The organism is Lacticaseibacillus sp. 22, assembly GCF_055413445.1.
In genome coordinates, this window is record NZ_JBVAYD010000018.1 from 1 (window position 1) to 57671 (window position 57671).

Consider the following 57671-nt stretch of genomic DNA (forward strand, 5'->3'; position numbering starts at 1 on the left):
AGTATTTTGATGTCTGAAATCCGGCTCCTTTCCGGAAATATTTGGCTTTGCAGTGCTATTTCATGCAACTTGGCACATCTCTGCAGGCATCCTCTTTGGCACATCGGTATTAGGCTTTTCCGAAACAAACCTTTTCTTCAGGTCAGTACCAACCACCTCCGCTCAGTGGCTAACCGGTGGCATATTCGGCATTGAGCGAAGCAATATTACATTGCTGCTGTTCACCTTGCTTATCCTTATTGTCGTCTGGCATTATCGCCAACAATTTAAAGACTTGCATCGTCAGGTTAAGGACTATCAACTCGGTTAACATACCGCTGTGTGACGCTATCAAAAAGGCCGCTATTTAGTTAGAGACCTTTTTTGCTGACGTCAATAAAATTCTCATTCAAACTTTTTGTCGTCCATAGCCTTTCACCGTTGCGCGAATCGCCAATCCTAATGCAACAACTGCAATGCTGTATAAAACGACCATGCCATAGAACTTACTGATCGGGTTCCAGAATAGCGGCCAAAAGACTTGATACAACCAAAAACTGACCACCAACAGACCCCAAAATACGTTGATCCAGATTTTCTTCATCCCTCGCGCCTCCTTGCCATGAACGCGGTGTTGTGTCGCTTAAACCATTGGTGATGCCGGTTCATGATAATATTTGTTGATCAAATGATAGGCCGTCGCTTGTAGTCCGACCATTAATATGATGGTGAAACCAAATAACCATGCCGTCCACAGTAGCGAAACTGGGCCGCTGGTGGCGCTTAAGGCTGTTACCGAAGTCCCCGGTGTGCGGCCAACGATTAAGGTTGGAAAGACGCCAAGGAAAATCGTGTAAATAAAGCTGGCCATCGTTCCAACGCTTAACCAAAACGCAAGCCGTTGCCGCTGGCGGAGGATCGCCCAAGTTTCAACACCAAGAAACACAATCAGTAATAGCAACAGGAGTGAGACGATACCCGGCCGATTGGTGAAGAAGCGCGTGTTAAATGGCAGCAAGACCGCAAATACGCCAACCGCCAGATAAAGTGCCCAAGTCGTGCGCTTCAAGGCCACTGTCAACTGAACCGCAACGTCTTTTTTGACTTTTTTAATCACGCGGGCCAAACCGACATTCAAGCTTAACAAGACGACTAAAATACCTCCCAATAGGCTAAACGGGGTCAGAATATCGCCCATCCCGGCATAGACGAAGCCATTACGAATCGGTACGCCGCTGACTGTCGAGCTAAACACGATCCCGAGTAAAAACGGCGGCATCAAACTGCCAACAAACAGTGCCCAGTCCCAAAACTGATTGTAGTGGCGACTGTGCCATTGATTGCGATAATCAAACGCCACCCCACGAAAGATTAAAAAGAACAACATGAGGAAGATGAGCGGGTAATAGCCGGATGTTAATGCCGAATACCAGCCCGGATACGCCGCAAACATCACGGCAAAGGCAGTAACTGCCCAAGTTTCGTTACCACCCCAGACCGGACCGGTTACCTTCATGATTTGTTGACGCTTGGCTAAATCATCACCCACAAAGAAGGTCGCCATTCCGGCCCCGAAGTCAGCGCCATCAAGTACAAAGAACAACATCAGCTCAGTGGCAATAATCCCAAGAAAAATGACTTGTAAATTCGAAAGACTAGGCATGACTGAACGCCTCCTTGGCAAATGGATCCGGAATTTGGTGTTCTTCCAGATAATTACCGTCAATCTCCGGCAGTCCGCGCGTTACCGTTCGATGCGAAATATAAATCATGGTGCTAACCAGGAACACATCCGCAACGAAAAACATGGCTAGACTCGTTGCCGCTTCAGTAACCGTGAGACTTGGCGAAACTGCATCGTATTGCGTCAACAAACCATAAACCACGAACGGATAACGGCCGACTTCAGCCACAATCCAGCCAGAAGTAAACGTCAGGTACGGCAGCCATAATGTCCACCCCAAAGCGCGCAACGTCTTAGGGTGAGCTTCAATGCCAGACTTGCGCCGATGCAACATAATCGTGGCAAAAAGAGCAAACATCGTGAAGAAATAGCCCGCGTAAACCATGAGATGCATCGTCCAAAACAGCAAAGTGACTGGCGGATAATAATTCATCTGCCCATCGTAAGACTTAGCAACTGTCTTATCGAACTTCGCGTGGTACATCTTAGCAACCGCGTTCATCCCCGGCATAGCTCCGGTAAAAGTATTCTTCCCAAAATAAGTGCCTAAATTCGGAATAGAAACTGCCTTAACCGTCCGATCCTTTTCATTGATCAAAGCTGCCATTGCCCATGGTGCCCCAGTTGTGGCGCTGCCTTCCGTGTTGTAGCGCCCTTCAATCGCCGTAAACTTCATGGGTTGCAACGCTGCCGTGGCGGCTCCTTGATCATCGCCTTGAGCCGGTTGTAAAAAGGCAGCTGGCAACGCGATGAGCAACCCGATCTGCACGGCAATTTTAAACGCCGCTGTATCCCGTTTATGCAGAATCTGCCAAGCAGAAACGCCTGCTGTAACAAAGCCGCCGGTGATCAGAATGGCAAACAAAACATGCAAAAATTCCGGCTGGTACTGCGGATTCTGTAGCAACGTAATCAAACTATTCAACCGCGCGCGGCCGTTTTCCAAGTGAAAGCCATACGGATTCTGCATGAAGGCATTAATTGCAATAATCCAAACCACTGAAAACAGCGATGCCCCTAACATGCCAACACCTAACCAAGCATGGGCGCGCTTTGGCAATTTACCCCAAGTAAACCGCCATAAGCCAATGATGGTCGACTCAATGAAGAACGAAATCATACTTTCAATCGCCAACGATACCCCAGCGACATCGCCCATCAACCGTGTGAATGCCGACCAATTCATCCCAAACTGAAATTCCATAATCAACCCGGTCACAACGCCAGTACCGAAACTAAAGAAGAAGATTCGGCTAAAGAACAGCGTCAACCGACCGAACTTTTCCGTATCCCCACGGCCATAGGCATATAAAAATTCAAAAATCATGGTTGTCAGCAACATGCCGACAGTCGTTGTGACAAACAGAAAATGCGTGATGGCGGTCACCGCAAACTGCATCCGCGATAAATTCGTAACCGCTAGTGGAACCGTCGCTAATGTGAGCCCCATTTTGATCACCTCTGATAATCAAAATCCTAATATGATACCATTTTGTCCTCCTGATCACCGTTATTGTAGAACCAAATCAAATTTTTATATAACGATAAGCTTGTGATTTTATATGCAATTGAAGCACTACCGAACACTGATATATTAGCTATCGTTTGTTCTTAACGCCTTCCCAAAATAACGCATGTTTGCCATAACAAGCATCTCGTTCTGCCAGACGTTCGATATTCATTAATATTTCTATATTTTGCATGAATTCTTTCAATCCGTTAAACTAAATTAGTAATATATCTTGAAAGGAGCTATTTCGATGGCAAAAATTGCTGTACTCGTTACCGATAACTTTGAAGATGCAGAACTGACTTCACCAGTTAAGGCTTTGAAAGATCAGGGGCATGATGTGACCTTGATTGAAACACAAGCAGGTAAACAAATTACCGGTAAGCATGGTGCAACGGCAACCATTGACACAACGATTACCGATGTTAAACCTGAAGACTTTGATGGTTTGCTGCTACCAGGCGGGTTCTCACCAGATGAGCTCCGTGCTGACGATCGGTTCGTTAACTTTGTCAAAGCATTCTTGTTAGATGACAAACCGGTTTTCGCCATCTGCCACGGCCCGCAGTTCTTCATTCAGACTGGTTTAACCAAGGGGCGGACGATGACAGCTTACACCACGGTTCGTCCAGACTTGTACTACGCAGGTGCGATTGTCAAAAATGAACCGGTTGTTGTGGACCACAACTTGGTCACCAGCCGGACACCAGATGACTTGCCGGAATTCAATCAGGCAATGTTAGCCCAGTTAAAATAATTTAAATTTTTCCATAACGCGTTCGCCAGCGCAGAAGTCTGCGTGTAAGGACCTTAGGCGCAATGGCCAAAGCCCGGCCATCACGCTCAAGGCCGCTTATGTTCTGGTTTACGCTCATAACGCGTTCGCCAGCCCAGAAGCCTGCGTGTAAGGACCTTGGGCGCAATGGCCAAAGCCCGGCCATCACGCTCAAGGCCGCTTATGTTCTGGTTTACGCCCATAACGCGCTCCCCGGCGCAGGGATCTGCGTGTAAGGACCTTGAGCGCAATGGCCAAAGCCCGGCCATCACGCTCAAGGCCGCTTACACTCCGATACCTACCCGCGCCGGCTCGCGCTCACCAAAAAAAGGATGCTCCTGCTTTTTAGCGGGAACATCCTTTTTAAATACTTGATTAGTCTTCTGAAACAAATGGCAGAAGACCCATAATCCGCGCTCGCTTGATTGCGATCGTCAGCTTACGTTGGTTCTTAGCGCTGGTGCCGGTTACCCGACGTGGCAAAATCTTGCCTCGTTCTGAGATGAACCGATCCAACAAATTCGTGTCTTTATAATCGATGTATTCGATGTGGTTTGCGGCGATGAAGTCGACTTTACGACGACGACGGCCACCACGGCGTTGTTGTGCCATGAGAATTCCTCCTTCTCTATCAAAGATTCCAAGCGAGTAAGGGGGTTAATATGCATCCCTTACCCTAGATAGTATGACCAAAAGTCAAACGTTAGAATGGCAGATCATCATCGGAAATGTCGATCGGTTTGCCGTTATTGGCAAATGGATCAGGATTAGCAGCATTACCGTTGTTACCTTGGTTCTGACCTGCTGCCGGGTTTTGTCCCGGATTCGATGATGGTGCATTACTTGGGGCGCCTTGAGAGCCAAAGCTAGGCGGATTTTGCGGCTGGTTGTTGCCAAACTGCTGTCCCCCGCCATAGTTCTGATTTCCCTGACCTGCAGGATTAGCAGGTTCGGATGGCCGCTGTTGGGTGGTTGCCCGTGACTCCAGTAACGCAAAGTTTTCAACGACAACTTCAGTCACATAAACTTTCTGTCCTTGCGCATTATCGTAAGTACGTGTTTGAATGTGACCTTCAACACCAACCAATGATCCCTTCTTGGTGAAGTTAGCGAAATTCTCCGCTGACTTACGCCAGATCACACAATTAATGAAGTCGGTTTCCCGTTCGCCGTTTGCACTGCGGAACTGGCGATCAACGGCCAAAGTGAATGAACCGACAGCTGTCCCACTTTGCGTATAGCGCAAGTCAACATCTCTGGTTAAACGACCTGTCAATGCAACACTGTTAAGCATGCCGTAGCGCCCCTTTCAAAAAGTTACAATTAGTCTTCCCGCTTCACGATCATGTGACGCAGAATATCATTGTTGATCTTGGCAAGACGATCAAATTCATTGATCGCTTTGTCATCTTCTGCAGACAAGTTCACGATATGATAGAGACCTTCGTTGTACTTGTTGATCTCATATGCGAGCTTACGCTTTTGCCAATCCTTGGAATCAATGATGCTGGCACCATTTTCCTTCAAAATATTGTCAAAACGTTCAACCAATTCGGTCTTTGCAGCTTCATCCAGATCCGGACGAATGATGTAAGTGACTTCATATTTGGTTTCAGCCATGACGATTCACCTCCTTGTGGACTTTAGGCCCCGGTCGTTTGCCGGAGCAAGGAGTAATAAGGCTACAAAAATAGCCGGATACTCACGAGTTAAAATTGTAGCATAAATCTCCGGCGATTACTACTACTAAAACGGTAAATCATCCGTAGCAATTTCTGCCGGTTCAGCTGGTGCCCCCGGTGGCATACCGTCAGTTCCGGTCGCTTGCATGGAGCCACTACGCCGACTCTCGGTCATGGCACGCGACTCCAGCCAGGCAAAATTATCGACGACTACCGAAGTCCGCCACTGCTGTTCGCCTTGTTTATTCTCGAAATGATTATTGCTGATTCGGCCGGCAATCCCGATCAACGAGCCTTTTGTTGTCGAGCTGGCAAATGTCAGTGCGCGTTTGCCAAAGATCACGCACTCAATAAAATCGGTTTCCCGTTGTCCGGTTTTACTTTTAAAAACCCGATCCACCGCTAACGTAAAGCGTACTAGTTCCAAATCAGCAGCAGTTTTAAACACTTCTGGTTCCTTCGTCAGACGGCCGGTTAAACTCACATTGTTTAACATGATAACTCTCCCCCTCAAATCTCATCGTGCTATTTTTCACTGTCTGCTATACATTACGCAAAACGTGCTATGCTGGATGTAAGCGAATTCAATTTTTGGAGGGATTACGATGCCCGCTTATACGTTAGATCAATTCAGTCGCATGATTGACCATACTAATTTACATGCTGATGCAACCCACGTAGTTTTGAAACGGTTCTAAAGAATTAAGCAATAACCTTAGCACAGATCTTGAGACCAACTGAGAACCTAAATAATCAAGAAAACAAAAGTCAATGTCAAAATCTATATTTCCAGTGAGCCTTTCATACCACCCAGCATAATTATTGTTGCTTATTCAGAACGCTTACTTCTGTTTGCGTGAATTGCTGAAGTGTAATTGGATATCCAACTAACATATTACGTATCTTGTTATTATGGAAATAAGCGAAAGTTGGTGTTCCATGAAACTTAAACGGACTGAGTGATTCCAGAATTTGTTTATAGTCATCAGCTGTCGTCTCCGTGAAACTCTCGTCCATATTCATATAGTATATTGGGTGCTTAGCCTCACTTATAAACTGCTTCAGCGTACGAGAAACTGCTCGACAGTATGGGCACTCCTTAAAACCAAAATAAACGACAAAATCAGAAGAAGCATCCCCACTATTGACTAATTCCAAGTACTGATCAGAGTCAATCTGCTTCACACCATTTATATTGTTTAAATATTCTTTTTCTGTTACCTGGGGTATGTCGGCATCTTCGTGTGCAGATACCCTTATAGGATTCAACAGTAGAGTAAAGGTTATTATTCCGATAAATCCAGCCATTGCAAGTTTAATGATTTTTTTCATTTGAGTTTCACTCCTTTTGAATTTTTTAATCATTCTTCTAAAAAAGCTGACACAAATACGTGTCAGCTTTTTCGCATCCGGCAGGTCTACTACCTTACCACCAGCATGTCGCCCAGTAACCCGCTCCCGTAGCTAAACCACCTGCTCCACCTGCGCCCAGAGCGGTGAGGAATCCACCGGGAAGTCCACCAACGAACCCGCCAACAAAAGCATTTCCCATTGCTTTATTAGCTTCGTTCGCTGAGCATTTACCACGGCCACCATTGATACCTTGGAGTTGATCCTCACCTAAGGCATCGTACAAACTAAGAGTTGTCGTCATCATATTCGCTCCATTTCTTTATTTTTTAGAAAACTAGTTTTCCTATGTATTAATCTAACATCTTAATAAAATATTGTAAACGCTTTTCTTTCCAAAAAAATCTTTATAATACATATTACAGTCTAATAAGGGAGATTAAACACTATGAAAAATGCAAAAAACAAAAATTCCGTTATTGGTATATTTATTTTATTTTCAATCCTGATCTATTTATATGGTAACATCTTCGTCAGTCCAAACAACTGGTTAAACCCTGTTGCGCTCGTTGTTAGCCTTATGATAGGTGGAATCGCTGCAGCGGTGTTTTATCATATGGTTAAAAGAAAAAATAACTAAAAATCATTATATTTATTTTGTGCTTTTCAACTAAAATTGCTCACACTACCAACGTAAAGCGCACTGGTTCCAAATCAGCAGCAGTTTTAAACACTTCTGGTTCCTTCGTCAGACGGCCGGTTAAACTCACATTGTTTAACATGATAACTCTTCCCCTCAAATCTCATCGCTCTATTTTTCACTGTCTGCTATACATTATGTCAAAACTATGATGTTTAACGTAAATGGATTAGCGATCAAAAATTTTGGGGAGCAAGCTACGAGCCGCGTGAAAAACGAGGCACAAAAATACCGTTCGAACTGGCAAACTACCCATTCGAACGGTATTTTCATTGACGCTTCAACGCATCTTGGTTCAGTTAGGCTTCATCGCCATCATCAGGTGCAGGTTTATCAGTCTCCGAACGATCTAACAGTTTGTTAACCTGTTCATCGGCATTGCCTGCATACTGCCCGTCAGCCGGTTGCGCATGTGCATCAGTTGGTCCGGCTTGCGGATCGGTTGGCTGATCCGGTTTGCTGCTGTCATCTGGATCGTCGCTTTCCGGTTCGACCTTAGCCATGGTTGCAACCTTGGCATCATCGTCGACCCGAATCAACCGAACGCCTAGTGTTGCCCGGCCGGTTTGCGACACATTTTGGATATTGAAGCGAATCATGACCCCAGAGTCTGTCATCACCAGAATATCTTCGGTGCCGTCAACTGTCGTAACCCCTGCCAGCGGACCATTCTTCTCAGTAATATTCGCGGTCTTAATCCCTTTACCGCCGCGACCCTTAATCGGATATTCCTTGGCAGCTGTGCGCTTACCGTAGCCTTTTTCGGAAATAACAAAGACTTCGGAATCTGGCTTAAGGATATCGGAGCCAACCACGTAATCGTGATCACGAAGGCGAATGCCGCGAACCCCGGTGGCTGTCCGACCCATTGACCGAACATCCTGTTCCTTAAAGGCCACACTGTAACCCAAGTGCGTGCCGATCAAGATGTTATCCTGCCCAGACGTCAAAATGACATTGTTCAATTCATCTTGATCTTTCAAGTTGAGCGCAATCAGACCGTTGCTGCGGATATTGGCAAATTCCTTGACCGGTGTCCGTTTAACTACACCGTTTTGGGTGACGAAGAATAAATAGCGATCATCATTGTCGCCTTCGTGGACGTTGATCACTGTCTGAATCTTTTCGCCCGCGCCAACACCTAACAGGTTAATGATCGGGATCCCTTTTGCTGTCCGGCTGTATTCTGGAATCTCATAACCCTTGCTGCGGTAAACTTTGCCTTTGTTGGTGAAGAAGAGCAAAACATCATGGGTTGACGTGGAAATCAGGTGTTCGACGAAATCATCGTCATGGACGTTCATCCCTTGAATACCGCGACCACCGCGATTTTGCGTCTTGAATTCACTGGTTGCCAAGCGCTTAACGTAACCGTTGTGACTCAAGGTAATCACGACATCTTCTTGCTCAATCAGATCTTCATCTTCAAGACTCAGCACTTCACCGACCAGCAGTTCAGTCCGGCGCTTGTCACCGAATTTCTTTTGAATATCGAGCAATTCATCATAAATAATCTGGTGAACACGTTCCGGTTTAGCCAGAATATCGGTGTAGTCGGCAATGGCTGCCTCCACATCTTTATACTCGCTTTCAACCTTGTCACGTTCCAGACCGGTCAACCGCACCAGCCGCATGTCCAGGATGGCCTGACTTTGCTTATCGGACAGATTGAACTTGTCCATTAAGATGACTTTAGCTTTATCGCCGGTTTCGGAACTGCGAATAATCGTAATGATTTCATCGATATGATCAAGCGCAATTCGCAAGCCTTCAAGAATATGTTCCCGTGCCTTGGCCTTCTTCAGGTCATATTGCGTCCGCCGCCGAATGACATTTTCCTGGTGATCCAGATAATATTGCAGGATCTGTTTCAGGCTCAATACCTTTGGCGCACCATTGACAATCGCCACCATGTTGAAGGAAAAACCGGTTTGCAGCGGTGTCAGTTTGTAGAGATTATTCAAAATAACCGAAGCACTGGCATCGCGGCGGACATCAATGACAATCCGCATCCCATCACGATCGGATTCATCACGCAAGGTGACAATGCCGTCAATTTTCTTTTCATGGACCAAATCGGCAATTCGTTCCACCATCTTGGCTTTGTTAACCATGTATGGAATTTCGGTAATAACGATCCGTTCGCGCCCGGACTTTTCAGTTTGAACGTCGACTTTACCACGCAACACAATCGTTCCGCGACCGGTTTCGTATGCGTGGCGAATACCGGACTTGCCCATGACAACGCCACCGGTTGGAAAATCGGGTCCCGGCAATGCCTGCATCAAGTCAGCGGTGGTGGCATCAGGATGATCCATCAGCACATGCAAGGCCGAAATCGTTTCCGACAGATTATGCGGCGGAATATTGGTGGTCATCCCAACCGCAATCCCTGTCGCACCGTTGACCAGCAGATTCGGGAAGCGCGCTGGCAAAACAACCGGTTCTTTTTCGGTGCCATCGTAATTATCCTGAAAATCAATCGTGTCTTTGTTGATGTCGCGTAACATTTCGACGGCAATTTTACTCATCCGGGCTTCGGTGTAACGCATCGCCGCCGCACCGTCACCGTCAACCGAGCCAAAGTTCCCGTGGCCGTCAACCAGCATATACCGGTAACTAAAGTCCTGCGCCATTCGGACGAGTCCTTCATAAATCGAGCTGTCACCATGCGGATGGTACTTCCCCATGACATCCCCGACGATCCGCGCACTCTTCTTGTATGGCTTATCCGGTGTGACCCCGAGTTCATTCATGCCATACAGAATCCGGCGCTGAACCGGTTTGAGGCCATCACGTACGTCAGGCAATGCCCGCGCCACAATGACACTCATCGCGTATTCAAGGAATGATTTACGCATTGTTTCGCCGAGATTCACATTCGTAATCCGGCTTTCTTGGCGATCATCCATTAAGCGAAAAGTCTCCTCTCAAAAGTTCTCATTTTACCTGTCTGCATCCTAAAAGCGATCTATCATACGTCAATGTTGTTCGGATCAACAAAGACCGCATTTTCTTCGATAAACTTCCGCCGCGGCTCAACATGATCGCCCATCAGCATTTCAAAAATGCCATCTGCTTGTTCAGCATCTTTTGGCGATACCCGTAAAAGCCGGCGCGTGTCAGGATCCATGGTGGTTTCCCAAAGCTGGCTGGCGTCCATTTCACCAAGCCCTTTGTACCGTTGAATATCCGGCTTCGGACTAGGCGGCAGTTGCCCCAGAATATCCTGTAGCTCTTCATCGGAATCGATGTAACGCATCATTTTACCTTGACGCAGGCGATACAACGGCGGCTGGGCGATGTACACGTAGCCAGCATCAAGCACCGGCCGCATGTAGCGATAAATCAGCGTCAGCAACAACGTCCGAATATGGGCGCCATCGACATCGGCATCGGTCATGATGATCAACTTGTGATAACGGGCCTTGCTAATGTCAAAGTCCTGACCAAAACCGGTGCCCATCGCCGTGAATAACGTTCTGATTTCTTCGTTGGCCAAAATACGTTCCATGGATGCTTTTTCAACATTCAGAATCTTCCCGCGAATTGGCAAAATCGCTTGGGTCAGCCGGCTGCGTCCCGACTTAGCCGAACCGCCCGCGGAATCCCCTTCGACAATGAACAATTCGGAAATTTCCGGATCTTTACTGGTGTTGTCAGCTAACTTCCCTGGCAGATTGGAGATTTCCAAGCCGCTCTTCTTACGCGTTACTTCACGCGCCCGTTTAGCAGCTAAGCGAGCTTTGCTGGCAAGCATGGCCTTGTCAATAATGAGCTTGCCGTCAGCCGGATGTTCCATAAGAAATTTATTGAAGTGATCGGAGAAGGTACGATCAACCACCGTGCGGGCATCCGAGTTCCCCAGTTTGGTCTTGGTCTGGCCTTCAAACTGCGGATCAGGATGCTTGACCGAAACAACTGCGGTTAAGCCTTCCCGAACGTCATCCCCACTGAGCGGATCATCGCTGTCTTTAAGTGCACCGGAACGCCGGGCATAATCATTAATCACCCGCGTCAAGGCCGTCTTAAACCCGGTTTCGTGCGTGCCGCCTTCGTAAGTGTGAATGTTATTGGCAAACGTCAACAGCGTGCTGTGATAGTCATTCGTATACTGCAGCGCGACTTCAACCGTAATGCCTTTATCCTGACCTTCCACATAAATCGGTTCCTGCAGCAGGTTTTCTTTCTTCTTCGTCAGGAAATCAACATAAGATTTCAAGCCGCCTTCATAATGAAACACCAGCTTTTCATGAGTCGCCGCACGCTTATCAGTAAACGTCAGCTTAAGCCCCTTATTCAAAAAGGCCAACTCACGAATCCGCGTTGTCAGGACTTTATCATCAAACGTTGTGGTTTCCGTGAAAATATCCGGATCCGGCTGAAAATGGACCTTGGTCCCATGCTCATGCTCCGGTGCCGGGCCAAGTTCTTTCATCGGCGTGTTAACCTTGCCGCGCACAAAGTCGATGTAATACCGCTTGCCGCCGCGAACAACCGTCACATCCAGATTCGTTGATAGCGCATTGACAACCGAAGCGCCGACACCATGCAAACCGCCGGAGACCTTATAGCCGCCACCGCCAAACTTACCACCGGCATGCAAAACCGTATAAACCGTCTCAAGTGCCGGACGACCGGTTTTTGCCTGAATGTCGACAGGAATCCCGCGGCCATCATCGGTAACGGTCACACTGTTATCCGGGTTGACTTCAACTTCAATTCGCGTTGCAAACCCAGCCAACGCTTCGTCAATCCCGTTATCAATGATTTCCCAAACTAAATGATGCAATCCTTGACTGCTAGTTGAGCCGATGTACATTCCTGGGCGCTTGCGAACCGCTTCGAGTCCTGACAGCACCTGAATTTGACTAGCATCATATTCTGCTGCCAGTTCTTCTTTCTTTTCTTCGGCCGATTCTTTCTTGTCCGTCACTGGTTATCCTCCTCGTATCGTTTACAGTTGCTCACGCCTGCTTCGTCAAAACGCCATCCTGCACCTGAAAAATAGCGGGCGCCGTGATGATTTCCTTTTGAATGCCATCCAGACTGGTCGTTGTCAGAAACGTCTGAACCTTGGCTTGAATGGCCTTCAATAAATGGGTCTGGCGAATAGCGTCAAGTTCAGACAAAACATCATCCAGTAACAAAACCGGATATTCGCCTGTCTGATCCTTCATTAAGTCGATTTCGGCTAACTTAACTGCCAAAGCCGTGGTGCGCTGCTGGCCTTGGCTACCGAAATTAGCAACATCCTTATCATTGACAATAAACAAAACATCATCGCGATGCGGCCCGACCAAACTGGTGCCTTGCTCGATTTCCCGCGACTGCTGCTTTGCAAACAAGGCACCTAATGCTTCATAGACTTGTTCACTATCTTGTCGAAGATCCGCAGCAACCTGAGTCTGATAAGCAAACTGCAACTTTTCGCGTCCCTTGGTAATGTCTTGTTGAATGGCAGCCGCATAATCCGACATGGTCTGCAGCAATTTTGCCCGCGCCGTGATCAGCTCGGCTCCAAACGCCGCCAACGAATCAGTCAAAACGTCTAAATACACAAGATCCTTGGCTTGATGGTATTTCAGCTGTTTTAAGTATGCGTTTCGCTGTTTTAGAAACGTTTTGTATTGGCTCAGATTATAAAGATACTTGGGACTCATCTGGCCAAATTCCATGTCGATAAACCGTCGCCGCCCAGCCGGACTGCCTTTGACAATCGCCAAATCTTCCGGTGCAAACAAAATGACATTAAAATGCCCTAAGTATTGCGACAGTTTTGACTGTTCGATCCGATCAATCCGCGCCCGCTTACCTTGATGACTAATAATTAATTCCAGCTGATGCGTCCCGCTTTGGCGACTGATCTGACCGGAGACGCGCGCAAAATCACTGCCAAAGCGAATCAACTCTTTATCATTGTTGGTCCGATGGCTGCGCGCTAACGCCAATACATAAATCGCTTCAAGCAGATTCGTCTTGCCTTGCGCATTTTCACCGATCAAAACATTGATCTCCGGTGAAAATGCCGTATCGACCGTTGCGTAATTGCGATAGTTTTTTAACGTTAAATGATCCAGCTTCATGCGCTCACGATCACATAGGTCTGATCGGCAACTTTAATCTGATCATGCGGATACAGCTTCCGGCCACGACGGTCTTCAGCTGCCCCGTTCACGGTTACCGGGTGCTCACCCAAATACCACTTAGCCGCACCGCCGCTATCAATCAAACCTGCCTCTTTCAGAAACTGGCCCAATGTCAAAAATGCGGTGGTGATCTTGATGGTTGTCATCGTCGTCGCCCTCCAATCCGAAATGTATCGGCAAACCACCAGAAACGGTGATTTGCCGCTAACGAACACAAATTAATTATACCCTTATACCAAGTAAAAAACAATTCAAAACGGGCATTTAAGCGGCTCTGAGGCAATTTGAGCCTAAGACGCCCCCCTAGACTAAAAACACTTAGAAAGCCCAAAAACAGCCAAATTTTTAGTTTTATCGTTTTTAGCCTAGCCTAAAGCCGTTTTTAGGTGATAAGTGTCTCGAGCTGACACTCAGAGTTGCAGGAATATATTTGATACGCTAATGGTTAGCGTGATTCTGGGTATAACACCTTGGTATGGATCAACTTGTCAAAGCATTTTGGTCGGTTGATGATTACCTGTTGAAATACAACACACCGACCTTGATCACAGCGTTGAAAGCAATAAAAAAGATTCCAGAGCTTTTCACCGCGCTCTAGAATCTTTTTTAATTGGCTCTGTATTTGCGTTTTTCTATTGCTTAGAACGTCCGCACCGGCGTAATCAACTGAATAAACTTCTCTTTATCTTCGGTTGGAACCAAGGTGAATGGCCGCAGCGGTGCCGTAAAGTCAACTTCAATCGCTGTTTGGCCAAAGCCTTGCAGCGCGTCCTTCATGTAATCAGGGTTGAAGGAGATTTCCAGATCCTGACCGGTCAGCTTGTTAAAGCTTAAGACTTCTTCGACATTCCCGACATCTGGCGAATTACCATAGATGGTTGCTCTTTGCTCGCCAATGTTGAGGACTAAACGCACCACGTTATTGCTGCTTTCGTGACTCAGCAAGCTCGCCCGCTGAATGGAAGCCAGCAGTGCCGGCGCATCGAATTCGGCTTGCGTATTGCTGGACGTTGGGATAAGTCGACTTGTGTCTGGATAATTGCCTTCAAGCAACCGCGAATAAAAGGCGGTTTGTCCAAATACAAATAATACCTGATTCTCGGCAATGCGAATTTCGATTTTAGTCACATCGTCACCTAACATGCGACTTAGTTCTGTCAGACTTTTACCGGGAATGATGATGTCGTAATCGATATTACTTGCTGCTGGTAATGTCAGAGTACGTTGCGATAACCGATGCGAATCGGTCGCAACGGCAACGAGTTGATCGCCGGTAATCGTTAAATGCACCCCGGTCAGAATTGGCCGACTTTCCTGATTGGATACGGCGATAACGGTTTGGTTAATCAGTTGGCGTAAGACATCAGCCGGAACAGATAAGGCTTCATCTGCGGTAATTTCCGGTAGACGCGGATAATTGTTCGCATCTTCTCCACGAATCGTAAACTCGGAAGCTCCTGAAGTAATGACCGTCTGAAAATTGTCCTTTACTTCTACTGTCATGGTGCTTTCTGGCAGCCGTTTAACGATTTCGCTGAAGAAGCGCGCTGGTAACACAATTTCACCAGTGCTGCCGATTTGTAAATCGTTACTTTCATCAGCAGCGTTAATGGTTGACTCAATCGAAATGTCAGCATCACTACCGGTCAGCACTAGTCCAGTATCATTGAGCACGATTTTTAACCCTGTCAAAATCGGGATCGTGGTTTTGGTTGAAATAGCCCGGGAAACATCATTCAAGGTTTTCAAGAATGTGGATCGGGTAATCGTAAATTTCATAAGAGCCTCCTGTACGTCGTTTTATATATATAATATAAAGCTTTTAGAGTAATAGTAATAGGGCGTGTTCAAACTGTGGATAACTTTGCGGAACAGCAAATCATGAAGTTATGCACCTGTGGATAAGTGATAGGGACAAAAAGTTCTGTTTCTGGCAGTTGTCCACAAGTGGATTAACCACGATTTTTCAGGATATTGCGGAGTTCGACCACATGTGCTTTTAAATCTTCGTTGGTGGTCATGGCAGCCATGATTTTTTCGTGGGCGTGAATGACAGTCGTGTGATCTTTTCCGCCAATTTCCTGGCCGATTTTCGGTAAGCTATTGTCGGTCATCTCGCGTGCTAAGTACATGGCGATTTGCCGGGGAATGACAATTTGTTTAACCCGCTTTTTGCCTTTTAGATCCTGAACGGTGACTTGAAAATATTTGGCGACCGCATCGAGAATCTGCGGAATGGTGAGTTGTCCGCTACGATCATCGAGTTTAAGGGCTTTTAGTGCATCTGCCGCTAAACTGGTTGTGATGTCCTCGTTCTTCATCGTTGAAAAAGCCTGAACCCGAACCAGCGCCCCTTCAAGATCACGGACGTTACTTTCAATTTGCCCAGCAATGTAAGAAAGCGTGTCATCCGGAATACTGAGATCTTCTGCATTGGCTTTATTGCGTAAGATGGCGATACGGGTTTCAAGATCCGGCGGGGTGACGTCAACGGATAGTCCTTTATTGAAGCGGGATACCAGACGTTCCTGCAACTTGGGAATCTCATTAGGCAGACGATCACTGGTTAGGACAATTTGCTTCATATTTTCGTACAATGTATTAAATGTATGGAAGAACTCTTCTTGCGTGGCTTCTTTGTCACCGAAGAATTGGATATCATCAACCAACAGCAAGTCAACATTTCGGTACTCTTGACGAAATTGTTCTTGCTGTTTTGTTTGGATGGAATTAATGAAGTCATTGGCAAAATTCTCGCTGGTGACATATTTAATGTTGGCAGCGGGATTATTTTCCAAGACCAGATTCCCGATCGCCTGCATCAAATGCGTCTTCCCCAAGCCAACGCCGCCGTAAATAAACAGCGGGTTGTAAGTCGTACCAGGCGCCTCAGCTACTGCTAAAGCCGCCGCGTGAGCCATTTGGTTACCTTTACCAATCACGAAGCGGTCAAAAGTATATTTCGGATTTAAATGCGTTTTTGCCTTAAAGGTGAGTTGTTGGTCATCATCGTCATCGGTTACTTGATGCTGATGCGTGGAAGCGGGCTGCAACTCGTCTTTGGTCATGATGACAGGATCGACTTCTAATTGGGCAAACTCATAGACGCCTTCCACCACTTTGGTAACCAGATTTTTCTCCCAGTAGGCCTTGTGCAAAGATGCAGGTACTTCGATTTCGAGTTTATCTTGGGTCAATTTGACCGGCTTGGCTGTTTGAATCCATGTGCTGTAACCGACTGGGGTCAACTCTTCACGGAATTTATCATTCAGGTAAGCCCAAAGCTCCTCTAAATTGGGCATAAACGCCCCTCCTCTAATAACGGTTGGCATCGGCGTCCCAAAACCGATAGCCAACATTGATGGTAGTCAAACATAATGATTAGCGCACAAAAAGCCAAGGCAACCGCAAAAGTTGTCGACAGGTGGATAAGTGTACACTAGTTTCGATTTAGGTAAAGCCAATCAGTTACCCAAACGCCGCAATAAGCGAGATAACGGCATCATTTAGGCGAATCAGCTTAGCTAGATCATGGATTTTCGGTTAGGGCCAAAAATGTTCTGCAAAAATAAGTTTAGCATTGCAGAAAGGAGTTTTCCACAGAAATCACAGTTTTCCACAAACAAAAAAGTGAAAAAGAAACAGGGTGCGAACAAATTATCCCCAAGGCTGAGGATGATTAAAGCCAAAATCCCCAAATTGCAAGTTATACACAATTTGTCTGTGGAACCAAAACCTTGTAGCCGTAAGTGTTTCACAAGATATGAACAGGCGATTTACAGCCTGTGGATAACTCTATAAACATGGATGTGAACTTGCAAATTACTTGTGCGCAGCCTGTGCATGAAATAAGCTTTGTATTTTAACAACACACAAGTTATCCACAAACCCGATTGCTGCAACTGACCCAGTTCAAATCCTAAAAAGATGTACGATGTCAGTGAAAAAGCCTGTCAAGCGATTTTCGACTTTGACAGTAAATTCCATAAAACATGCGTCCGAAAATTGGACGCGAAATGATCCTGATTAGACGTGGCTTGTTTGTGAATTTCGAACTGGATAACGATCATTAACCAGCCATTTGATTTGTTCGCTGTCGAGGCCTAGAGAATCAAGATAATCTCGATAGTTTGCTCGACGCCATGGATGCGTTATAGCGGGGACTTTCCTAGCTTTTTTAGGGGTGGCGGGTTCAGGCGGTGTTAGATCGAATTTAGCGGAGAAGGCATACTCCCTTGGCACGCAAAAGAGGTCATAAACCTGATCGTCGTCTGTCGTCATATAAAGCTTGCCAGTAAAGCTCTTGATGACTAGTACTTTGGTGTGTGGCGGTAAATAGATAAGCTCGCCATTTCGATGTGGCAGATAGCGCTTGTTTTCAAAGCGGATGCAGTGGCCATGGCCGATGCTGCGTTCATTGGCAATAATCAAGATATTGTCAATTTCCTTTGGGGTTAGTTGCTTCTCAAATACTGACATGTTACTTTTAATGGGCGATGCGAAACGGTTGTTGTGGCGCTTAATAAAGCCGACCAAAAACCGATTGGCATCTGCGATTGTGTTGACGTTATGCAGCCTTAGTTCACTTGTGAGCCGATCTTGAAAAGTCTCCAGAAGCCGTTCTATACGGCCTTTACCTTGTGGAACACTGGTGACCAAAAGTTCTGTTCCAAGCGTTTGGCAGGCATAACCGAAGCGTGTGAGAGGGTTCTCGGTCGAAGGTGAGCCCTCTTTTTTATTGCTGTTAAACACGGTTCGCCGGTCAGTTAGAAATTCAGCTGGAGCGCCATAATTGCGAAGGATTTGGGCAAAAACATGATAGTAACCGCTCAGGGTCTCTTGTTGGGCAAAGTAGCCGCCGACAACATTTCCGGATTGATCATCAATAGCGGCGTGTAAGGTGGCTTTTTGAGTGCCAAACCAGTGTTCACATGAAGCGTCCATTTGAACCAGTTCGCCAGCGTAACGTTTCCGAGGACGTTCTGGGTGGGCTTTGATGTTTTCAACGGCTTCGATAGCTGACAGGGTAGCTTCGTCACGTTTCGAAAGTAGCTCCACCTTTTTCTCTTTGGCTTTTAGCTCGCGTTTGACACGACGCTTGGTGGCCTTGTGCGCTTTAGGAGAAAGAATCTGTTTTTTTCTGAATAAGAGTCGGAGTGAAGATTCGGAGATAGTGATTTGCTCGTCGGTGGTTAAAAATTCATGGAAATGGGCGATGTTGAACCCGGCATATTTATTTGTGTACAGATGAATGATTTGGCGCTCAAGTTGCGCATTGCGTTTGTTGGCAGGCTCACGACCAGCGTTGCCATGGATAAAACCGTCTTTGCCCTGATGCTTGTATAGTTGGATTAAACGGTAAATGGTTCGCTCTGAACGTTTGAGCCTGACTGCTGCGCGTTGAATTGAGGTTTTACCATTAACCACTGCTTTGATAACTCGGTAACGTTCTTCTTCTCTCATCGTTAAGACAACCTTCTTCATGTGATTCCTCCTAGATGTATTCTTCTAAGAGGTTACAGATTTTGTGACACTTTGGCTAACTGCTTACTTAAGACAATATCGCTTGCGATCGACAAAGATGTACGATGTCAGTGAAAAAGCCTTGACGCGGCTTGCTTCCTCGTGTAAACTCGGATGATGTCTGATAATGCAAGTCATCTTAATAAGATAAATCGGTTTTAACTAGGAGGTGTCGTCAATGACAACCAAGCGGACTTTCCAACCAAAGAAACGTCACCGCGAACGTGTTCATGGTTTCATGAAGCGGATGAGCACAAAGAACGGCCGCAAAGTTTTAGCACGCCGTCGCGCTAAAGGACGTAAAGTATTATCTGCCTAAGCCACTGACCGCGTCAGTGGTTTTTTTTAGAGCAGAGCGCGAACCAGCGCGGTTAGAAACCGGAGTATAAGTGGCCTCAGACCCCAATGGCTGGGTTTTGGCCATTGGGGTCTGAGGTCCTTATACGCAGGTTTCTGCGCTGGAGAGCGCGTTTCGGAGCCGTAATTGGTCGGCCGGGTTTTGGCCATTGGGGTTCAGAGGTCCTTATACGCAGGTTTCTGCGCTGGAGAGCGCGTTTCGGAGCCGTCAACAGTTGCAAAAGGCAGCCCTGCTAAGAGCGCGCATCTTCTGCAATCAATCGGTACGTTCTTGAACCACTCGCACCATCACCAAGCGACTAATTAGCACAGCAAAGGCAGTCACCGAAAACGCTTGCCCGCATTTTTTCATGAATGACCCGGCACCGCGGTTAACCCATGCGCTGACACGTCACAACCAATGAACGGCAATGACCCGATTGTTGGTCGTTGTCGTTCATTTGCGTTTATGAGGCTGTTTAGCGGGCTGAAAAGAAACCTGTCGTTAGCCGCTGATACATATAGGAAAACATCTTGTCATCTTGTATACTTAGAACCAGATTGTGAGGGAGCATCATTGCGCAAGTCATATCGGATCAAAAAAGAAGTTGAATTTCAAAATGTGTTTGACCATGGTGATTCGGTTGCCAATCGTAATTTTGTGATCTATCACATGAAACGCGATCAACCGCATTTTCGGGTGGGCATCTCTGTAGGCAAAAAAGTCGGCCACACTGCCGTCATGCGTAATCAGATAAAACGCTATATTCGCCAGAGTCTGTTGGAGCTAAAGCCTGAGATTGATCCCCAGACTGATTTTTTGGTTATCGCGCGTAAGTCCGCTAATCAGCTTGATATGGCTGAGACAAAGAAGAACCTGATACATGTCATGCGGTTGGCGGGCATCCTGAACGAAGATATCGAGGTCATTTGACCATGTTGAGATTAAGAGAGGGATTATTTGTGAAAAATCGTCAATTCAAACGCCTGCTCGTCATTGTGAGCATGCTGAGTCTGGTCTTTCTTCTGACTGCCTGTGGAACGGCACCGGTGTCAGAAAACAGTACCGGATTCTGGGATCGCTATGTGGTTTATACTGCCGGTCAATTTGTTATCTGGCTGGCCAATTTGTTTGGTGGGAATCCTGGTGTCGGGATCATCGCCTTTACCTTAATTATCCGGATTTTGATTTTCCCGTTGAGCTATCTGTCCATCAAGAGCATGGCCAAGCAGCAGGAAATCGCCCCGCAGTTAAAAGAACTACAGAAAAAATACAGTTCAAAAGACACCGAAACCCAAACCAAACTCCGCGACGAGACGCAAAAGCTTTATGCGTCAGCTGGCGTTAACCCGGTGATGGGCTGTTTGCCGATTGTGATCCAGATGCCGTTCCTGATCGCACTATATCAAGCGATTTTACGAACTTCTTCATTGCAATCCGGGACTTTTCTATGGATGAACCTGTCACAACCTGACCCATTGTGGATTATGCAGATTCTGGCAACCTTATTTACTTTGGGAACCAGTATTTTATCGATGATGGCCCAACCGACCCGCAATTCAAGCAGCTGGGTGATGATGATCATTTCACCGGCTATGATTTTTGTATTCTCCGTTACGTTGCCAAGTGCGCTGGCCATTTACTGGGTTGTTACCAACGCCTTTTCAATGGTTCAGCAATTGTTGATTCAAAATCCGTTTAAGATTCGGCGTGAACGTGAAGAAAAAGCACGGGCCGAGAAGGAAAAAGAACGCGCACTTAGAAAAGCGTATAAAAAAGCGACCAAACGGCGTAAATAACAACGGGAGGAAGCAAGATGCCAACCTTTCAAGGCAGTACGATTCAAAGAGCCATCGAGGCCGGACTCAAACAACTTGGCTTACCGCGTGATGCCGTGAGTGTCCAAGTGGTTCAGGAAAATAAGAATGGCTTCCTTGGATTCATGCGCAAGCCAGCGATTGTTAACTTGAAACCACTCGAACCACCGGCAGATCCCGCGCCTGATCCTAAAGCGAAAGAACCTGCCACCGGGAAATCAAGCGCTAGCAAACTAGCGGTGGCGTTAACCGATAGCGCCGGTAAAAAGATTGCCAGCGCATTTAACGACATCACCACTAAAAAGCGCGATAATCAAACGGCGCTGGCCATGGTGCAAAGTTATTTGGAAGATATTACTAGCGGCATGGGGATCAAAACCCAAGTCAGCAGCGAGCGCCAAGGTAATACCGTTACCTTTCAACTCAAAACCAATGAGGAAGGCTTGCTAATCGGCAAACATGGCAAGATTATCAATGCGATTCAATACTTAGCGCAAACCGAGTTTAACCACTATGGTAAAAGCAAGTGGACCATCATGCTGGACGTCGGCGACTATCGCGAACGCCGCCAAGCAACCGTGACCCGCTTAGCTGAACGAACCGCGCGCGAAGTTCTGGCAACCGGCAAAGCCATTTACTTAGACCCAATGCCATCGTTTGAACGCAAGGCGATCCATACAACACTGGCGGACAATCAATACGTCGACACCCATTCCGAAGGCGTCGATCCCCGGCGCTATGTCGTCGTCACCCCCAAACGCCCGTAACTAACTTTTGACAAGTAAGCAACATTTAAGTATGATGATCACAGTTTAATCACGATGAAGTAGTCAAAGTGCTTTATCCAGCCTTTCCCAACGATAAGGAAAGACTGGGTTCTGCGCTTTTTTTGTGAGCGCGACCCGGCGCGGTTAGGGACCGGAGTGTAAGCGGCCTTGGTCGTGATGGCCGGGTCTTGGCCATTGCGACCAAGGTCCTTACACGCAGACTTCTGCGCCAGGGAGCGCGTTATGATCGAGCGCGACCCAGCGTAGGATTCAAACGTCTTACACCAAAGCATCCACTCATTTTCCAACCAACACAGCGATTCTCACATCATCAAAAGGAGTTTTTGCATATGGCGACATCTATTACGGCTTATGACACAATTGCAGCCATCTCGACACCGCCTGGCGAAGGAGCGATTAGTATTGTTCGTTTAAGTGGCGAAACGGCTGTTGCCACTGCCAATAAGGTTTTTAAAGGCAAAGATCTCACCCAAGTTAAAAGTCATACCATTCATTACGGTCATATTGTCGATCCCGAAACCGGTGATTTGATTGATGAAGTCATGGTCAGCGTTATGCTGGCGCCAAAGACGTTCACGCGTGAAGATGTTGTGGAAATTAATTGTCATGGCGGGATCGTGGCGACCAATCGGATTCTGCAATTATTGCTTGGCGAAGGGGCGCGTATGGCTGAGCCGGGGGAATTCACGAAGCGCGCCTTTTTAAACGGCCGCATTGACTTGACCGAGGCGGAATCGGTGATGGATCTGATTCGAGCAAAAACGGATCGCGCCATGCAGGTGGCCGTCAATCAGCTTGATGGGAACCTGCACCATTTAATCAAACAGCTGCGGCAGGAAATTCTTGAAGTGTTGGCTCAAGTCGAAGTTAATATCGACTATCCGGAGTACGATACGGACGAAATGACAACTAAAATGCTTTTGGAAAAGGCCCAAACCGTCAAAAAGGCGATCGAGCAGCTCCTAACTACCGCCAGTCAGGGAAAAGTGTTGCGCGAAGGCTTGGCCACTGCCATTGTCGGCCGGCCAAATGTTGGAAAAAGCTCGTTACTGAATCACATGTTGCACGAAGACAAGGCGATTGTGACGGACGTTGCCGGTACGACGCGCGATGTCCTTGAAGAATACGTCAATGTTCGCGGGGTTCCGTTGAAGCTTGTTGATACAGCCGGAATTCACGACACCACCGATAAAGTCGAAAAAATCGGCGTGGAACGTTCCCGGCAGGCAATTACGCAGGCAGATCTGATTTTACTGGTCTTGGATCAAAGCGAGCCGCTGACAACGGAAGACAAGCAGCTGCTTGCGGCAACGGCTGATAAGAAACGGATCATCGTGTTGAACAAACAGGATTTGCCTGCGCGTTTAGACACGGCGGCGTTGCTGCAATTGGTTGATGCCGATGAAATCATCAAAACCGCCATTCCAACTAGTGATGGCATGGATGCACTGGATGAGCGAATTGCCAAACTCTTCTTTGGCGGCATTGAAAATAGTCAGGGAACAGTCATGGTCTCCAACGCGCGCCAAATCGGCCTATTGCGGCAAGCTAGCAAAAGCCTGGACGCGGTCATGGCCGGGATTCATGCCGGGATGCCGATTGATTTAGTGCAAATTGATATGACCGCGGCCTGGGACAAGCTTGGCGAAATTACTGGCGAAAGTGCCCCAGATGAATTAATTACCCAGCTATTCAGTCAGTTCTGTCTGGGTAAGTAGCGCATGGGCGTGTGAAAAACAGATGCTTGGAGGAAAACAGATGCCTGAAGTAAAGAAATTTGAAGCCGGCACTTATGATGTCATCGTTGTCGGTGCTGGTCACGCTGGTTGTGAAGCGGCCTTGGCTGCGGCACGTATGGGCGAAAAGACATTATTACTGACAATCAGCCTGGAAATGTTGGCATTTATGCCATGTAATCCCAGCTTAGGCGGTCCGGCCAAAGGAATTGTAGTTCGTGAAATTGATGCCCTCGGCGGTGAAATGGGGAAGAATATTGATCGGACGTACATCCAGATGCGCATGCTCAACACGGGTAAAGGTCCGGCAGTGCGCGCATTACGTGCCCAAGCGGATAAAGCGGCTTATCACCGCAGTATGAAACACGTCATTGAAGACACGCCGCATTTGGATTTACGGCAGGGACTCGCTACCGAAGTGCTGGTCGAAGATGGTAAGGCAGTCGGCATCGTGGCGGCTACCGGGGCGATTTATCGCGCCAAAAGTATTGTGTTAACGGCTGGCACCAGTTCCCGCGGTAAAATTATTATCGGCGAACTCATGTATAGTTCCGGCCCTAATAACAGTCTGCCAAGCATTAAGCTTTCTGAAAACCTGGAGCAGCTGGGCTTTAAACTGCGCCGCTTCAAAACCGGAACCCCGCCGCGTGTTAACGGCAATACGATTGACTTTTCCAAAACCGAAGAACAGCCAGGCGATAAAACACCGAATCATTTTAGTTTTACAACGCCGGATTCGGTTTATCTCAAAGATCAGTTGAGTTGTTGGATGACTTACACCAACGCGACGACCCATCAGATTATTCGGGAGAATCTGGATCGCGCGCCGATGTTTTCCGGTGTGATTAAGGGAGTTGGCCCGCGTTACTGTCCATCCATTGAAGATAAAATTGTTCGCTTCGCCGATAAGCCGCGGCATCAATTATTCTTGGAACCTGAAGGCCGCGACACCTCGGAATATTATGTGGGGGACTTTTCAACGTCCATGCCCGAAGAAATCCAGTTGAAAATGCTGCATAGTGTGGCGGGATTGGAGCATGCCGAACTCATGCGCGCCGGTTATGCCATCGAGTATGATGTCATTGAACCGTGGCAGTTGAAAGCAACGTTGGAAACTAAGGTTGTGGAGAATTTGTATACCGCCGGACAAATGAACGGTACCAGTGGTTATGAAGAAGCAGCCGGTCAGGGAATTGTGGCCGGGATTAATGCTGCCCGCCGCGCTCAAGGCAAAGGTCCCTTCACGTTGAAGCGTTCAGATGCTTATATTGGCGTGATGATAGATGATCTCGTGACAAAAGGAACGAATGAACCGTATCGTTTGTTAACCAGCCGCGCCGAGTATCGGTTGTTACTGCGTCATGACAATGCGGATCTGCGCTTAACGCCAATGGGACATGAACTTGGCCTGATTAGTGATCAACGCTATGCTGACTTTTTGGCTAAGCGTCAAGCCATTACCGATGAATTAGCGCGCCTTGAGCACACCCGCCTGAAGCCCAAGGATGTCAACCCGTGGCTTGAAGCTCATCATTTTGCCCCTCTTAAAGATGGGGTCTTAGCCAGCGACTTCTTAAAGCGTCCGGAAATCAATTATCAGACGCTAGAACAGTTCTTACCGGAAAACCCAACCTTGGATCATCGGGTGATTGAACAGGTTGAGATCCAAATCAAATACGCCGGCTACATTGCCAAAGAAGAAGCCAGTGTGGCCAAGTTGAAGCGGCTTGAAGGCAAAAAGATTCCGGCACGTATCAACTACGAAGCAATCAATGGCTTAGCAACCGAGGCACGGCAAAAGCTGGTTAAGATTCAACCGGAAACCATTGCCCAAGCAAGCCGAATCAGTGGCGTTAATCCGGCTGATGTCGCTATTTTGTCCGTGTATATTGAGCAGGGACGAATTAGTAAGGTGGCACAGTAACGGGTTGCTGGAGAAGGTACTAAGAATATTTGTATTAAAAAAACCGCGGTCAGTGTGATCGCGGTTTTTTTGAACCCAGAGCTGCTCCCGGTAGATTCGTTACACCTATGCAAAACACCATGGCGATTAGCTAGTAAGCGATGCACCCAGTAAGTTCTTCTTTACGTGAATCCCGTTTTCTTTGGCTAACGCGCTATCATAATGGTGAGCGACTTCGATGACAATTGAAGGGAGTGAGTACATTAATTTTCTGATCTTATAAGCATTCGCGTCATCTAGGTTTGCCGAGATTTCATCGAATAAGAAGATGGGGCTTTGTCTTAATAATCCACGAGCAATCGCGATTCTTTGCGCCTGCCCGCCTGATAAATTGGAGCCATTGTCGCGGATGTGTGTTTCCAACGCATTGTTGCCTAGTTCGCGACCTAAGCCGACTAAATTTAAAATATGATGAAGCGTTTCATCCGAGTAATTTTGATACAACGTAATATTTTCACGCAAAGTTGCATTAAACAACCATACGTCTTGGGAAACCAGAACAAAATCACCTGTAGTAATCGGGCGCCCCTGGAAGCGAATCGAGCCGTTTGTCGGTTTTATTCGTCCGGTAATGGTCTTTAACAGCGTTGACTTACCAATACCAGAGGGACCGGTTACAATGATTTTTTCACCTGGAGCCAGAGTTAGGTTTAGATGGTTGAATATAACGTGCTGGTCACGCTGAACCGATAAGTTATTAATTGCTAATGTTTTCGGTTCTTTGGCGGCGGGCTGAGATTCCTTGGCGTTAGGCGTAAGAAAGACATTTTTGACAATAGGCACGCGTCGTAACTTTTCAGTGCTGACAATCTTGGTTTGAATCTGCGTGAGTTGGCGAATACCACTGATTACGGAGTCTGCGGTTAAAGTTAACGTCACAATAATGCCTTTAGTGACACCGAACCACCCATTTCTTAAAAAGATAATGCCAATAAAGATAGGGGATAAATAGGCAAAAATGGCAAACGACCACGATACAAATTGAATCCAGTACTGATACGTATTCATTCGTTCATACTCTGCTTCTTCATGGTTAAGCTTGTTGTTAAAGCGAGCATAAAAGGCGGGTCCGGCCCCAAAATTAATGATGTCAAATCTGCCGCGAAATAAGTCCTTAATGATGAGCATCAAATCAGCATTGGCATGTGTCCATTTCTCGGTTTGGCGCGTCAGTTTATTTCTGCCAAAAGCGCTGGGCAATAGCGATATTAATGAAAACAGTAGATAAATTAAACTTAAAACGAAATTGAGTTTGAGTAGGACAATCACTGATCCAATCAAAGTAATACTGCTTTGAAGGACTGTTAGCAACGACTCAAAGTAGCTTTGTTCAACTTGTTTGGCTACACCGTCAACACGGTTAATGACGTCGGATACTTCAGATGACTCGGAAAGTGACTTCGAAAGGGCATCATCAAAATAGTCCTTCTTTAGTGCTTGGTTAAGTAACCTAATGGCTCGTTGTCCGGCTTTGACAAAGTAATATTCTGCAACGGCAGTGATCGCAAAGGAACCAACAGCAAAGAAAATGAATTCAGCTAGCTTCAGGTTATCCGAAAAGTCAAGTTCAACAAGCTGGCCCAAAACCAAGCCTGACAAAAGTTGCTGGAAAGCACTGGCAAGCGCGAAACAAACAAGTTTGACTTTTAATAAGGCGGGTAATTGATGCGACACCCAACGCAAATTGATTTTTCTGTATGTATTCATTTTAATTACTCCTTGCACGCTATCAAAAACCGTTGCTAAAGCGGAGTCGCAAAATCGAAGGGAGTGTATCAGTATATGGACGAAAACGACTCCTAAAGATATTAGTTACCAGTCAACCCCTTTTTTTGAGATTGTCAAGATGAACCGCGAACAAATTGCTGAACTAGGGATTAAACGAGCAGAAGTTGCCCTGTGAAAACAAATAAATTTATATTATGCTGGAAGCAGTATTAGCTATACCACCTAGTCAATTTTCAAGTGTCGTTCGTGCCCGTAATTAAAAGGAGTTGTCCAATTTGATGAAGCAAAGTCTAGTCCAGTCCGTGTGGTTTGTTTTCCTGTTGATCCTAGCTTTTGTGCCTATTTTCGGCATTTTACCCGGTGTTTATCTCTTGGTAACCAGTCAACATGCAGCTAACTTGCAGCCGATGAAGGGATGGATCAAAGGGGCGCTTGTTACTCAGGGATGTTACGTGGTCGCACTGCTTTTAATCGCGTTCTTCTTCGTCCCGCGGTAAGCTTCATTCGTGTGTCGCCGATAACCTGTGAGGCAGGGTTTTTGTGCTAGAGGCAAAACCTTGGTATCCTGAGAGCGGTCAGCGATATTCGCGATGAATGGCGACCAATCGCAGGCACAAATTTGTGAGGTATACCGATATGATCGCTTTTTTACCCCGGATCTTGTTGTCTGGGCTCATGCTACTGATGGTTGTTATGTTGGTACTCTGGCTGTTTGCTATTTGGAAGAAAAGCCAGTTTTCGCTCCTGTTGAAATGCGCGCTGACGCTGTTGATCGTCGTGCTGATGCTGGCAGCATTTTATGTCATTTTAGGCATTTTATTGTTTGCAGTTAATACGCCTTAGTTGGATGAACATAACATATGCTGAGAAAAAGTGTTTGCTTAGGCGGGCACTTTTTTCATTGGTTAATGAAAGAAACCAATGAAACTAATTTTCGACTTTGTTAGTACGTTTCAATAAAAAACATGGCGGGTTGCTTGCTACTGACGCGAAAAAAGCCGACAATTAGTAAAACGCCATGCGATAACGCGGTAAGGAGCAAGGGATCATGAGCCAGCCTGATACAGAGGAAATCTTAGAGGTATGCGGCAAGGTCGGGGAGATCATGCTCAATGCGGGCGCGGAGACGTCCCGCATTGAGACGACGGTTGAATATATTGGCCATGCTGCCGGTGCCAAGGTGGCTTGTTATGCAACTATTACAGCTGTTTTTGTCAGTTTGGAGAATGAAAGCCGCACGCGATTGATCAAATCCTCTTTGGGTGGGTTTAATTTACAGAAAGTCGATGAATTGAATCAGCTTTCCCGTGAGTTTGTGGCTCATCAGATTACGTTTGATGCTCTGAAACAAGAAGTGGCCCGGATTGAGCGGCAAGTGATTAATTTTCCTTGGTGGGCGCGGATACTTGGTGCCGGCTGGGTGTCGGTGGCGCCGATGCTGCTTTTTAAAGCGACCAATGGCGACTTGGCCTGGGCTTTTTTTGTCGGGATCTTTGGTTATCTTGCGGCTGAGTTGGTTGCCCGGAAAACGACGACACCCTACTTTAAGGAAGCAACAGGTGCGTTTGTGGTGGCTATTTTAGCGGAGTTGCTGGCTAATATTGGCTGGGGTGCCAGTTCGGGGAACATCATTATCAGTGCCTTGATGCCGTTGGTGCCAGGGGTGGCGATTACCAATGCGATTCGGGAAATCTTGTCGCGTCAGATTATTAGCGGCATTGTCCGAACAGTTGATGCGGTTTTTGTTGCCGGGGCGATTGGTTCTGGCGTTGTCATTGCCATTGTGTTGACCCAAGTCATAGGGGGACGGTAACGTGCGATTACTGGTTGAGTTTATCGTGAGTGTTTTATCAAGCATTGGTTTTGGCGTGATCACCAATATTCCTAAACGGGCATTGCTACCGGCAGGCATTACGGGTGGCGTGTCGTGGTGTGCGTATTGGCTGATTAGTCTTCAGGATCATAGCCTAGTGTTGCCTAACTTTACCGCAACCGTGGTGATTGGCTTGTTAGGTAATTATTTTGCCATCCGTCATCGGGTGCCGGTCAATACCATTTACATACCAAGCTTAGTCTCACTTGTCCCAGGCGGCATTGCGTATCTAGGCGCGCGTAGTTTTACCATGGGAAAAGCCGCGAGTGCAGCCCAGCAGATTTATAATGTCATCTTGATTGCCATGGCCTTGGCAGTCGGGTTTGTCGTGGCGGAGGTTATTTTCAAAGCCATGCGCCCATTTTTGATTCGCTTCATTGCTAAGTTACCTAAAGTTCAGACAAAATCACGGAGGGGAAAATCAGCATGAGTTTATTGGCAACCTTGTTACAGGCGCTGGATGACGATGAACAGGAAATGATTGCGATTCGCCGGCAGCTGCATGCACATCCGGAAGTATCGTTTCACGAGAAACAAACGGCTGCTTATATCAAAGCCTATTACGCTGCGTTGGATATGCCAGTCGTGCCATGTGGTGACGGTTATGGCATGTACGTCGATATTGAAGGCGGGCAGCCGGGGCCGAAATTGGCGTTACGGGCGGACTTTGATGCGTTGGCGATTCAGGAAGATAATGAGCTCCCGTTTAAATCGCAAAATCCCGGGGTCATGCACGCTTGCGGCCATGATGCGCACACGGCTTACTTATTGGTATTGGCCAAGGAATTGAACAAAATTAAAACCCAACTGTCAGGTTCAATTCGGATCATTCATCAACCTGCAGAAGAAGTATCGCCTGGTGGGGCAAAAGGCATGATTGCAGCTGGGGTCTTAGAGGGGGTTACGAATGTCATCGGGGTTCATGTGATGTCGTCAATGCCAACGGGACTCATCGGCTATCATACCGGCGCAACCCAAACTGGCCGGGCCAATTTTACCGATACGATTATCGGCAAAGGCGGCCACGCTTCCATGCCGCATTTGAGCAACGATGCGATTGTGGCTGGCAGTTATTTGGTCACGGCGCTCCAAACCATCGTATCGCGGCGAATCGATCCTTTTGATACGGCCAGCGTCACGATCGGTTCGTTTGACGGGGTTGGCTCATTTAACGCCATCAAACAGGCGGTGGTGTTAAAAGGCGACGTGCGCGTGATGAAGGAAAGTACCCGGCAGATAATTCATCAGCAAATTGTGACGATGAATCACGGGTTAGAAGCCATGTTTGGGGTACAAACCAAGCTGGATTATGACGACAATTATCCGGTTTTGATCAATGATGCGACGTTGACGAATCAGGCCATGGCAGCGATCAAAGCAGCCAAGATTCCCCAAATCACGGCGATCAAGGATACCGGCGTCCAGGATCCGTCTGAAGATTTTGCTTATTTTGCGCAGAAGGTTCCGAGCAGCTTCTTCTACATCGGCTGTCAGCTGCCTGATGGCTCAAACCATCCCCACCACAGTCCTGACTTTATGCTGGACGAAGATGCCATTCTAATCGCGGCCAAGGCTGTAGCTGCTGCGACATTGGGGTATTTGGATCAAAATAAAACCGTACAGTAGTGGCAAAAAATTAGTTGCAAGCGGCTGATGCCTTTGACATTATGAGATAATACGGGATAAAGTTATGCGGCGAGCTGCTAAGGAGATTAGTTTGGACTAGAAAAAAGAATCGAAGCACTTTGCTGCGATTCTTTTTAAGTTGGAATTGTTTGCCAAATACTGCAATTCAAGTTCATTTTGTTCCCTTCGCTTATCCTATTCATGATTTCTGGTCTTCGTCTGCGAATCGCTTGGTCAATATTTCTATTATTGTAACAACTATCCAAATTATTGGGACTATTGTTAATATATTTAAAAGAGATTGCATCAATGTCGCACCAAGCAGCATTCCGAGACCAATATTGGCCAAGGCAAGAATCACCCAAAAGACAAGCTTAAAAACAGGTTTGCTAAACATCAAAAGCTGCGCCTCCGACACCATCCAAATGATCCAATCTCTCAATAACTTCCGGATTTTTGGATTTTGCACCTGATCCTGCGACACTGGCACCGGTGAGGTACTTTTGCGCACCAATGTGGTTAATGGTTTGTCGTTTGGCTGCCTTCACAATAGTAGCGTTCTTCATGTACGTTTCCCTCGTTGATCAATACATGACGTTGCTTTCTTGTCATTAAAGCGCCGGTTTCCTTACGCCTAATATAGAACAACAGATCGGTAACGGGACAAAAATATTTTAACGTTGGGTTTTCCGGAATAATCGTCATTTTTTGGAACAAATAAACGTTAAATCGAGTTTTCTCTACGTTAATTTAAGGAAAAATTCAAGCATGTGATGATGTACTGTACGGTCGAGATTTCAGGTCTTTGAGCCAGACTCTCAGTAGTGAAACGAACAAAACAAATCTAGCCGCAGATGTTATACGGAGGATTAAAAAAGCCTTAGTGAGCATTTCCTCACTAAGGCTTTTCAAATTAACTAACCTGTTGAACATATCGTTTGATTATGCAGCCGCTTCACTCGTAACTGCTTCGACTTTTTCCATTGCAGCCGCAACTTTTTGCGGCGTCAAAGATTTGTCGACCAAGATGAAGGTTTCTTCTGGCTTGGCTGCAAATTCGGCTACTTGAAGGATTTTTTCAGCAACATTTTCGGTAACGTGTAAATCTTCAAGGTTTGTCGGCAGACCAATTTTTTCATAGAAAGGCAATAATGATCGGATCTCGTCATCATCACCGGTTTCGGCCAGCTGAACCAAGATACCATAAGCCACTTTGGAGCCATGTAAAACAGCGTGGGTTTCCGGCAAATATGAAAGTCCGTTATGCGTCGCGTGGGCACCTGCAGCACGGCCGTCAATACCGCCAAAGCCACCGACTTCACCAGCAAGACCGATGATGGTGTCAGCAACTGCTTCAAACGCTGGTGTATCACGACCGGCATCAAGATCAGCTAAGGCTTGCTCGGCGTTTTTAAACAGAATTGCCTGAATGGTCTTGGCGGAGGCGCGACTCAATTGACCGTAAGCATTCAGTTGATCGACTTTGTGGCGGGTGATGCCGTCCATTTCGTACCACTTGGCAAGCGTGTCGCCAATCCCGGCAACGAAAAAGTCGTGCGGTGTGCTAAGCAGTAGGTTGTAATCGACCAAGGTGATGTAGGCTGACTTTTTAAAATATTCTACGTAACTGAAGGTGTGGCCCTGCGCATGATAAATGGCGGCCAAGGGCGTGAAGGGTGCACAGTTAGAGGCGAGGGTAGGGATGCTGACGAGTTCAGCCCCCAAAGTTTCAGCCGCGACTTTCGCGGTGTCGATCAAGCGGCCGGCACCAATACCCACCACGGCATCGGCTTGACCGATTTCGGCAGCCAAGGCATGACCGTTCTCGTCACTGGCAGAGCCATCATAATGATAAACCGGTAAGTTCAACTTGCCAGGATAAGCTTTGGTGAAGGCCGCGAAACTTTTCTCGCCAGTAATGACGACTGGTTTGGTAAAATCCTTTAAGATCGTATCCAAGTAGGCGAGTGCCCCCGTCTCACTGACAAACCGATTAGCGCCGGGACGCAATTCTAAATCCAGCTTCATCGACAAAACCCCTCTCATGTAAATCTCATTTAATGTGATAATTGTTAACATACGCGATGTTATCAATGAAGTCAACCTTAATTTTTAAAAGTTGGCAAATCCCGTGACGTAAGGAAAGAAAGTATGGCGGAAAAAACAAAATGCTTGACATTTCCCAGCGACGCAGATAAACTGCTTTCAACTTTAAAAATAACTGATAAAATGATGAAACATCATGAAGTGGAGAGTAATCAGCAACGCAGCTTTAGAGAGTCGATGGCAGGTGGAAATCGATGCAGGCGTCTGATGAAAATGACCGCGGAATGGATTCGGCGATGAGTCGGGTACGCATTAGGCCTGCGTTAAACGGTCTCGGTGTCAACAGGCATCGTAGAGGTTACACGGTAACGAACCAGGGTGGTACCCCGACACTGTCGGCCCTGCTGAATCAATTTTTTGATTCAGCAGGGCCCTTTTTTGTTAAGCGTGAGCAGGAGCGCTTAGAAGTCGGAGTGTAAGCGGCCTCAGTCGTGATGACCCGGGTTTGGTCATTACGACTGAGGTCCTTACACGCAGACTTCTGCGCAGGGAGGAAGGCGTTATGGCTTGAGCACCAGCCGACCCTAGTGACCATGTTATCTTTTTCGTTTTCTTAACCCGCTCATCCCGTCCATCACTCTTATCAGTAACGCAAACACACCCATGCGCATATAAAACGCATGACAACAAGGAGGCATTTTTAATGAAGAAATGGTTGAAGTTAGGGTTTTCAGCGGTCGTTGCGCTCAGTCTTGTGGTGATTCTAACGGCATGTGGCACAAGTCAAGCTAGCAGCAAGTCTGCCACTGATCAATTGTCGGACAAAACAATTACGGTGGGTGTCACAGCCGGCCCGCACGAACTGATTATGAAACAGGTCGCAAAATTGGCTCAAAAAGACGGTTTGACGATCAAGTTGAAGCAGTTTACCGACTATAACAGTCCGAATGTGGCGTTAAACGATGGCGATTTAGGCGCAAACAGCTATCAGACCCTACCTTTTTTAAAGGAACAGATTAAGTCCAAGAACTTTAAGATTACGCAGGTTTTCAAGACCGTTGCGTTTCCGATGGGCGTTTATTCCAAGAAGATTAAGGATTTGAAGGCACTCAAAAAAGGCGATTCGATTGCGGTACCAAACGACCCGTCTAACGAGTTACGAGCGCTGCAACTTTTCGAAGCTGCTGGTGTTATTAAGCTCAAGGCCGGTATCAGTCAGAAGGCAACTAAGGCCGATGTCGTCTCCAATCCGTTGGGGCTGAAAATTGAAGAACTGGAAGCATCACAGTTGCCGACCCACTTACAGGATGTGGCCGCTGCTGCAATCAATACGAATTTTGCATTTGATGCCGGTCTCACAATCAATCAAGATGCAATTTACCATGAAAAGACGACGAACAACCCTTATCCAAATTATTTTGTTGTCCAGACCAAACATCGTAACGACAAAGTGATTAAGCAAATCAAAAAATATTATCAAAGTCAAACGATTAAAGATTACATCGCTAAGAAATTTAAGGGCTCCATTGTCCCGGCATTTTAGTGAAGCAATCAACCAAAAGAGGGATTGAAATGGCGCAATTAACAATCGCATTAGCCCAAATAGACATTGCATTTGGTCAACCGGAGAAGAATTTTCAGACGGTTGCCACTGCCGTTGCTGAAGCGGCACAACAAGGGGCTGAGGTCGTTGTATTGCCGGAAATGTGGAATACCGGCTATGATCTCGAACATCTGGCCACCACGGCGGATCCGGATGGGTTGCGGACGAAGGCGTTCTTGAGTGCGCTCGCCCAGCAGTATCATCTGGCAATTGTTGGCGGGTCAGTTGCAGCAGCCGAAAGTGGGCGCTTTTATAACCGGAGTTTGACGGTTGATCATCATGGCCGGCAGCTTGCCAAGTACGATAAGGTGCATCGGTTTCGCTTAATGAATGAAGAAAAGTTTATCACAGCCGGAGCAACGGCAGATCATTTTACCCTCGGTGTTCCGGCCAGTGTGGCAATTTGTTATGACTTGCGCTTTCCCGAGTGGTTCCGGCGCATGGCCAGCGATGGGACCCAGCTGTTCTTTCTCCCGGCAGAATGGCCAACACCAAGATTGCCGCAATTTAATGCCTTGCTAGCAGCACGCGCCATTGAAAATCAGGCATATGTGGTCGCGGTGAATCGTGTCGGTAACGATCCGAACAATGCATTTGGCGGACAAAGCCAGGTGGTTGATCCTTTTGGTGAACGGCTGTTGAAGTTAGACGATCAGCCACAGGTGGGGATTGTGACAATTGACCTTGATCGCATTGGGGCCGCACGCCAGCAGATCCCGGTTTTCACGGATCGCCGGCCGGAACTTTATTAAGCCGTCAGTAAAGGTCGCATCGTTGGGCAATCGTTCATGCTAATTTATTAAAAAGGGGCTTATCCAGTGACATTTTCAGAATCAGAGGTGCTTCAGGCACTGCCGAAGCAATTTTTTGCCAGTTTAGTCAAACATGTCAATGAACGGATTGCGGCTGGTCATGACGTGATTAATTTGGGTCAAGGCAATCCGGATCAGCCGACACCCGAAAATATTGTTCACGCGACGCAACAGGCAGTAGCGCGGCCCGGGAACCATAAATATTCGCTTTTTCGCGGACTGCCGACATTTAAGCAAGCAGCGGCCGAGTTCTATGCGCGGGAATATGGCGTGACATTGGATCCGGAGAAGGAGATAGCGGTTTTGGGCGGTTCCAAAATCGGCTTGGTCGAATTACCGCTTGCACTCATGAATCCCGGGGAAACAATTCTCTTGCCGGACCCGGGCTACCCGGATTATCTATCGGGAGTGACGTTAGCGCGCGTGAAATTAGCCTTAATGACGTTGACCGCCGAAAATAATTGGTTGCCTGATTATACGAAAATTAAACCGGAAGTGGCCGCGGCTGCTAAACTGCTGTATCTGAATTATCCTAATAATCCGACAACCGCGGTGGCTACCCCGGAATTTTATGACGAGACGATCGCCTTTGCCAAGGCCCATCAGATTGGGATTGTCAGTGATTTTGCTTACGGTGCGCTTGGATTTGATGGCCAGCGTCCGGTGAGCTTCCTGCAGCAGCCTGGTGCCAAAGATGTCGGCATTGAGCTATACACGCTGTCCAAGACATACAATATGGCGGGATGGCGGTTGGCCTTTGCTGCTGGCAATGCTGACATGATTGAAGCGATTAATCTGATTCAGGATCATCTGTTCGTCTCGGTTTTTCCGGCGATTCAGGAAGCAGGGATTGAAGCACTGCTCGGTGATCAAACGTCAGTCCCGGCACTGGTCGACTTGTATCAACAACGGCGCGATGTCTGGTTTTCTGCCACCACCGCGATTGGTTGGCATGGTAAAAGTTCACCGGGGACTTTTTACGCATGGATGCCGGTACCAGCTGGATATACCAGTCAGACGTTCACCGAGTTATTGCTCGATCAGGCGGATGTGGCGGTTGCGGCTGGTAACGGATTCGGTCGCCATGGAGAAGGCTACGTCCGAATCGGCTTACTTACGAGTCCGCAGAGGTTGCAGGAAGCGGCGGAACGGATTGGAAGGTTGGGGTTATTTTAAAAGGTACGCTACTCGATTCGAACTAATGAATTGCGTAGCGTTTTTTAGTTACTGGGCATTTAGAATGATGAGGGGCATTCTTGAGAGGCTTTTGATAACGATTGTGAAAATGATAACTTTATTGACGAAATCCCTGAATAAGCCGATTATTATTGTTGGAAAAAATAATTATTCTGTTATAAAATTCAATAAGATTAATTATAATGACCTATAGTGGTAACGGGTTGGGTTTTTGAAATTCTTAGCCTGCAGATGTTGTAGATCATAAGGGGGATTCTTGATCGTGAAACATAGTTCTAAACGGGTACAGTCCATTCAACAAGCAGAAAAAACCGTACATGTACGGTTTCGAATGTACAAGGCCAAGAAGCGCTGGCTAATTGCAGGCACGGCATTATTATTGATGCCCGCGTTTTTTCAACCGGGGCAGGAGGTTCACGCTGACAGCAAATCCCCACAAACGACAGCCGTTACCAGTCAGTCCGGTGCCACAGCAGAAACGACTGCAAAAACAGCGACTGGTAACCCACAGCCAGCCGGTACAGCAACGCAAAATACAGCGGCTGCTTCAAGTAGTGCGGCTGTCAATGCTGCTAGTTCTGCAACCCAGTCATCTGCATCAAGCACCGCTAGTTCAGCTGTAGCGTCAACCGGCGATTCAGCAGCAAGCACGAGTGATGCAACCGATTCGAAATCGCTAGCGACAGATTCAGCAGCAGTCAAACCGCAAACGGTGACCCAAGAAGACCGCTCACTTGCATCCGCAGCTGTTCAGACAACTTCGGCCGCAGCATCATCGGCGGCTTCATCTGCATCGTCACAAGCATCCTTAGCAGCACAATCGGCAACAACAACTCAGGTCAACACGCAAGCTCCGGCCAATGCAACAGCTGCTGAAAATACGCAGACCATTGGCGACTATACCTACAGTCTTGATACGGCAAACGGTACAGCAACGGTTACCGGCCGCGCCAACGCCAATGTCACCGATATTAACATTGGCGCGTCTGTTACCTATAATGGCCAAACTTTTAAAGTGACGGCGATTAACAATGGCGCTTTTGCAACGCTTAATAATTTGGGTAATGTTAACGTGGCTGATACTGTCACGTCCATTGGCGAAAATGCTTTTGCATACAGTCAGTTTACGGGCAACATTACAATTGAAAATGCAGAAAGTCTCGGCAAAGCCGCATTTGCCGGAATTAAGGCAGGGTCAGTCACGCTGAAGAAGACGGCTAACATTTCAGAGCGCGCCTTTTATTTTGCTAACGTGAAAGATATAACGATTGCAGACGCTCAGACTATAGAGGCACAGGCATTCTTTAGTCTTACAGCTTCATCTTTAAAAATTGATGGTCAAGCCGATATTGGCGAGTCTGCTTTTGAATCTGCCAATATTGCTGGGGATGTCACCGTTAATCGTGCAAAGACGATCGGAAAAAATGCATTCGCCACTTTAAAGGCGCATTCGTTGACGTTGGACAATCTAACGACGCTTGATGAAGGTGCCTTTGGTGGTGCTGTATTCACTGGTAATCTTACAATTAATGGCGCAAAAACTATTGGCAAGTCCGCATTCGCTTATGACAAAGTAACCGGAGATGTCACGGTGAGCGGCTCACCTGCCATTGGTGAAATTGCCTTTTATGGGATTCAGGCGGCGACAATCACGATTGATGGCGCCCAAACCACTTTCGATAAGACCGCGTTTGGATTTGCCACGGCGGATCACGTAACAGTCAATGTAGCCACCCTTGATCATGAGGCATTTTATCATCTTTATACTGACCAACTAACCCTTGGTCCTGATGTTCGAGATATTACAGATGGCGCTTTTCAGTTTATTCAAAATACCAAAAAAACAGAGAGTAACGCTGAAAATGATACTACGGACGTTCAAATAGCAGTGTTGAACCTGCCAGCTAATGTCAAAACAATCAGCGGCTCGGCTTTTTATGGTTCGAAAGTTAAAACGATCGCAGTTGCAGAAAACAGTCAATTGACAACTCTCGGATTTCAGGCGTTTGCATTTTCCACTGCTACGGCGATTAACTTACCCGATTCGCTGGAGCAGATTGGTGATCAGGCGTTTTATGGCGGGAAGCTTGTGAAAGTAGCGTTTGGACCCAAATTGCAATCAATTGGTAATCTGGCCTTTACTGAATTTGGCCCGTTGGAAAATGTTGACTTTACTCGGGCCACGGCGCTCGAAACAATTGGTGATAGTGCGTTTGCCTACAATACGATTAACAATGCGATCACGTTACCACCTAAGCTATTAACGATCGGAAATGCGGCCTTTGTCGGGAATAAAATTCCAAAACTGGTTCTGGATGATCGGTTAAAGACAATCGGTGACACTGCTTTTGGCTATAACCAGATCCAGGACGCACTCGATGTTCCTGACAGCGTGACCGACATCGGTAAGTATGCATTTGTTTACAACTCTATCAGTAATTTAACGTTAGGAAATGGACTGAAAACGATTGGCCAGGAAGCATTTGAAGCCAATGTTATTTTAAATGCGCAAACGATACCAAGCAGTGTTACGAGTATTGGCGCCAAGGCATTTAAGGCTAATTTGATTCCTAAAGTTGTTGTTGAGGGCACGCCAACCATTGGCAATGATGCTTTTTCGAATAACCGGATCACTGTGCTGAAAGCAGCGACAGCCAAGCCGACAACCCCGGATGCTTTGGAGCAGAATGCCGATGCCTATACAGACTCGGCGCACGTAAGTCTAAGTGATTTCTTTGATGTGGCCATTTCCGGAGTGACCCACCAAAACATCGTTGTTTCAAACATCAAAGGAGTTAATGGCGCTACGGTAACTTTTGATACGGCAAGTAAGTCGTTTAAAATGCCAGCTAAGACGCAGGGATTTAATTTCGATTGGTCTTTGAAAGGGCAAGACGGTGTTACCTACACAGGCCACTACATTGTTCATCTCGATGATCCAGTGATTCGTGCCCATGACATCAGCCTATTTACTGGCCAGGTATGGAAGCCGGAACTGAATTTTGAAAACGCGATTAAAAGCGACGGTACTGAGGTTCCATTGAGTGAGTTGACTTGGTCAGTGACGGATGAAAAAGGCAATGTGGTAGCATCTAAGGATAAAAATGGGGTTGTCACCGGTCATGTGGATAATAGCCAGCCAACGACTTATGTGGTCACCTATACCTATGGTGCAGAAAGCGGTTCTGCTAAAATCAATTACAAGCAACGGTTAGCGGCTTCATATGCTTTGACTGGTACTCAGACCGTCACCGCAACAGGAAGTCCGATTACCGTCGATGTCTCCCAATTTGCACTGAGTTTGGGTGACGGTTTTGATGCGGGGAAATTAGAATTAAGTGATCTTAATTTCTTTGATGCCGATGGTAAGCCGGTAGCCGCAGATGCTCTGATTAAAACTGGCGTCTACAGTGTGGAATTATCAGAAGCTGCGTGGGCACGGATCGCCAAATTAACAAATGATGAAGGCCAGTCTGCTGCGGGTTATGATTTTACCGGAACAAGTACGGCACAATTAATCATCGGTCTAACGGCTACAGGTCATTTGAGCGATAGCGGTTTTGTTTATGACGGCAAAACAACAGCCAGTCAGTCTAAAGATTTGGCGGTCACGGTGACATTGAGTGATGGCACTCAGAAAGAAATGAACCTGACCTCAGAAGACTTCTCATTAGTTGAAAAAGATTCAGCTAACGTTGGCACGTACCATTATTTGTTAAACAGCGTTGGTTTCGCTCGTTTACAAGCGTTACTAGGTGATACCGTGACGATTGATCAAACTGCCATCAATCAAAATTCCGGAAAAATCACCATTACGCCAGCACCGGCTACAGTTAATAGTAATAGTACGGATTTTGAATATGATGGCAAAACCAAGGCCAGTGAGGCTAAAGGTATTCAAGCTACAGTCAAACTAGGCGAAACTGGAAAAACGATTGACCTGACGTCAGCTGACATTGTTGTTGAGAATGATGGTGTAGATGCAGGCAAGTACAGCTATGAGCTGAGTGACGCTGGTAAAGCTAAATTGCAAGCCGCAACTGGAAATAACTATCAGTTGACTGCAGACGATCTGGCTAAAGTCACGGGAGCTATCACGATTACGCCAGCTACCACCTCAGTTGATAGCAATGACGTTTCATTTGAATACGATGGTAAGACCAAGGCCAGTGAAGCTGCAGGTATTCAAGCCACAATCAAGCTCGACACTGGTAAAGTTGTAGACTTGACCGCGGCCGATATTATCGTTACCAATGATGACGTAAACGCTGGTCAGTACAGCTATCAACTAAGTGATGCTGGTAAGGCTAAGTTACAAGCCGCAACTGGAAATAACTATCAGTTGACTGCAGACGATTTGGCCAAGGTTGCTGGAACTATCACGATCACGCCAGCCGTTACCACAGTTGATAGTAGTGACGTATCATTCGAATATGACGGCAAGACCAAGGCCAGTGAAGCCAAGGGTATTCAAGCTACAATCAAGCTGGACACTGGTAAAGTTGTAGACTTGACCGCGGCCGATATTATCGTTACCAACGATGACGTAAACGCTGGTCAGTACAGCTATCAACTAAGTGATGCTGGTAAGGCTAAGTTACAAGCCGCAACCGGAAATAACTACCAACTCACGGCAGACGATTTAGCTAAAGTCATGGGAACCATCACGATCACGCCAGCCGCTGTCACAGCAGACAGCAATGACCTTTCGTTCGAATATGATGGTAAAACGAAAGCCAGTGAAGCCAAAGGTATTCAAGCCATGGTAAAACTAGGCGAGACTGAAAAAACGGTTGACCTGACGTCAGCTGACATTGTTGTTGCCAACGATGACGTAAACGCCGGTCAGTACAGCTATCAGCTAAGTGATGCTGGTAAGGCTAAGCTGCAAGCTGCAACTGGAAATAACTATCAGTTGACTGCAGACGGTTTGGCTAAGGTTGCTGGAACAATCACAATCACGCCAGCTACCACTACAGCGGATAGCAATGACGTTTCATTTGAATACGATGGTAAGACCAAGGCCAGTGAAGCCAAGGGTATTCAAGCCACAATCAAATTAGGCGAAATTGAAAAAACGGTTGACCTATCGTCAGCTGACATTATCGTTGCCAATGACGGAGTAATCGTTGGCAAATACACTTACAGTCTGAGCGACAGCGGCAAATCTAAATTACAGGCGGCAACAGGAAGTAATTATCAGTTAACGACAGAAGTTTTGGATAAGGTTTCAGGAAGCATTACAATCACCCCTGCTGGAGCAATCGCAACAGGCAAGGATGCTCACTTTGAGTACGATGGAAAAACGAAAGCCAGTGAAGCTAAAGGCATTCAAGCGATTTTGACCATTGACGGGACTGAAAAGACTGTTGACCTGACCGCGGCTGACATTGTTGTTGCGGAGGATGGCGTAGATGCAGGCAAGTACAGTTATCGACTGAGCGATGCTGGTAAATCTAAGTTACAGAGGGAAGCAGGGAGCGACCATCAGCTAACCGCAGACGACTTGGCTGAAGTCACGGGAACTATCACGATCACGCCAGCCATTGCCACAGCAGATAGTAATGACGTTTCATTTGAATATAATGGCAAGACCAAGGCCAGTGAAGCTGAAGGTATTCAAGCCACGGTTATGCTGGGTGAGTCTGGACAAGTTGTTGCTCTAACATCGGCTGATGTTGTTGTTGTGAATGATGGTGTAGATGCAGGCAAGTACAGCTATCAGCTGAGTGATGCTGGTAAAGCTAAGCTACAAGCCGCAACCGGAAATAACTACCAGCTCACGGCAGACGATTTAGATAAAGTCACGGGAACCATCACGATCACGCCAGCTACCACCACAGTTGATAGCAATGACGTTTCATTCGAATATGACGGCAAGACCAAGGCCGGTGAAGCTAAGGGTATTCAAGTTACAGTCAAACTAGGCGAAACTGAAAAAACGGTTGACCTGACGTCAGCTGACATTGTTGTTGCCAACGATGACGTAAACGCTGGTCAGTACAGCTATCAGCTAAGTGATGCTGGTAAGGCTAAGTTACAAGCCGCAACTGGAAATAACTACCAGCTAACTGCAGACGATCTGGCTAAAGTCACGGGAACCATCACGATCACGCCAGCCGTTACCACAGCAGATAGCAATGACGTTTCATTCGAATATGACGGCAAGACCAAGGCCAGTGAAGCTAAGGGTATTCAAGTTATAGTCAAACTAGGCGAAACTGAAAAAACGGTTGACCTGACGTCAGCTGACATTGTTGTAGCCAACGATGATGTAAACGCTGGTCATTACAGCTATCAGCTAAGTGATGCTGGTAAGGCTAAGTTGCAAGCCGCAACCGGAAATAACTATCAACTAACTGCAGACGATTTGGCCAAGATCACTGGAACCATCACGATTACCCCAGCCGTTGCCACAGCAGATAGCAATAACGTTTCATTTGAATATAACGGCAAGACCAAGGCCAGTGAAGCTCGGGGCATTCAAGCCACAGTCAAACTAGGCGAAAATGGAAAAACCGTTGCGCTAACCGCGGCTGACATTGTTGTCGTCAATGACGGGGTCAATGCTGGCCAGTACGACTATAAGTTAAGTGCTGCTGGTATGACAAAGCTACGCCAGGCAACAGGAACTAATTATCAATTCAAAAAGGAGGACTTAACCAAACTTGGCGGCACGGTCACGATCACGCCAGCTACGGCATTAGCTGATCTGAATGATGTTTCATTTAGTTATGATGGACAAACTAAGGCGAGTCAGGCACACGACTTAACTGCCAACATCAAACTTGGTACTAAGGTTGTTTCGGTACATCTGAACGCCACAGACATTCTTGTAACCGATGATGGTGTGGGCGTAGGTCAGTACCAATACAAATTGGATGCTAACGGGATCGCTAAATTACGTCAGGCATCAGGTGATAATTACCAATTTGATGCCAAAGTCTTGGCGGGATTGACTGGTACGATTACAATCAAACCGGTTACCGGTGCGGTGACAGTTAATGACACATCTTTTGTTTATGATGGTCATACTAAAGCAAGTGCTGCCGCGGGATTACAGGCAAGTCTTTACCTGCCGCAAGCCGAGGCCAAAGCAACGATACAACTGACACGGGAAGATATCCTTGTGACAAATGACGGCACAGCAGCAGGTACGTATCGTTATCGGTTGAGCCAAACCGGTATCGCCAAGTTACAGAAGGCTGTTGGCAAGAACTACGAGTTAGATCAAGATGAATTGGCGGGATTGACCGGCACCATTACGATTACGCCGCTGACGGTGAATGCCACAGTTAATCATGGTCAGTTCCAATACAACGGTGTCACTCGTGCAAGTCAAGCAGGCGGATTAGCGATAACTGTCCAACTGCCAGAAAAGTCTCAAAAGATCGCCTTGACGAACACAGATATTGCAGTTGAAAACGACAGCGTCAATGTCGGGACGTACACGTATCATTTGACAGCAAGCGGGCTGGCTAAATTGGCCGTAGCGATTGGTCCTAATTATCAGGTTACTGATCAAACGTTCAGCGGCACCATCACCATTACACCAGCGCCTATATCTGCAACGCTCAGTGGTCTTCAAAAGAAAACTTACGATGGCCAGCCAGGCGCTTTGAATGACGACTATTATCGGTTAGTTTTGGGTGACGGAACTGAAATTCAGCTTCAAGCCGGCGATCTGATCTTTGTAGACGGTCAAGCTCCTGTTAATCCGGGAAGCTATGCGGTAGCTCTCAGCACATCTGGCCTGCAACGAATCAAGGCGTCGTTGCCAAATAATCTGTTGAAAAATGTTAACACGCAGCAGGCTATTTTTGAGATTGTTGCCTTGCCAAGTCCTGATCCCGGGACCGGAACAACGCCGGATACGCCGGATCATCACTTGCCGAATACAGGTACTGGCACCCAACAGTCCGAGATTTCCACGCATAATGGAACGAAACATCGACTTCCACAAACAGGCGATACCCAGTCACAAACACTAAGCCTCATGGGATTGTTGCTGGCAACGATGAGCGGCTTATTCGGATTAGCTGGCCGGAAACGGAAAGCGCACCGTTAAACGTTTTGTTAGAAATGTAGTGATTAAAAAGATCCTATCACGATGAGTTCTGCTCATGTGGTGGGATCTTTTGTTATGGCAAAAACTAGGCGCAAAAGCTTACAGTGGTACCGCTGCGCCTTGGGTTAACCCTGATTTGATTTTGGCAAAAGCCGGGTCTGTTAGGAAAGCACTGATGAGTTGCCGCATATTGATGTTACTATCCTGAATCTCCGGCATGTTTGGCGTAATGCTTGTGCCTGTCACAGTAAGATTGTACTGGCTGGCGAGACTGGTGATAGCTTGCTTGGACTGATACATGTTGTAGAGTTTAACGGTTTCACCCTGAATAAAGGCGTAGAACATATAATCGGATTGATTCACAGACGGAATCGTCTCGGAAAAGACGATTAATTGTCCACTGGCGCCAGATACCAGATGATAGCTGTATGTTTCATCGGTGCTGTTGGCATATTCAGCCACTTGATAAGTCTGTAACCCGTTCATGGTCCAGTACATCGTGAAAAGTAGGGCAGCTCGGTCGGCATCGGTCAGGTTTGCCAATGCGGCAGCCGGGGCAAGTGGTGCCTTTTTCATGTCATCAATCGGGTAGGTTGGCTGCGTGGTTTGCGGTGTTGAACCGGAGCTTGCATTGCTTGTATTTGACTCGGTGTTTACTGATGGGGCCGAGGTACGACTTGAGCTGGGGGATGTAGGAACCGATTGAGACTGTGGTTGTGATGTTGCATTGTTTGGCGTTGGAAGCCAGTCGAATAGACCGGTTAAGGCAAGAAAGATGGCACCGACGATGAGCACAGCTTGAATACCGAGCTGTAAATGATACTGATTTCGAAGTAACGCAGCGGGCGTCCAGAAAAGGTCAGTGGGGCCGCTGGCGTGTTCGCTGTCTGCTTTAACTAGTTTCTGGTAACGCCACCGTGACAGGTACAACCAAACGACTCGACTCACCAGTGCCAGTAACATGCCGATCAACAAAGAAGTGTTTTGAATGGTTGTATTGAGCTGTGAAGAAACATGGAGCGCTTGACCGCGAAGTAACGAGTTTCCCAAGCTAACCGTTGAATCAGGTTGAAAGTGAACAACGACGGCGTTGACTAAGCAGATGGCAGCGAGGATATCCGAGACGATGGCAGTAGTGCGTAAGTTGCGCTGTCGATGGTTAGCGCGAAAAATACCGCGCATGTAAACACTGCGAGCCCTGCGAATTTGATTGGGAAACATCATTTTGTGCTGTGTGAGCTGTTGATCAACGATGCGGTTGGTGTTGAGATACTGTAGCAATGTCAGAATCAGTAACACGATAATTAATAAGCTGAGAAAAAGATAAAGCGCCATGGATATCTCCTTTAGGTTGGACGTGTTCTGATTATAACCCACATCGTTATCCGCCGCGGGCTATCTGGGTTACGATAGCAAAAACCGTCGCGACTTTTGCGCGACGGTTTCGTTATGCAGTCTTCATTTTGTTTCGTAAGTTTCTAGCGGCCACCCAAACACTACGATTTCAAAATATCAATCAAATTCTTGTTAGCCGCACTTTTTGCCGGTAGCAAGCCGAAGACGATCCCGACGATGCTGGAAATTGCAAAGGTTCCGACAATCGAGCCAACCGTGACAACCGGTTTGAAGGGTAGGAACATGGCGATGAGCCACGCATCCATGGCTCCGACAAGTAGACCGATGATGCCACCAGTCAGTGTTAACATCACAGACTCTAGCAGAAACTGTTTCATAATTTCGGCCGGTGTGGCACCGACTGCCATTCTGATCCCGATTTCCTGCGAACGTTCTGAGGCCGAGATGTACATCATGTTCATGACGCCGACACCGGCAATCAAAAGGGAAATTCCGGCAATGGCGCTGACAAACAAGGTTAAGCCGCTGATGACGTTACCGATTCCCTTAAGCAGTTCGCCGTAATCGAAGTATTCATAGCTGCCGCTGCGATGTTCACTGCCGGATTTCTTTAACTGCTTCACGACATTTTTGGTCAGTTGGCCGACATCACTGCCGCGTTTGTAGGTGATGGCAAGTTTGCGTCCTTCTTGTGAAAGCTGACCGGCGCGATAGGCTTTTTCCGGAACCAGAACTTCGACGTCTAATGCCGAATAATTAGACTTGGGTGGGCTGAAAACGCCAGCGATATTGTAGCTTTTAGTGCCTAGAATTAGTGAAGAGTGTAAAGCGGCAGAATTACCATGGAAAATCTTTTTGGCCAGATTCTTGGAAATCAAGGCGTCCTGACCGTCTGCTTGTAAGGAATCCTGATTAAAACCGGATCCGGCGATAAGCGAAATGTTAGGTTTGGTTTTATTCACTAAAGTCACTGACATGGTAGTGTCGGCATTCGCTAATTGCCCCATGACTTGCAGACGTTCTTTTTCATGTTTGATGACGACTTTTTGGATTTTATCCGGTGCGGTTTGCTTGGCAAGGGCGACATCGCTTTCCTTAAAGCCTGCATCGGCGTCACCGCTGCTGTTGGGATTGAAGGTGATTTCGGCAGTTTGTTGTCCCTGCGTATCTGCTTGCAGGTTTTTAACCGTCGCCGCTTTAATGCCGTTACCTAACGACAGGATGGTCACCACTGAGGCAATACCGATGATAATCCCCAGCATGGTCAGGAAACTGCGCCGCTTGTTAGCTGCCAATGCGCGAAAAGAAATTCGAATCAGCTCAGTTAGTCGCATGGGCCACCTCCGTGTCACTGATGATCTGGCCATCCAGGACCTTGATCATACGGTCACTTTCCAGCGCCACATGTTCATCATGGGTGACCATAATGATCGTACCGCCTTGTCGGTGCAGTTTTTTGAAAAGTTGCATAATATCTTCTGAAGTATGGCTGTCTAAAGCGCCGGTCGGTTCATCGGCAATCAGAAATTGCGGCGAATTCGCCAGCGCTCGGGCAATGGCCACACGTTGCTGCTGGCCACCGGATAAATTGCGCGGCAGCTTATCTTCGACTCCCGGAAGGCCAACCGAATCGAGCAGCTCGGCGATTCGTCCTTTAACCTCTGATCGGCGCTTACCACCATAACTTAGAGGAATGAGGACATTTTCAAATATATTCAGATTATGGATCAGACTGAAGTTTTGGAAAACAAAGCCGACATTACGATTGCGCATATGTGAAGCGGTTGTGGCATTGAAGTTGGCGACATTTTCGTCTTCAAAAAGATATTTGCCCTCAAATGCCGTATCAAGAAATCCAATGATGTTGATCAGTGTCGTCTTTCCGGATCCGGAAGGCCCCATGATCGCGACAAACTCGCCTTGGTCGATGTGCAGATTAATGTCCTTGAGAACGTGAAAAGCGGTATCACCTTGGCCGTAGCTCTTATTGACATTTTGAAGGTCAATCATCGACAGTCACCTTCGCTCCGTTTTTGATTGATTTGGTCGGACTTTGGAGGATGCGATCGCCGCTGTCGAGACCTTCAGTCACTTCATACATGTTGTCTTTTTTGGTATAAGTGATCTTAGTCCGGACAGCACGACCATTGACGACTTTATAGACAGAACCTTGGCGGACAGCGGTTTTAGGGATCTCGAGGCCGCCTAATGGCAAGATGATGCTGACGGACTGACCGTTGAGGAAGCCTTGATCCAGTTTAGCCGTCACTTCATATTTAGCCAGATTTGGCTTACTGGATTTGGCGGGATCACTACTAATAAAATCAATCGCCGTTGTTTGTTTCGTCTTCGTTGAAAGTGCCTGGACGGTAGCGCTTTGTCCCACTTTGACATCATTGTAATCAAATTCGGACACTTCGCCGACTGCCTCCATGTCTGAAGAGGTTTCCGTGATGCTTTGACTGCCATTTGATTGATAGTCGATATATAAGCGGCCGGCAAAAGGCGCTTTAACGACGGTGTTTAGATCCTGTTGCAATTGATTCAGCTCCTGTGTGGCTTGATCAACACTTGCAGCCGCATCCTGGCGACTGTTTTGGGCTTCCGTGAGTTGTGACTGAATCTCGGATTTTTGTGGATCGTCTGCAGCCAGTTGATTCAGCGATGTTTTCAGTTGGTTAATTTGGTCATCCAATTGCTTTTGGCTGCGTTGCTGTTTTGCAAGTGATTGCGTGGCAGTGGTAATCTTTTGCTGGACATCGGGATGATAGACCGTCAATAACTGTTGACCTTCCGCGACTGTGTCCCCGTTTTTGACGGTGAGATTTTGGACGGTGCCTTCTGGAATATCGATCTTTTGCGAACGGACAGCTTGTACCTGGCCGGATAACCGCAATTCATGGCGTTTCACCTGATAAGTCGTGAGGGTAGCTGGCGCAGTTGTCGGTTTTGTTTGCTTCTGCTGAGTTACGAAAAAGATAATCGTAACAACGATGACTGCCAAAACGCCGATTCCGATAATGACCAGTCGTTGTGAGATGCCTTTATGCTTGTTCTGTCTGTTTTTCATCATGCTGCCTCCGTGAAAACGTATTTCGTCACCGTGCTGTTGGTGTCAGTATACGGATTGAATTGGTTAACGTCCAACCATAAACTTTGTGAAGTTCATGATGTTTGGTTGATTAAGAAACTAGCTCGTAATGATAAAAACGTTTATAAAATCATAAGAATATACAGGGGCAAACACTGCCACCAGTTCGACTATGCCAATTGAGTCTTGGCGTCAAGTTGATGGTTGAAATAACAGATTTGACCAAAAACCGGATGTTAAGATTTTTTGAAAAAGTTCCACGTGAAACCAAAAACGAGTGAATCTCCGTTTTTTATTCTCCAGAGACTCACTCGTTTTCAATTGGTTAGGGATGATGACAGTAACCCAAACATGGCAGATTAAATGCTTGAATTTCTATTGAAAGACTGCGGGAACGCAATAACATTATGGTGATTCACATACTGATGCTGTGGCTGATATTTCTCAAAAAAGTTACTATCCAGAGCAAAAAGGCGGGTGACAAATGTAGGTCGGACATGTAGTCTTTGATAAAAATCATTGAGCGTTAGTATGTGCTGATTAAACAACAGTGTGATCAAAGCACGCAATTTTCCGGGGCGTACTGGGATCAACTGATCATCTAGAGGTTCCATTAACCGGTATCCTTTTTTGTTGCGTTGCCCAAAGAAATAGCGTTGTTCTTGATAACTCATCAGCCCAAGATCATAGGCGTGCATGGCCATCGCAACAATTGAAACCTGATATTTACGTTTTAAGTCAAGGTAATAATCAGGATTTGAACGGCGATACAGCGCCTTGAAATCATGTGTAAAGTCTTCAAGTGGCAGAAGTAATTCAGCGGCAAATGTGTGGGCTTCGTGCTCAATTTGCTTATATTTGGAGGTGGTTAATTCATCGAAATCAAGCGTCGTGTGGAGCAGTAAATGACCTAATTCGTGGGCAAGATCAAAATTACGCCGAACTGCTGATTTCTTGATGGAACCCAATACAATCCAGGCACGGCCGCTGTCAGCAATCGTTGAATAGGCATCAATATCACTACCGAGATCTTTTTCAACAATATAAATGCCTATTTGTTCAAGCTTGGCCATTAAGTCATGATTATCCTGAAGTTTTAAAAAATTTCGTGCTACTTTTGCCACTTTGCGAATCGGTGAAGGCTCATGCTGATTTAGTACCAACTGATGGACCAGTTTTTGAAGCTGATCAAATCCGGTGGGGCTGGTGCGGACGAACTGTTCAAAATAACTTGTCAGGTCATCGGCAAAGTCTAAGTAGCGTGCTTCTAATTTAGTCTTTTTGCGACTTGAATGGTCAGATGTTCTGAAGGCTATTTTTTCTTCATGGACAACGTGTTTCGGGGCGCTCCCGCTTATTAAAAAGAGCATTTCGACGTTAAAAATTTTTTGAAATGTGTTTAGAATTTCTATTTTCGGCATGACATTGTCGTTTTCGTATTGCCAGACAGCTTGCTGGGTGACGCCAATGACATCACTTAATTCTTTACGTGTATAGCCGTTTAATTCTCGTAGGGCCTGGAGTTTTGAACCAATAAACATATTAATTGCCGCTATTCAGCGTCCGCCTCCATTTCTGTTTCAGGATCAGCATTAATTTCGTAGCCAAACAGGGTATTTTGTTCATATGCTGCATCTGGCACCTGATCAGACTGAATCGGCTCAACTTCCTCAAGGCTGATCTGGAATGGACTTTGTTTGATTAAAGGGGTTAAGTCTTGAATGGGTTTCAAAGTCATTTCGGTTTGATTCGGCATCGTTAGTTCAATATGCTTAATCATCTTGCTGTCGTTATCTACCGCGTAAGTCACAATGTAGAACTTTGAGAACGGTGATGATTTTTGAGCTGTTTGATTCATGAGACTTACAACAGCATTGTTGGTACCAGGCAAAGCTAGTTCCAGCTGAATGACGCCATTAGTTTGCCGACTGCTTAGTAAGCCGGCTGCACTCAACTCATTATTGATGCCGGCTAACTGATAAAGATAATTATTTTTGTCTACAGTCGTCGTATTATTGAATCGACGCTTTAGCTGCCGCGCATTTTTAACAATGATCAATGAGCGATGATTGCTTTGTTCGTGGATAAATTGAATGTATTCCCAAGCGTATCCGGCCTTATCAGGTTGACTACTAATTGAAGGTTCCTTACTGACTAGTTCGCTAATCTTAGAGTCGATGAAATTGCTCCGGGTCCAGGCAAACGCACCGCTAATAGTCAAAGACTGCTGTTTCTGCTTACGCTCAGCAAGGTAATCCTTATAGCCGCCCATTAAACCGTCAACCAACTGTTGTGCAAGCGAAGCAGGGATTTCCAAGTGATGCATACAAACGCCCCTGTGATTTTTTCTTAATTTTATCATAGAAGTTTAAATGTTACCGCAAATAACGACTATTTTTTAAAGTAAGCACCTAAATAGGGCATGAATATGAAAATCGACCTTCGAGTGACAAGATACGTCTTCTCGAAAGCCGATTAGCTTAGCAGGATGTACATAGCTTATTAATGCTGGTTTCTTTCTTAGGCGTGCTTTTCAGTGGCAGTCGGTAGGTCGGCTAAGTTGTCAAAATATCACTGGGCGTTGTGATATTTGATAGATACCAAGCAGATCGTAATGCCATATCTGGCAGCATCGCAATCAGGTTTTCTAAATCAGCGAACCGTCAGCAAACTGATACCGATGGCGAATAACAACACCGCAACCACGGATTGAACGCTAATCTGCCATGTTTTGAACGTCTTAGTGCGCCATTCCGCAATAATAATCGTTAACGTCATGACCAAGGCGACTACGACCATGATTAACAGTTGCAAAACCAGACTATCCATGTGAACACCTCTAAACTTCTAAATCAAAATAGGGATTAAGCTTCTTTTGAATATTGTGAATTTGAATGAGATCGATCTGCGGAAAGAGCCGATAGATAAACCCGGCGAAATTATCGCGATGATATTTGTAGTTCATCCGGGCCATCCGATGCTGCCGATTTTCGGCGGTAATCTCCCAAACTTCTAAATTGTAGTCCGCATTCTTAACGATACTGATATAAGTATGTTGATTGATCCAAACCACAGGATGCATTGTCGATTGTTCTAACATAACGAGACCCCTCCATCAGCAGATTTATCGATGTTGCAGCGTTACTGATCGGTGATACGACCACGCCCAAATAACGTGCAACATGCTTTGAGTATAGCAGAAAAATCGCGCAGTTGCGGTCTTGACTTTACCCCGTGAACACGTTATAGGAAGTTGCAGAAATGCTGATATATCAATGATCTGCCGTCAAAAATAAAAATATTTTCACGACTGAATACCAGTTTTTATTATGGGAACATTTGTTCGAATGGTCAACCTGAAATTTGGTTAAATGATGGCTGAGAAGAACCAAAAAACCTCACCGCATGTGGCCGATGAGGTTAAAACCGAATTAAATCAAGTTGAAATGCGCGAGTGCATTGGGAATGCCATGACTACGGTAGTCATCGGTTTGATAGTCAGCAGCGGCAGCAACTTTAGGATAAGCATTGCCCATCGCGATCCCGGTATCGGCTGCCTGCAAAAGGGGAATGTCGTTATACCCGTCACCGAATGCGTAGGTAGGAATATCGCGCAATGCGGGTTGATTTAGCAAGATGTTCATGCCGGTACCTTTAGAAATGCCGCGATTAACGACATCAAAGGTGTAATGTGAGTTACGGTAGAAGGTCATTTCCGGAAAATCCTGAATGAATTGTTGCCCGACTTGATCGCCGGCATCGGTCCAAGGTACAAACATTAGTAGCATGCAGACGGCTTCATGTTTGTAAAAATCGGGCTTAATCGGCGGCGGGGTTTGCCGCACCTGAGCGTAATTATCAGTGGTCAACTCGTTGTGTCCCGTTAAGGCTGACTGGTCACTTGTATACATCGCGACCTGAATATTGCGGGCAGCACTAGCATTAAGAAACCGTGTCAGTTGCGGCTCACCGATCACGCTTTGGAAAATATGCTCGCCTTCCAGGAAAATATCACCACCATTTGCTGCAATGGCGCTTCGAACACCGGTAACGGCCATGATGTCATCGAGTTCGTAGTAGTTGCGGCCAGTAGCAATGACAGGCAAGACATGGTTGGCTTCGAGCGCTTTTAGTGCAGCAACATTTTCCGGCGGGACCTGTTTTTCATCATTCAGCAGGGTTTTGTCTAAATCAAAAAAGACAACAGCTTTGTACATAGTTTCCTCCATATATAAATTAAGATGATGGCCTCATTCTACCATGGATCTGCCTAGGTGTGAGCCGTGGCGGGTAAACAAACAAACCGCTTACACAAAAGCCGCGCAGACAGACGATTCAGCGCGGTGATTTAGGACGCTGAGAATCAGCAACTTCCTATTAATGAAGCAGAAACAAAATTCGACCCCAGATAAAATTTTCCAGGGTCGAGTTTTTAATGTTTACCTGCGCAAACTAATGTGGCCGCTCACGCCATTAAATGGTGCTGAATGGCTGATTATTTGTGGCTTAACTTACTTGCGGCAGCCTTGTCCAAGATAACGACAACATCCGGATGCTTTTGCAAAATAGATGCTGGCACATCGTTGGTAACAGGGCCTTCAATCATCTTTTGAACCGCATCGGCCTTATTTTCGCCAAATGCCAAAAGCAAGATCTTTTTGCTCTTCATGATGGAGCCAATACCCATGGAGTAAGCATAGCGCGGTACGTCGTTTTCGTTTTCAAAGAAGCGGGCGTTGGCGTCAATGGTGCTTTGGGTTAAAGGTACTTTCCGGGTTTCGGCATCAAATGGTGAGCCTGGTTCGTTGAAGCCAATGTGACCATTGCGGCCAATACCCAAGACTTGAATGTCAATTGGGTGATCGGCAATCACTTTGTTATAACGCTTGGTTTCTTCTTCTGGATCCTTGGCAAGACCATTTGGCACGAAGGTTTCCTTAAACGGTTTCTTGTCAAAAAGATGGCTCTTCATGAAGTAATGGTAACTTTGGTCATTGTCTGGTGACATACCCACGTATTCATCCAAGTTAACCGAGGTCATGTTACTGAAATCAACGTCACTGTTTACCATTGCCTGATACATGGTGACCGGTGTGCTGCCAGTAGCCAAACCAAGCACCTTGGCACCGTTGTCCATGCCTTGCTTAATCAAGTCAAATGCGTATTTTCCTGCTTCTGTATCATTATCAAAAACTTTAACATCCATGATTGATATCCCCCTTATCTGGTCTAGTCCAATATAACACCATAAAATGGCGGTGTCAACAATGGTCTATACCTAATTTGAATTCTTTTAAAAATCCGGCGCTGTGACTAAATCGCCGTCACATTGTAAACCGAATCACGAAGGAGCGTGGCTTTATGATTAACGCTGGCAGCTGAAATAGCACTGAGATGTTCCTTATTTATATGGTAGAAACTGATTTTTCTTTTTCAAAAAGCAATCCACATGGCTTAATTGCAGGCGACCAACAGCGTCGAGGTTTAGATAACTTGTGAAACAGATAACGAATACTGTTACTATCTGATACGTATTATTTTGACCCACAAATAGTGCTGATGGGATTGATGCTGAATATTTGGCACAACTAACTGTGCCAAAGTAGCTTTTGTCAGCGATTACATAAAGCGGTTACAATAATCTTCGTAAACAAGCGAAAGGAGAGTGTTTGCTTTGGAAGCTAAATCAGCAAACACGCCGGCAACAGAGAAGAAGAAATTCAATCTGAAGGCCGGCATGCAATCATTCGGGACCAAGCTTTCCGGCATGGTGTTACCTAACATCGGCGCCTTTATTGCTTGGGGCCTCATTACTGCCATCTTCCTTAAAGGTGGCTGGCTGCCAAATGCGCAACTGGCAAAAATGATCACGCCAATGGTCACTTACCTATTACCATTGCTCATCGCTTTTTCCGGCGGTTCAATGGTAGCAGGTCACCGTGGCGGCGTTGTTGGCGCCATTGCTGCAATGGGGGTTATTGTCGGAACCAATGTCCCAATGTTCATTGGGGCAATGGTGATGGGCCCACTAGGCGGCTGGTGTATTAAGAAATGGGACGATCGGGTCCAAGACAAGATTCGCCAAGGTTTTGAAATGCTGGTCAATAACTTCAGTGCCGGCATTATCGGGATGCTATTAGCAATTGTTGGCTTCTTCTTAATGGGACCGATCATTTCCGGCTTGACTAACGCAATGGCAGCCGGCGTTGATTGGATTATCAATCATGGTCTGTTATGGTTAGCAAATATTTTTATTGAACCAGCTAAGATCCTGTTTCTAAATAATGCGATCAATCAAGGGATCTTAACACCGCTTGGGATTCAGGCAGCAGCCGAACATGGTAAGTCCATCCTGTTCCTGCTTGAACCTGATCCGGGTCCGGGGCTTGGTGTCCTGCTTGCATTTGCCTTATTCGGTAAGGGTGCGGCCAAAGGTTCTGCACCTTCAGCCATCATCATTCATTTCTTAGGGGGGATTCACGAAATTTACTTCCCATATGTTCTAATGAAACCGGCATTGTTCCTGTCAGTTATGGCTGGTGGTGTGACTGGGACGACCTTGTTCTCAATCTTCAATGTTGGCTTAAAGAGTTCGCCATCTCCCGGCTCCATCCTATCGTTGCTCGCGATGTCACCGGTTGATATCGGAAACTATATCGGCTTAATCGTTGGGGTTACTGGTGCCACTGCCGTTTCCTTCCTGATTTCGGCATTCATCTTGCGCCGCGATAAGGGTACTGGCGATGAGTTGGCAGCCAGTGAAGCGAAGATGAAGTCGATGAAAGCTGAAGCTAAAGGTCAGGATGTGGCTGCTGCTAAAGATGTCATGAGCCAGGCTAAAGGCATTAAGCAAATTATCTTTGCTTGCGATGCCGGCATGGGCTCCAGTGCCATGGGTGCTTCGATTCTTCGTGATAAAGTCAAGAAGGCTGGTTTGGATCTGTCGGTTACCAACACGGCCATTAGCAACTTGCAGGATAAGCCGGGACTCTTAGTTGTGACGCAAGAAGAATTGGCTGATCGGGCTAAGAAACAAACACCTGATGCAGCACACGTCGCTGTTGAGAACTTCTTGAATAGTCCTAAGTATGATGAGATCATTGCTAGTTTGAAGGCTGAAGCAGTTGGCGGGACAGATGAAACCGCAACTAAAGAAACGCCAAAAGCTAAGCAGGAAACGCCAGAAGACGAGCTTAACGATATCGACTTCGATAAGATTACAGAAGTAGACTTCCTGCATCACGATCAAAATATCGGCTCGGCAACTATGGCGCAAGCGACATTCCGCTCTGAGTTGCGAAAACTCAACAAAGACGTCAAGGTTCGTAATGTTGCGATCGGTGAGATTGATGATAAGGATCATGTCTTAATCATCGCATCGAAAGAAACTGCCCGGCGTGTTAAATTACAATTTGCCAATGTTCAAGTCTATACCGTGGATGGTCTTTTGAACGCGACGAACTATGATAAACTTATTGAGAAATTGAAATAAGCGAGGTCGAGTTGCGGCCGTCTGGGGCGAAAAACATGTTACTAACGAATCGTGAACAGGAAATGATCAGACTGATGATGAGTCAGCCCGCCGGCATAAGCCGCGACGAGCTGGAGCGACAGCTGGGCGTCAGCCGCCGGACCATTTACCGTGAGCTTTCGCAACTGGAGCATGATATCGCAACGGTGAATTTAAAGTTGGACAAAGGCAATGGCAGCTCATACCGGATTGTGGGGGCAGCCGCTGATTTAGCCAGTCTATCTGCAGCCTTGTCACATCAACGGCAAGATCTCACCTTTGATCCCAGTCAGAGGCAGAGTGCGCTAACACTGATGTTGCTGACAACGGATGAAACTTTGACGATGACAACTTTAGCTGATGCGGTAGATGTCAGCATTACGACGATTAAGCAAGATCTGGATATTCTCGAACCGGCGTTAAATGAATATCATCTCAAGCTGAATCGGCAAAAAGCAGCTGGTATCTGGATTGAAGGACAAGAAGGTGATATTCGCCGGGTTCTGGTCGGCGTCTTGAATGCTGAAATTAATCCGTATGTGTTCTTTCGCTTCCTAAACGATCCGCAGCAAGACTTTGATCCGGTGACGAACTATTTCATTGAACGGTTACCGCAAGAAGAAATACTTGCAGCTAACACCGCACTGTCTCAGATTAAAGCTTTAGCAGATCTAAATGATAATCAACGTAAAGCAGTACTACTAACAGTTGCAATTAATACACGAAGATTGCGTGAGGGCCATCACGTTAAACCGCAACAGCATTTTG

49 protein-coding genes, 2 pseudogenes and 1 other annotated feature (1 of these 52 running past the window's edge) are annotated in these 57671 nt (G+C 46.6%); of the genes and pseudogenes, 20 read left to right on the top strand and 31 right to left on the bottom strand.

Annotated features, from left to right (window positions below; all coding sequences use genetic code 11):
* Positions 1-52 precede the first annotated feature (52 nt).
* Positions 53-310 (top strand): hypothetical protein, encoded by a 258-nt coding sequence (locus tag ACWP87_RS09060; protein ID WP_015764802.1) that lies wholly within the window; start codon positions 53-55, stop codon positions 308-310.
* 78 nt (positions 311-388) lie between these two features.
* Here the strand turns inward: ACWP87_RS09060 and ACWP87_RS09065 are convergent, their stop codons facing one another.
* From ACWP87_RS09065 to ACWP87_RS09075, 3 genes are read right to left on the bottom strand one after another with little or no spacing between them, the layout of a single operon-like run.
* Positions 389-583, bottom strand: a complete 195-nt coding sequence (locus ACWP87_RS09065; RefSeq protein WP_005707490.1) for a hypothetical protein — start codon at positions 581-583, stop codon at positions 389-391.
* 39 nt (positions 584-622) lie between these two features.
* Complete coding sequence (cydB, locus tag ACWP87_RS09070; RefSeq protein ID WP_014568875.1) at positions 623-1642, bottom strand: cytochrome d ubiquinol oxidase subunit II; 1020 nt, start codon at positions 1640-1642, stop codon at positions 623-625.
* Positions 1635-3113: a cytochrome ubiquinol oxidase subunit I gene (locus ACWP87_RS09075; protein ID WP_014568874.1), complete on the bottom strand. Its 1479-nt coding sequence runs from the start codon at positions 3111-3113 to the stop codon at positions 1635-1637. Before ACWP87_RS09075 ends, cydB begins: the two co-directional genes overlap by 8 nt.
* 310 nt (positions 3114-3423) lie before the next feature.
* Here ACWP87_RS09075 and ACWP87_RS09080 point away from each other — a divergent pair, with 310 nt between their 5' ends.
* Entirely contained in the window at positions 3424-3930 is a 507-nt protein-coding gene (locus ACWP87_RS09080) for a type 1 glutamine amidotransferase domain-containing protein (RefSeq protein ID WP_005685670.1), read from the top strand.
* A 393-nt stretch (positions 3931-4323) separates the two neighbouring features.
* On the opposite strand, the gene rpsR is transcribed toward ACWP87_RS09080, so the two are convergent.
* From rpsR to ssb (ACWP87_RS09100), 4 genes are all read right to left on the bottom strand, one after another.
* A complete protein-coding gene (rpsR, locus tag ACWP87_RS09085) occupies positions 4324-4560 on the bottom strand; it encodes a 30S ribosomal protein S18 (RefSeq protein WP_003568467.1) in 237 nt (78 codons plus the stop codon).
* Between the two features lie 91 nt (positions 4561-4651).
* Positions 4652-5242 (bottom strand): single-stranded DNA-binding protein, encoded by a 591-nt coding sequence (gene ssb / locus ACWP87_RS09090; RefSeq protein WP_005709832.1) that lies wholly within the window; start codon positions 5240-5242, stop codon positions 4652-4654.
* Between the two features lie 29 nt (positions 5243-5271).
* A complete protein-coding gene (gene rpsF, locus ACWP87_RS09095) occupies positions 5272-5568 on the bottom strand; it encodes a 30S ribosomal protein S6 (protein ID WP_005685677.1) in 297 nt (98 codons plus the stop codon).
* A gap of 126 nt (positions 5569-5694) precedes the next feature.
* Positions 5695-6126, bottom strand: coding sequence for a single-stranded DNA-binding protein (gene ssb / locus ACWP87_RS09100; RefSeq protein WP_005690380.1), 432 nt, complete (start codon positions 6124-6126; stop codon positions 5695-5697).
* Between the two features lie 109 nt (positions 6127-6235).
* On the opposite strand from ssb (ACWP87_RS09100), the pseudogene ACWP87_RS09105 reads away from it, so the two are divergent.
* Positions 6236-6322, top strand: a pseudogene (locus ACWP87_RS09105) (deoxyribose-phosphate aldolase); the annotation flags it as partial.
* Positions 6323-6449: 127 nt separating this feature from the next.
* Here ACWP87_RS09105 and ACWP87_RS09110 read toward each other — a convergent pair.
* The 10 genes and pseudogenes from ACWP87_RS09110 to ACWP87_RS09155 form a co-directional block, all read right to left on the bottom strand.
* Positions 6450-6962: a PedC/BrcD family bacteriocin maturation disulfide isomerase gene (locus ACWP87_RS09110; protein WP_223804855.1), complete on the bottom strand. Its 513-nt coding sequence runs from the start codon at positions 6960-6962 to the stop codon at positions 6450-6452.
* A gap of 94 nt (positions 6963-7056) precedes the next feature.
* Positions 7057-7284 carry a hypothetical protein gene (locus ACWP87_RS09115; RefSeq protein WP_012807316.1) on the bottom strand — a complete coding sequence of 76 codons (228 nt, stop codon included), beginning with the start codon at positions 7282-7284 and terminating at the stop codon, positions 7057-7059.
* A gap of 379 nt (positions 7285-7663) precedes the next feature.
* Positions 7664-7762 (bottom strand): annotated as a pseudogene (locus tag ACWP87_RS09120) (single-stranded DNA-binding protein); the annotation flags it as partial.
* Between the two features lie 217 nt (positions 7763-7979).
* Positions 7980-10592: a DNA gyrase subunit A gene (gene gyrA, locus ACWP87_RS09125; RefSeq protein ID WP_014568871.1), complete on the bottom strand. Its 2613-nt coding sequence runs from the start codon at positions 10590-10592 to the stop codon at positions 7980-7982.
* A 62-nt stretch (positions 10593-10654) separates the two neighbouring features.
* Positions 10655-12616, bottom strand: a complete 1962-nt coding sequence (gene gyrB / locus ACWP87_RS09130) for a DNA topoisomerase (ATP-hydrolyzing) subunit B (RefSeq protein WP_005690389.1) — start codon at positions 12614-12616, stop codon at positions 10655-10657.
* Between the two features lie 31 nt (positions 12617-12647).
* Positions 12648-13766, bottom strand: a complete 1119-nt coding sequence (recF, locus tag ACWP87_RS09135; protein ID WP_014568870.1) for a DNA replication/repair protein RecF — start codon at positions 13764-13766, stop codon at positions 12648-12650.
* Positions 13763-13975, bottom strand: a complete 213-nt coding sequence (yaaA, locus tag ACWP87_RS09140; RefSeq protein WP_014568869.1) for a S4 domain-containing protein YaaA — start codon at positions 13973-13975, stop codon at positions 13763-13765. Before yaaA ends, recF begins: the two co-directional genes overlap by 4 nt.
* Before the next feature lie 493 nt (positions 13976-14468).
* Positions 14469-15608, bottom strand: coding sequence for a DNA polymerase III subunit beta (gene dnaN / locus ACWP87_RS09145; protein WP_014568868.1), 1140 nt, complete (start codon positions 15606-15608; stop codon positions 14469-14471).
* A gap of 173 nt (positions 15609-15781) precedes the next feature.
* A complete protein-coding gene (gene dnaA, locus ACWP87_RS09150; protein WP_005685692.1) occupies positions 15782-17131 on the bottom strand; it encodes a chromosomal replication initiator protein DnaA in 1350 nt (449 codons plus the stop codon).
* Positions 17132-17855: 724 nt separating this feature from the next.
* A complete protein-coding gene (locus ACWP87_RS09155) occupies positions 17856-19313 on the bottom strand; it encodes an ISNCY family transposase (protein ID WP_014570251.1) in 1458 nt (485 codons plus the stop codon).
* 217 nt (positions 19314-19530) lie between these two features.
* Here ACWP87_RS09155 and rpmH point away from each other — a divergent pair, with 217 nt between their 5' ends.
* The 6 genes from rpmH (at position 19531) to mnmG (ending at position 25954) form a co-directional block, all read left to right on the top strand.
* Positions 19531-19671, top strand: coding sequence for a 50S ribosomal protein L34 (gene rpmH / locus ACWP87_RS09160; RefSeq protein ID WP_003568442.1), 141 nt, complete (start codon positions 19531-19533; stop codon positions 19669-19671).
* Between the two features lie 594 nt (positions 19672-20265).
* Positions 20266-20622 (top strand): ribonuclease P protein component, encoded by a 357-nt coding sequence (rnpA, locus tag ACWP87_RS09165; protein WP_005685694.1) that lies wholly within the window; start codon positions 20266-20268, stop codon positions 20620-20622.
* Between the two features lie 29 nt (positions 20623-20651).
* Complete coding sequence (gene yidC, locus ACWP87_RS09170; protein ID WP_005685695.1) at positions 20652-21488, top strand: membrane protein insertase YidC; 837 nt, start codon at positions 20652-20654, stop codon at positions 21486-21488.
* A 17-nt stretch (positions 21489-21505) separates the two neighbouring features.
* Positions 21506-22273: an RNA-binding cell elongation regulator Jag/EloR gene (jag, locus tag ACWP87_RS09175; RefSeq protein WP_014570250.1), complete on the top strand. Its 768-nt coding sequence runs from the start codon at positions 21506-21508 to the stop codon at positions 22271-22273.
* A gap of 350 nt (positions 22274-22623) precedes the next feature.
* Positions 22624-24012: a tRNA uridine-5-carboxymethylaminomethyl(34) synthesis GTPase MnmE gene (mnmE, locus tag ACWP87_RS09180; protein ID WP_005716635.1), complete on the top strand. Its 1389-nt coding sequence runs from the start codon at positions 22624-22626 to the stop codon at positions 24010-24012.
* Positions 24013-24052: 40 nt separating this feature from the next.
* Entirely contained in the window at positions 24053-25954 is a 1902-nt protein-coding gene (mnmG, locus tag ACWP87_RS09185) for a tRNA uridine-5-carboxymethylaminomethyl(34) synthesis enzyme MnmG (RefSeq protein WP_014570248.1), read from the top strand.
* A gap of 126 nt (positions 25955-26080) precedes the next feature.
* On the opposite strand, the gene ACWP87_RS09190 is transcribed toward mnmG, so the two are convergent.
* A complete protein-coding gene (locus tag ACWP87_RS09190; RefSeq protein ID WP_014570247.1) occupies positions 26081-27700 on the bottom strand; it encodes an ATP-binding cassette domain-containing protein in 1620 nt (539 codons plus the stop codon).
* Positions 27701-27999: 299 nt separating this feature from the next.
* On the opposite strand from ACWP87_RS09190, the gene ACWP87_RS09195 reads away from it, so the two are divergent.
* The 5 genes from ACWP87_RS09195 to ACWP87_RS09215 all read left to right on the top strand — a co-directional run bounded on the left by ACWP87_RS09195 (position 28000) and on the right by ACWP87_RS09215 (position 31220).
* Positions 28000-28218: a hypothetical protein gene (locus ACWP87_RS09195; RefSeq protein WP_005685704.1), complete on the top strand. Its 219-nt coding sequence runs from the start codon at positions 28000-28002 to the stop codon at positions 28216-28218.
* A 139-nt stretch (positions 28219-28357) separates the two neighbouring features.
* On the top strand, positions 28358-28564 hold the full coding sequence (locus ACWP87_RS09200) for a hypothetical protein (protein ID WP_005685706.1): 207 nt from the start codon (positions 28358-28360) through the stop codon (positions 28562-28564).
* Between the two features lie 205 nt (positions 28565-28769).
* On the top strand, positions 28770-29534 hold the full coding sequence (locus ACWP87_RS09205; RefSeq protein WP_005685707.1) for a threonine/serine exporter family protein: 765 nt from the start codon (positions 28770-28772) through the stop codon (positions 29532-29534).
* A 1-nt stretch (position 29535) separates the two neighbouring features.
* Complete coding sequence (locus tag ACWP87_RS09210; protein WP_005685708.1) at positions 29536-30024, top strand: threonine/serine exporter family protein; 489 nt, start codon at positions 29536-29538, stop codon at positions 30022-30024.
* Positions 30021-31220: an amidohydrolase gene (locus ACWP87_RS09215; protein WP_014570246.1), complete on the top strand. Its 1200-nt coding sequence runs from the start codon at positions 30021-30023 to the stop codon at positions 31218-31220. The genes ACWP87_RS09210 and ACWP87_RS09215 overlap by 4 nt, the downstream gene beginning before the upstream one ends.
* Positions 31221-31419: 199 nt before the next feature.
* Here ACWP87_RS09215 and ACWP87_RS09220 read toward each other — a convergent pair whose 3' ends face one another.
* The 3 genes from ACWP87_RS09220 to ACWP87_RS09230 form a co-directional block, all read right to left on the bottom strand.
* A complete protein-coding gene (locus ACWP87_RS09220; protein ID WP_005685710.1) occupies positions 31420-31617 on the bottom strand; it encodes a hypothetical protein in 198 nt (65 codons plus the stop codon).
* The gene (locus ACWP87_RS09225; protein WP_005685711.1) at positions 31610-31786 is read right to left on the bottom strand and encodes a hypothetical protein; all 177 of its coding nucleotides are present in this window, start codon (positions 31784-31786) and stop codon (positions 31610-31612) included. The genes ACWP87_RS09220 and ACWP87_RS09225 overlap by 8 nt, the downstream gene beginning before the upstream one ends.
* A 376-nt stretch (positions 31787-32162) precedes the next feature.
* Positions 32163-33248 (bottom strand): iron-containing alcohol dehydrogenase family protein, encoded by a 1086-nt coding sequence (locus tag ACWP87_RS09230; RefSeq protein ID WP_005685712.1) that lies wholly within the window; start codon positions 33246-33248, stop codon positions 32163-32165.
* Positions 33249-33453: 205 nt separating this feature from the next.
* Positions 33454-33672 (top strand) — a binding site (T-box leader).
* 297 nt (positions 33673-33969) lie between these two features.
* Here ACWP87_RS09230 and ACWP87_RS09235 point away from each other — a divergent pair.
* The 4 genes from ACWP87_RS09235 to ACWP87_RS09250 all read left to right on the top strand — a co-directional run bounded on the left by ACWP87_RS09235 (position 33970) and on the right by ACWP87_RS09250 (position 44946).
* Entirely contained in the window at positions 33970-34809 is an 840-nt protein-coding gene (locus ACWP87_RS09235; RefSeq protein WP_005685714.1) for a MetQ/NlpA family ABC transporter substrate-binding protein, read from the top strand.
* A 29-nt stretch (positions 34810-34838) separates the two neighbouring features.
* Positions 34839-35621, top strand: coding sequence for a carbon-nitrogen family hydrolase (locus ACWP87_RS09240; protein ID WP_014570245.1), 783 nt, complete (start codon positions 34839-34841; stop codon positions 35619-35621).
* A 66-nt stretch (positions 35622-35687) separates the two neighbouring features.
* Positions 35688-36857 carry a pyridoxal phosphate-dependent aminotransferase gene (locus tag ACWP87_RS09245; protein WP_005685716.1) on the top strand — a complete coding sequence of 390 codons (1170 nt, stop codon included), beginning with the start codon at positions 35688-35690 and terminating at the stop codon, positions 36855-36857.
* Between the two features lie 283 nt (positions 36858-37140).
* A complete protein-coding gene (locus ACWP87_RS09250) occupies positions 37141-44946 on the top strand; it encodes an MBG domain-containing protein (protein WP_005685718.1) in 7806 nt (2601 codons plus the stop codon).
* A 99-nt stretch (positions 44947-45045) separates the two neighbouring features.
* On the opposite strand, the gene ACWP87_RS09255 is transcribed toward ACWP87_RS09250, so the two are convergent.
* From ACWP87_RS09255 to nagB, 10 genes are all read right to left on the bottom strand, one after another.
* Positions 45046-46281 (bottom strand): hypothetical protein, encoded by a 1236-nt coding sequence (locus ACWP87_RS09255; protein WP_005685719.1) that lies wholly within the window; start codon positions 46279-46281, stop codon positions 45046-45048.
* 161 nt (positions 46282-46442) lie between these two features.
* Complete coding sequence (locus ACWP87_RS09260) at positions 46443-47636, bottom strand: ABC transporter permease (protein WP_005685720.1); 1194 nt, start codon at positions 47634-47636, stop codon at positions 46443-46445.
* The gene (locus tag ACWP87_RS09265; protein ID WP_005685721.1) at positions 47623-48312 is read right to left on the bottom strand and encodes an ABC transporter ATP-binding protein; all 690 of its coding nucleotides are present in this window, start codon (positions 48310-48312) and stop codon (positions 47623-47625) included. The genes ACWP87_RS09260 and ACWP87_RS09265 overlap by 14 nt, the downstream gene beginning before the upstream one ends.
* Complete coding sequence (locus ACWP87_RS09270; protein WP_014570243.1) at positions 48305-49375, bottom strand: efflux RND transporter periplasmic adaptor subunit; 1071 nt, start codon at positions 49373-49375, stop codon at positions 48305-48307. The genes ACWP87_RS09265 and ACWP87_RS09270 overlap by 8 nt, the downstream gene beginning before the upstream one ends.
* A 377-nt stretch (positions 49376-49752) precedes the next feature.
* Positions 49753-50934 (bottom strand): spr1629 family repressor/antitoxin, encoded by a 1182-nt coding sequence (locus tag ACWP87_RS09275; protein ID WP_014570242.1) that lies wholly within the window; start codon positions 50932-50934, stop codon positions 49753-49755.
* A gap of 11 nt (positions 50935-50945) precedes the next feature.
* A complete protein-coding gene (locus ACWP87_RS09280) occupies positions 50946-51719 on the bottom strand; it encodes a spr1630 family ClpXP-sensitive toxin (protein ID WP_014570241.1) in 774 nt (257 codons plus the stop codon).
* 326 nt (positions 51720-52045) lie between these two features.
* Complete coding sequence (locus tag ACWP87_RS09285; RefSeq protein ID WP_014570240.1) at positions 52046-52222, bottom strand: hypothetical protein; 177 nt, start codon at positions 52220-52222, stop codon at positions 52046-52048.
* Positions 52223-52232: 10 nt separating this feature from the next.
* Entirely contained in the window at positions 52233-52493 is a 261-nt protein-coding gene (locus tag ACWP87_RS09290) for a hypothetical protein (protein ID WP_005685727.1), read from the bottom strand.
* 331 nt (positions 52494-52824) lie between these two features.
* A complete protein-coding gene (locus tag ACWP87_RS09295; protein ID WP_014570239.1) occupies positions 52825-53610 on the bottom strand; it encodes a Cof-type HAD-IIB family hydrolase in 786 nt (261 codons plus the stop codon).
* 278 nt (positions 53611-53888) lie between these two features.
* On the bottom strand, positions 53889-54599 hold the full coding sequence (nagB, locus tag ACWP87_RS09300) for a glucosamine-6-phosphate deaminase (protein ID WP_014570238.1): 711 nt from the start codon (positions 54597-54599) through the stop codon (positions 53889-53891).
* 468 nt (positions 54600-55067) lie between these two features.
* On the opposite strand from nagB, the gene ACWP87_RS09305 reads away from it, so the two are divergent.
* Together ACWP87_RS09305 and ACWP87_RS09310 are read left to right on the top strand one after the other, a co-directional pair.
* Positions 55068-56885 carry a PTS mannitol transporter subunit IICBA gene (locus ACWP87_RS09305; protein WP_014570237.1) on the top strand — a complete coding sequence of 606 codons (1818 nt, stop codon included), beginning with the start codon at positions 55068-55070 and terminating at the stop codon, positions 56883-56885.
* 35 nt (positions 56886-56920) lie between these two features.
* Positions 56921-57671, top strand: the start of a protein-coding gene (locus ACWP87_RS09310) for a BglG family transcription antiterminator (RefSeq protein WP_014570236.1). The gene runs 1307 nt beyond the window's last position; 751 of the gene's 2058 nt are visible here — the first part of the coding sequence; it begins with the start codon at positions 56921-56923; its stop codon lies beyond the right edge, outside the window.

Excerpts from the sequence above, each read along its gene's own strand:
- ACWP87_RS09270 (WP_014570243.1), bottom strand. The coding sequence starts at position 49,375 with ATGATGAAAAACAGACAGAACAAGCATAAAGGCATCTCACAACGACTG.
- rpsR (WP_003568467.1), bottom strand. The coding sequence starts at position 4,560 with ATGGCACAACAACGCCGTGGTGGCCGTCGTCGTCGTAAAGTCGACTTC.
- ACWP87_RS09225 (WP_005685711.1), bottom strand. The coding sequence starts at position 31,786 with ATGAAGAACGCTACTATTGTGAAGGCAGCCAAACGACAAACCATTAAC.
- ACWP87_RS09265 (WP_005685721.1), bottom strand. The coding sequence starts at position 48,312 with ATGATTGACCTTCAAAATGTCAATAAGAGCTACGGCCAAGGTGATACC.
- ACWP87_RS09195 (WP_005685704.1), top strand. The coding sequence starts at position 28,000 with ATGAAGCAAAGTCTAGTCCAGTCCGTGTGGTTTGTTTTCCTGTTGATC.
- ACWP87_RS09240 (WP_014570245.1), top strand. The coding sequence starts at position 34,839 with ATGGCGCAATTAACAATCGCATTAGCCCAAATAGACATTGCATTTGGT.
- mnmE (WP_005716635.1), top strand. The coding sequence starts at position 22,624 with ATGGCGACATCTATTACGGCTTATGACACAATTGCAGCCATCTCGACA.
- ssb (WP_005709832.1), bottom strand. The coding sequence starts at position 5,242 with ATGCTTAACAGTGTTGCATTGACAGGTCGTTTAACCAGAGATGTTGAC.
- mnmG (WP_014570248.1), top strand. The coding sequence starts at position 24,053 with ATGCCTGAAGTAAAGAAATTTGAAGCCGGCACTTATGATGTCATCGTT.
- rpsF (WP_005685677.1), bottom strand. The coding sequence starts at position 5,568 with ATGGCTGAAACCAAATATGAAGTCACTTACATCATTCGTCCGGATCTG.
- ACWP87_RS09155 (WP_014570251.1), bottom strand. The coding sequence starts at position 19,313 with ATGAAGAAGGTTGTCTTAACGATGAGAGAAGAAGAACGTTACCGAGTT.
- ACWP87_RS09230 (WP_005685712.1), bottom strand. The coding sequence starts at position 33,248 with ATGAAGCTGGATTTAGAATTGCGTCCCGGCGCTAATCGGTTTGTCAGT.
- ACWP87_RS09080 (WP_005685670.1), top strand. The coding sequence starts at position 3,424 with ATGGCAAAAATTGCTGTACTCGTTACCGATAACTTTGAAGATGCAGAA.
- ACWP87_RS09075 (WP_014568874.1), bottom strand. The coding sequence starts at position 3,113 with ATGGGGCTCACATTAGCGACGGTTCCACTAGCGGTTACGAATTTATCG.
- ACWP87_RS09205 (WP_005685707.1), top strand. The coding sequence starts at position 28,770 with ATGAGCCAGCCTGATACAGAGGAAATCTTAGAGGTATGCGGCAAGGTC.
- ssb (WP_005690380.1), bottom strand. The coding sequence starts at position 6,126 with ATGTTAAACAATGTGAGTTTAACCGGCCGTCTGACGAAGGAACCAGAA.
- ACWP87_RS09220 (WP_005685710.1), bottom strand. The coding sequence starts at position 31,617 with ATGTTTAGCAAACCTGTTTTTAAGCTTGTCTTTTGGGTGATTCTTGCC.
- nagB (WP_014570238.1), bottom strand. The coding sequence starts at position 54,599 with ATGGATGTTAAAGTTTTTGATAATGATACAGAAGCAGGAAAATACGCA.
- gyrA (WP_014568871.1), bottom strand. The coding sequence starts at position 10,592 with ATGGATGATCGCCAAGAAAGCCGGATTACGAATGTGAATCTCGGCGAA.
- ACWP87_RS09290 (WP_005685727.1), bottom strand. The coding sequence starts at position 52,493 with ATGTTAGAACAATCGACAATGCATCCTGTGGTTTGGATCAATCAACAT.
- ACWP87_RS09215 (WP_014570246.1), top strand. The coding sequence starts at position 30,021 with ATGAGTTTATTGGCAACCTTGTTACAGGCGCTGGATGACGATGAACAG.
- dnaN (WP_014568868.1), bottom strand. The coding sequence starts at position 15,608 with ATGAAATTTACGATTACCCGATCCACATTCTTGAAAACCTTGAATGAT.
- ACWP87_RS09260 (WP_005685720.1), bottom strand. The coding sequence starts at position 47,636 with ATGCGACTAACTGAGCTGATTCGAATTTCTTTTCGCGCATTGGCAGCT.
- ACWP87_RS09235 (WP_005685714.1), top strand. The coding sequence starts at position 33,970 with ATGAAGAAATGGTTGAAGTTAGGGTTTTCAGCGGTCGTTGCGCTCAGT.
- recF (WP_014568870.1), bottom strand. The coding sequence starts at position 13,766 with ATGAAGCTGGATCATTTAACGTTAAAAAACTATCGCAATTACGCAACG.
- ACWP87_RS09285 (WP_014570240.1), bottom strand. The coding sequence starts at position 52,222 with ATGGATAGTCTGGTTTTGCAACTGTTAATCATGGTCGTAGTCGCCTTG.
- cydB (WP_014568875.1), bottom strand. The coding sequence starts at position 1,642 with ATGCCTAGTCTTTCGAATTTACAAGTCATTTTTCTTGGGATTATTGCC.
- ACWP87_RS09280 (WP_014570241.1), bottom strand. The coding sequence starts at position 51,719 with ATGCATCACTTGGAAATCCCTGCTTCGCTTGCACAACAGTTGGTTGAC.
- ACWP87_RS09190 (WP_014570247.1), bottom strand. The coding sequence starts at position 27,700 with ATGAATACATACAGAAAAATCAATTTGCGTTGGGTGTCGCATCAATTA.
- ACWP87_RS09295 (WP_014570239.1), bottom strand. The coding sequence starts at position 53,610 with ATGTACAAAGCTGTTGTCTTTTTTGATTTAGACAAAACCCTGCTGAAT.
- ACWP87_RS09275 (WP_014570242.1), bottom strand. The coding sequence starts at position 50,934 with ATGTTTATTGGTTCAAAACTCCAGGCCCTACGAGAATTAAACGGCTAT.
- rpmH (WP_003568442.1), top strand. The coding sequence starts at position 19,531 with ATGACAACCAAGCGGACTTTCCAACCAAAGAAACGTCACCGCGAACGT.
- ACWP87_RS09110 (WP_223804855.1), bottom strand. The coding sequence starts at position 6,962 with ATGAAAAAAATCATTAAACTTGCAATGGCTGGATTTATCGGAATAATA.
- ACWP87_RS09065 (WP_005707490.1), bottom strand. The coding sequence starts at position 583 with ATGAAGAAAATCTGGATCAACGTATTTTGGGGTCTGTTGGTGGTCAGT.
- ACWP87_RS09115 (WP_012807316.1), bottom strand. The coding sequence starts at position 7,284 with ATGACGACAACTCTTAGTTTGTACGATGCCTTAGGTGAGGATCAACTC.
- jag (WP_014570250.1), top strand. The coding sequence starts at position 21,506 with ATGCCAACCTTTCAAGGCAGTACGATTCAAAGAGCCATCGAGGCCGGA.
- ACWP87_RS09255 (WP_005685719.1), bottom strand. The coding sequence starts at position 46,281 with ATGGCGCTTTATCTTTTTCTCAGCTTATTAATTATCGTGTTACTGATT.
- yaaA (WP_014568869.1), bottom strand. The coding sequence starts at position 13,975 with ATGACAACCATCAAGATCACCACCGCATTTTTGACATTGGGCCAGTTT.
- dnaA (WP_005685692.1), bottom strand. The coding sequence starts at position 17,131 with ATGCCCAATTTAGAGGAGCTTTGGGCTTACCTGAATGATAAATTCCGT.
- ACWP87_RS09200 (WP_005685706.1), top strand. The coding sequence starts at position 28,358 with ATGATCGCTTTTTTACCCCGGATCTTGTTGTCTGGGCTCATGCTACTG.